The organism is Ensifer sp. R-19 (genome assembly GCF_049905105.1).
In the GTDB taxonomy this organism is placed as follows: domain Bacteria; phylum Pseudomonadota; class Alphaproteobacteria; order Rhizobiales; family Rhizobiaceae; genus Ensifer.
Genome location: NZ_CP184569.1, coordinates 226,106 through 283,115, shown reverse-complemented (window position 1 = coordinate 283,115; position 57,010 = coordinate 226,106). Strand labels below are relative to the sequence as shown.

The window sequence follows — 57,010 nt, the reverse complement described above, 5'->3', positions numbered from 1 at the left end:
GCGACAGCCACGCCGTTCTGATGGATCGCACCATCGGCGCCGACGGTGATCTCGCCGCCGCTGCCGTTGAGCTGGATCGGCGCTCCGCCGGCGTCGAGCACCGGATAGCCACGGATAGTGACGAGTTCGCCGGTATCGGTGAGCGTGAAACGCCCGTCGCGCGTCAGCGCCGGGCCGGATGGCGTCTCGATCTGGAACCAGGCATCGCCCTTGATCGCAAAGTCGAGAGCCGAGCCCGTGCGCGACAGCGAGCCGTTGTTGGTGTTCAGGAACTCCTCGCCCTTGCTGACGTAGGCAACCTTGGTCGGCTTCGTATCACCGAGCATCTGATTGAACTTCACCTCGGTGCCACGGAAACCGACGGTGCCGGAGTTCGCGATATTGTCGGCAAGTGTGTTGAGGCGCTTCTCGAGCGCCATCTGCGACGAAATCGCGACGTAAAGACCGGTTTGCACGTTCAATTTCCCCCGAGTTTCAGGCTGTTGATGGACAGGAGAAGATCGGAAGAGATGCCGTAGCCGCTCGAAGAACCGAAGACTGCGAGCGGATCATAACCGTCCGTTGAATTTTTGGTTTCCCAGAGCGCCGTGAACCGGTCGAGAAACTCGGTCACCTTGCTCGGGTTCTGGAAATCCTTGAAATCGATCGCCGCCTCATAGGCCTCGGCCTGACGATCGACATCGGTTGCCGCGAATTCGTCGGGCAATTGCAAGGCGGTGCGCACCACCTGGGCGAGCGCCTCGTCGGCGATGATGGCGTAGCCACTGCTGATCGTCGGTGCCATGCGCGAAAAATAGAGGGCAAGCCGCACGCCGGCATTTTCCTCACCGGCGTTCTGCTCCAGTGTCTGGCGAGCATATTTGTCGGCGACGCCCTTCTGGGCACGGTCGAAGGATGTGGCGGCCGCACCGTGGGCGGCGAAGTTCAGCGATTCGACGAGCTGCTTGTAGCGGTTGTCGGTCAGCTTGTTGGCAAAGGCGTCGTCCTTGTCGATGCCTTCGGTCAACACCTTGCGCATGAAAGCCTTGGCATAGGCCATGTCTTCGAGACCGTGAGCCTTCATCGCGTAGTTGTAGAGCCTGGTATCGGCAAAGAAATCGTCGATCGATTTGACGTCGCCGATCTTCGACAGGTAGTACTCCGTCTCGCGCGCCACATCCGGCTGCTCGGCAACGCGGGCCAGCGACTTCGTCAAGTCGGCCGTTATCAGCTTGTAGCTCGTGTAGGTCGTGGTCACGATCGGTTCGCCCCTGCCGGAATGACACAGACAGAGCATGCGCCCTGCCTTGACAAATCCTGACCGGATAGCCTTGCGCGAACCTGTTCCGATGAATGACCCCATCGCCCGCACCGGCCAGCCTCACGCAAGGATGAAACCGTATCCCGTTAGCGGAAAATAGGATCGCGACAGGTATCGAAAATGAACATCATCATCGGGCTTCTTGTGACGTTCGGCTGTATTCTCGGCGGCTATCTGGCCATGGGCGGCCACATGGAGGTCCTCAACCAGCCTTTCGAACTGCTGATCATCGGCGGCGCCGGCATCGGCGGCTTCATCATGGCCAACTCGATGAAGGTGGTTAAGGATACCGGCAAGGCGCTCGGCGAAGCCTTTCGCCACAGGGTGCCGAAGGAGCGCGAATATCTCGACACGCTCGGCGTTCTCTATTCGCTGATGCGGGATCTGCGCACCAAGTCGCGCAACGAGATCGAAAGCCACATCGACAACCCGGAAGAATCCTCGATCTTCCAGGCAGCGCCGACGGTTCTGAAGAACAAGGAACTGACCGCCTTCATCTGCGATTACGTACGTCTGATCATCATCGGCAACGCCCGATCGCACGAGATCGAAGCGCTGATGGACGAAGAAATCCAGACCATCACCCACGACAAGATGAAGTGCTATCACGCGCTGAACACGATGGGCGACGCCTTCCCGGCCATCGGTATCGTCGCGGCGGTTCTCGGCGTCATCAAGGCGATGGGCGCGATCAGCGAGGCGCCGGAAGTTCTCGGTGCCAAGATCGCAGCCGCACTCGTCGGCACGCTGCTTGGCGTGTTCCTGTCCTATTCGATCGTCGCGCCGCTGGTCGCCAACATCAAATCGGTGCGCGAGAAGCAGAACCGCCTCTACATCATCGTCAAGCAGACGCTGCTTGCCTACATGAACGGCTCGGTACCGCAGGTCGCTCTCGAATACGGCCGCAAGACCATCTCGGCCTATGAGCGTCCGTCGATCGACGCGGTCGAGCAGGAAATGATGAACCCCGGCGGCGGCGGCGAAAGCAAGGCGGCTTGATCCCATGAATTCCGCAACATCCAACGTTCACGCATTCGACCGGAAACTCCTGGCGCGCATGACCGGCGCGCTCGGCGACGACCGGGTGATCGGCCGGCTGGCGCTCGAACTCGGCCAGGTCTTCGGCGAATTCCTGCCCGACATCTGCCGGGCGGAAACGGGTCTTGACGTCACGATCGGCTATGCCGGTTTCCGGACGGGGCTCCGGCAGGAGCTGATTGCCGGCCTTGGTACCGGCGTGGTGATCAGTAACGTGTCCTTGCGCAACTGGTGCGCGGATTTCCAGATCGGCTGCGACAGCCCGATCATCATCACCCTCGTCGAGGCGCTGCTCGGCGCCGAGCCGGCCGGGATCGAAGAGCCGCAGCCGCGTGCGCTCTCCCAGATCGAGATCGACGTCGCCGTGCCGCTTTTCGAAAAGATCGCCGACGTGTTGCGCACCGCCGTCAACGCGCCGGGCGGTTTCGAAGCGATCGTCGAACGTCCGCTCAACAGCGCATCGCGCCCCAAGCCCGATCCCATGATCGCGGACATCCATGCGGGCGCCATAGACATGACGATCGGCTTCGGCCCGGTCATGTCCACCTTCTCCGTCATCGTACCCCAGAGCGTGCTCCTGAAGACCGCTATCGTCTTCCCCAAGGGCAGCGGCCAGCAGCGCAAGGCGAAGGCCGAATGGACCGAGCAGCTCGAAGAACAGGTTCGCCGCTCTGCCGTCACGATCGAGGCGCGCATCCGGCTCGAAAGCCTGACGCTCGAAACGATCAGCCGGCTGCAGGCGGGCGACGTCATTCCCTTTCACGACGCCCAGGACGTTCGCGTCGACGTCAACGCCAATGGCCGCGACCTTTATGTCTGCGAATTCGGACGATCGGGATCAAAATACACGGTTCGGGTCAAGGATACCCACGGCTCCGAGCAGGATATCCTTCGCCACATCATGAGTTAAATCGGCCTGCCGCGCGCTCGCAGCATGCCTGAGGCAAGCTTCAACTGGAATAGTTCTCACATGGCACCCAAGAAAGCACCCATCAACGAACAGGCAGAAGCCGCTGTCGGAGACATGGAACTCGACCAGGCGATCAATGACCTGCGCGGTGTCCTCAAGCAGGATTCGGATGCGCCGGCAGCCTTCGGCTCGGATTTCGGCAGCGAACCCGCTGGCGCGGCAACAGATTTCGGTAGCGAATTCGGCGCACCGGCCGGCGGCCTCGACGCGTTCGGCGGCGATTTCGGCTCCAGCGACTTCGGCGCCGATCTCGGCGGCGGTTCCGCTTCGAGCGATTTCGGTGGCACGGATTTCGGCGCGACGTCGTTCGACAGCACTGAAGCTGCGATCGACACGCCGCCCGGCAGCGGCATGACGGCCAATATCGACCTGATCATGGATATCCCGATCGACGTCCAGATCGTGCTCGGCACAAGCCGCATGCAGGTGTCCGGTCTCATGAACCTGAGCGAAGGTGCAACGATCGCGCTGGATCGCCGGATCGGAGAGCCAGTCGAGATCATGGTCAACGGCCGGGTGATCGGTCGCGGCGAAATTACCGTTCTCGAAGGCGACGACACCCGATTCGGCGTCAAACTCATCGAGATCAAGGGCAGCAAGAAGTCATAAAACCCGATGATCGGGCGAAGGATGAATCCATGATGGATTTCGAAAGTTTCGAGGCTCAGGCGCTATCAAGGCCGCTGAGCCAGACGGACAAGGCGGCGGCCGTCCTGCTTGCCATGGGCAAGGGCGTCGCAAGCAAGCTCTTGAAGTTCTTCACCCAGAGCGAGTTGCAGTCGATCATCGCCGCGGCGCAGTCGCTGCGCGCCATTCCGCCGCATGAGCTGGAAGCGCTCGTCAACGAGTTCGAAGACCTCTTCACCGAGGGCGCCGGGCTGATGGACAATGCCAAGGCGATTGAAAGCATCCTCGAAGAAGGCCTGACCCCGGACGAGGTCGACGGCCTACTCGGCCGCCGCGCCACTTTCCAGTCCTACGAGGCCAGCATCTGGGATCGCCTGCAGGAATGCGACCCGGTCGCCGTATCGGTACAGCTTGCCAAGGAACATCCGCAGACGATCGCCTACGTTTTGTCGATGATGCCTTCGGGCTTCGGCGCCAAGGTGCTGCTGCAGCTTTCCGAAGAGCAGCGGCCGGACATCCTGAAGCGCGCCGTCAACATGAAGGACGTCAACGCGAAAGCCGCCGCGATCATCGAGAAGCGCGTCATGGAAATGATCGGCGAGATGGAAGCGGAACGCAATTCGGCCGGCCCGGCCAAGATCGCCGAGGTCATGAACGAACTCGACAAGCCGCAGGTGGACACCCTGCTCGCGTCGCTCGAATCGCTCAGCACCGCTTCCGCCAACAAGGTGCGCCCGAAGATCTTCCTCTTCGACGACGTGCTCTACATGCCGCAGCGCAGCCGCGTACAACTCTTCAACGACGTGTCGACGGACATCATCACGATGGCGTTGCGCGGATCGACGGGAGAACTGCGCGAATCGGTACTTGCCTCGATCGGCGCACGCCAGCGCCGCATGATCGAATCCGATCTCGCCATGGGCGATGCCGGCATCAACCCGCGCGACATCGCGATCGCACGGCGCTCGATCACCCAGGAAGCCATTCGCCTGGCGGCCAGCGGCCAGCTCGAGCTCAAGGACAAGGACGCGCAGGCGGCCTGATCGAGCAGGCGCGCCGCATGGGCCCGTCGAGCGGACGGCTGGCGCGCCCCTCCTCACCGTATTTCCTGTTGAGCCCTGGCGAATGCCGGGGCTCAACGCTTGCCTGCCCTGCCTTCCGGGTTCACTACTGCATTTTCCTTGGATCGGCCTCGATTTGAGGAGCACGCAGAAGCTCGACGTGTTGCAACGACCTTTGCGCTCCTGACCGGGCGCACGGCGCTGCAGCAAACGCGATCGACGCTGCCCAGATGTAACCGGAGCCTTCCTGCTTCATGTCTGATGATCAGGATAAAGACAGCAAAACAGAGGCCCCGTCAGAGAAGAAGATCTCCGACGCTGCCGAGAAGGGTAACGTGCCCTTCTCCCGCGAGGCGACGATGTTCGCCTCGACGCTCGCGATCTACATCTTCTTCGTCTTCTTCCTCGCCGACGGCGTCAGCACGATGGCCGAGGCCCTCAAGGACATCTTCGAGCAGCCCGAAGCCTGGCGGCTGGAAAATTCGACCGACGTGGTGGCGCTCATCACCCATCTCGCATGGAAATCGACCGCGCTGGTCGTTCCGGCCTTCGTGCTGCTCATCCTCTTCGGTGTCGGCTCCTCGATCTTCCAGAACCTGCCACGACCGGTTCTCGACCGCGTCCAGCCGAAGCTGAACCGTATTTCGCCGATGGGCGGGCTCAAGCGCATCTTCGGCGTGCAGGGACTGGTCGAGTTCGGCAAGTCGCTGTTCAAGATCATCATCGTCTCCGTCGTCGTCGTGCTGGTGCTGTGGAACAACTACTTCGCGACGCTCGACCTGATGTTCTCCGACCCGATCACGATGTTTTCGACGATGGCGAACGATCTCAACGAGATCATGATCGTCATCCTGTTTGCGACCGCGGTTCTGGCGATCGCCGACCTCTTCTGGTCACGGCACCATTGGTACACCGAACTGATGATGACCAAGCAGGAAGTGAAGGAGGAAATGAAGCAGGCCCAGGGCGACCCGATCGTCAAATCGCGCCTGCGTTCGATGCAGCGTGACCGGGCGCGCAAGCGGATGATCTCGTCCGTACCGCGTGCCACGCTGGTGATCGCCAACCCGACTCACTACGCGGTCGCGTTGCGTTATGTCCGCGAGGAAAGCGACGCGCCCATCGTCGTGGCGATGGGCCAGGACCTGGTTGCCCTGAAAATCCGTGAAATTGCAGAGAAAAATGGCATACCCGTCTTCGAGGATCCGCCACTTGCACGCTCCATGTTTGCACAAGTCTCGGTCGATAGTGTGATTCCACCCGTGTTTTACAAGGCTGTTGCCGAGCTCATTCACAGGGTGCATGCGTCGCAACCAAAACGGATGACATAACTCCGATGAAAAAGTGCGAATTCTCCGAGAAGCGGGAACAGATCGTAGCTGAAGCAATCCGCCCTGTGGCGACCGAACTGCGGCTCATCGACGCCGCCGATTTCATCGCCCTCTTGCGGTTCGAATCCTACGCCAGCCTCGCCGATCTCGTCGAATCCGCGGCAGAACTTTACTTTCTGCCCGGTACGGTCAACTTCGGGCTCGGCGGCAACTACAATCTCGATTGGGATTGCGAGCCGGAAATCGTCCTCGACCTGGAGCTCAAGCCCCGCGGTGTCACCATCTATGTCCGCCTGTCCCTTGGCAACGAGACGGCCGGCATCGAGATCAGCCATATCAGTTTCCAGAACCCGTCGGCCGACCCGGACGAGAACACGGCCTTCCTGGCGCGGAGCCTGGTGGACGCAAAATTCATCAAATCCTACGAACTGCCGCTCGCAAGCTAAAAGAACCGCGCCTGCGCCCCAGTATTCTGCAGATGGCGCCGGCGCTGAATGCGCTTAGCTGATGTAGCCAAGGCGGATCGCCTTGGCGATCGCCTGGATGCGGTTGACCGAATCGAGCTTGGTCGTCGCCGCGCCCAGATAGGCGTTGACCGTATGGACGGAGAGGCCCATGCGCTCGGCAATCTCTTCGCTGATATGGCCGTCGCCCGCCATCTGCAGGCAGGCGATCTCGCGGTCACTCAAGGTTTCGGCCGGCGCCATGCGCTTTTCATCGGCGGCCAGCAGGTCGGTCATGATCATGCAGCTGCGACCATGCAGATCCACCACCTGTTCGGTCGAGGCATCGATATAGCTGCCGGCGAAGATGACGTAGCCGTTGCCCTGGGCGCCGAGCCTGACAGGAAAGGCTATGCCCGAATAGGCAAGCTTGCGCACTTTCAACCGATACGCAAAGGGCGCGAGTTCCGAGACTTCCGCTGCCTGATGCTCCCCTGTCCCGTTCCAAAGCACCGGCAGCAGGGATTGATCGAGATGGGCAACCAGTTCTTCGCCATAGGCGGTTATGAGATCATGCGCGTTCGCTTCGGCCGTGAGACCCCAGTTGTCGAGGACGCAGGTCAGTTTTCGGGCCGTGCCTTTACCGCTGAGGCGCAGCACGGCGAAATGCTTGGCATTGATCTGCCGCTGCATCGCTTGAAGACGCGTGACCAGGGTCGCGGCGCGTGCGGCGCGGTTGCCCTGCCGGGCGAGCTTGTGGTCGTCGTCGATCCGCCCACCACCGAGAAAATGCGTCATCGCGCCCGTTCCTCACACAAGATTGTTGCGCACCGCGTAAGCTATCGCTTCCGATCGCGTCCTGGTCGCGGTCTTGCGCATGACGCTGGTGATGTAGTTATTGATGGTGTTGCGCGAAATTCCGAGGATCACCGCGATCTCTTCGCTGGTTTTGCCCTCGGCGATCCAGAAGAGGCATTCGAGCTCGCGCTCCGTCAACTCGAAGTCTCGATCGTGCCGGACTTCGGCGCGCGTCGTGAAGCTTGCGAGGTAGCCCGCAAGCAGCGTGACGTCTCGCAGGCTCTCCTGCGACAGGATCACGTCTTCCGGCATGAGCAGCATCAGCGAGAAGCGCAGCCGTCCGACGTTGAAGGTGACCGCACAATATTCGCGGCTGATACCGCGCGGCAGGTCGATGTCATCGGGCAGCGCGTAGAAGCACGGCTGCAGCACCGCCAGGCATTTTTCAAGCTCGGTCGTCTTGGCGTGGAGCGACGTGACGACGCCGGAGAGGCGCCGCACCACGTCGAAGGGCCAATCGGAACAGACCACGAAATCGAGCCCGTTGTCCTGCGAGATGTCATAGCGCGCCAGAAGATAGTGGCTCGCGCCGACATATTCGGTCAGCGCCGACAGACCGCTGCCAAGACCGCCCCGACCGGCGACTTCCCCCAGCCTTCGCAAAAGTTGCTCGCGCGAGAAACCGCCGCCGCGTGCACGTGTCGGTGCCGTCGGCAAAGGCCAGACAGCAATGTCTGCTTGCGAAATGTCCATGAGTTCAGCCCCCGTGCCGGATTCACATCCCGGAACTGCACTTGCACTGTCGCCGCCAACAGCCGGCCGAAGCCGAATATTACCACCAGTCGCAGATCAGGACGCGAATCAACTGTTAAAAATGTACATCGGCACGAGAAAAATACCACCGCCCTGTTCTGGCTATTTACTTCACATCCTGTGCATAGACCGAATCGGCCCAGATGGGCCTCGCATGTTCTGCCCAATGACGTTCATCGCCTTTGCCAAGGCACAACACATTGATAGACAACGCATTTCTACTTGAAAACCTGCCGTTCCCGTGCGTCAGCCGCGATCCTGGACAGCGCTATTGGCGTGGTTTTGCCCAACAAACGGGCGCTTATTGCCGAAATTCGAAAATTAGAACCCGAAGAAATTATACTTTGTTTTCACAGCTGTGGCTGAAATGCATCAGGAGTTTTTCGGCTTCTTCTCATTTTACCGATATATAAATTGTGAAATATTCAGAATAAATCTGAGTGAATGCGAAGTTATATTTCAGTTTGACTAGGTATAGCTGGAATCCGGCATAGTAGATGACCGCACCAAATGCACGCCATGCGCGCGAGACGAATCTATAAATTAAGATATCGTTAAAATATTACCATTCTCGGCTCCCACAGGACTCAGCGGCCTCACTTCGAAACTTGAAGCAAATTTGCGGCAGTGGCGGCGGACGCGCCCAGACTCTCACAATATTTGGCCCGGACATGAACGACGCCGCCTGACGTGCGGGAGCGACGCCACAAACACAAATCCCGCCACACGGGCGGGATCTGTCTGATTGCGGCAGGGCTGCGGCGGTATCAGGCGGCCTTGTCGAGGGCCCATTTGCGCAGGATTTTCGCCGCGCGTTCTTCGCTGATCTCGACCATCCGGGCCAGGCGCCTTTCCGGGCCTTCCTTGACGCGGCGGTTGAAGCCACCGTCTTCGCCCATATTGAGCAGGTCGTCGGTGCTGTCGAAGCCGAAGTCCGACCCGAAGCCTTCCATGAGCGCCCCGCCGGCACCAGCATTGGCCGGAGAGAAGTCGGGCAGTTCGAGACCGGCGGCTTCGCCTTCCAGCTGGCCGGCAGTGCTGCCAAACCCGAGCTGGCGGGCGAGCGGCCGCATGCCCCAGACGACCAGTGCGGCCACCACGATAAAGGCAAGGGCATTGATGATGCCGCCGAGGTTGCGGGTCAGGGTTTCCATCACGCCGGGGCCAGCGACGGCCTGATCGAGCAATTGCGTTTCGACGAAGTCCATGGCGGTCAGGGTCACGACGTCGCCGCGGTTCGTATCGAGGCCGGCAGCGGAAGCGACGATCTTCTGCATGTCCTGCAGATAGGCGTCGATCTTCGCCTGGTCGGCCGGCTCGCCGACCATCGCGGCCAGTCGGCCACGGTTGACGACGACCGCAATGGAGAGGCGTTCGATCGTGTAGCTGTTCTTGACGGTAGCAATCGTCTTGCTGTTGATCTCGTAGTTGGTCTGCTCTTCCTTTTTCTCGGCCTCGTCGCTCGACTTCGGGCCGGCGCCGCCGCTCGGGGCAGCCTGAGGAATGTTCTGCTGGACGGTCGCGGCATTGTCCGGCTGCTGCTGGCTGGACTTCTGCTCTTCCTTGGTCACGCGCGTGGAGCGTTCAACCCGCGATTCCGGATCGAAGACCGTTTCCTGGATCTGCTGGGTATCGGTGTTCAGCCGCGCGGTGACACTCGAACGGAAATTGTCCATTCCGAGGAAGGGCGCCAGCGCGTTGTCGATCTTCTTCTCGAGCTCGGTCTGCACGTTCTGGACGACGCCGAGCGACTGGTTGAGAGCGCTGTTGGCCGGATCGTCGCCGGAGGCGAGCAATTGTCCGGTCGAATCAAGCACCGTCACGTCATCGACGTCGAGCCCCGGTACGGAAGAGGCGACGAGATGGCGAATCGAGGCGGCGGCGCTGCGGCCAACGGTGGCGCTGGCGCGGATCATGACCGAGGCTGTGGGGTTCTGGTCCGCCTTGCGGAAGCTGCCGCGCTCCGGCATCACGATGTGGACGCGGGCGGCGGCGATGCCGGAGATCTGCTGGATGGTGCGGCCGATTTCGCCTTCGAGGGCACGCACCCGCGTCACTTCCTGCATGAAGGAGGTGAGGCCGAGCGAACCGACATTGTCGAAGAGTTCGTAGCCGGCATTGGCACTGCTCGGTAGGCCACGCTCGGCGAGGAGCAGGCGGGCCTTGCTCGTCATGCCGACGGGAACCTGGAGGCTGGCGCCATCGGAGCCGACATTGAAATCGATATTGGCCTCAGCCAGCGCGATGCTGATCTGGGTGACATCGCTGCGTTCGAGCCCGACATAGAGCGTTTCGAACGAGGGTCTGTTGACGTAAATGCCCGCCCCGAGCACAAGGCCGACCGCGACCATGCCGGCTGCCGCCAGCGCGATCAGCTTGCCCTGCCCAAGATTGCTCAGGTTCTTCGTGACCGTCGAGAGTTGATCCAACAGACTCATTCTGTTTCCGCACCCAGTATCGCAGAGCTTTCAAGCCGGTCATCGGCCAAACGCCCTGCGCAGTTCCAACATTCGGGTATGCTGGGTATCGACATGCTTTGTATCGACTTCCAATGCGCGCGAATCTACCAGCCCCGATCGGGACCGTAGGAAACGAAACTTGCGCGAAATTGGCTTGATCGGCTCGGGTCGCCGATCGAATGGACGCATCGGTAGAGTTATCCACTGACTGATGAGAGCCCGTGAAGGCGAATATCCGGGGTAAGCGGCATGAGCGGAGCGCTGGTCTGCGCGCCGCAAGCCGCTGATTTTGCGGCGCTATTGACAGATTCGTGCGTCGCACAGACTTCCGACGAGCGTCAGAACGCCTCGAAATCACCCGCTGCCTTGGTCAGCGGCTGGGAGTGGCCGTGGCGCAACATGCCGTTGCCAAGTGCCTTCTTCATATCGGCAAGCTTGACGAGACTGACGGCGGTGGTCACGTCGACGAGCCAGTCGTCGGGGATCGACGCCGTTATGGTGTCGATGAATTCCGCCAGGCCACGCGTCTTCTGCACGGCGAGGTCGATGCCCTGCAGCAGCATCATCTTGTCCGGATTGGCGAGCGCATCGGCCCCCTCATCACCTGCCAGCTGCGGTTCGATCCGTTCGATCAGATAGGCGACGTCATGCAGCTCGGTGACGATGCGCATCAGCACTTCGGGCAGTGCTTCTTCCACGTGCGGCATGTGGCCCTGGTAGTCGGTCTGCATTGGTATGTCTCACGTGGCTCGGGGCTTCGGTAGAAGGTCGTATTTGCGGCCTGCGAGGCGCCTGCCTCGCAGGATCAGAAGAATTCGATCGAGCTTTCGGCCGGCTTCGGCGCGATGACCGGACGCTCCTCCATCTGTACGGTGCGCTGCGTCTCGACGCCGGTCAGGGCATATTGCCGGGCCCGGCCGCTGGACGGCCAATACTCGAGCTTGCGACCGTGCTCGCCGCCGGTGCTTTCGCCGACGATGCGGATGCCTTCGTCGAGCAGGAACTGCCGTGCGAAAGCGGCATTCTGTTCGCCGACATTGGAGAAACGCGCGATCGTCTTGGCGCCGCCAAAGATCTTGGCTTCAAGACGATCTCGACGCGCGCCCTGCTTCAGCAGTCCGTTGATCAGGAGTTCCATGAGATGGACCCCGTAGCGGGTCGCGTCGCCGCCGGAAGCGGGCGACGTCGCGGAACCTGGCAGCAGGAAATGGTTCATGCCGCCGACACCGACCACGGGATCGCGCATACATGCCGCCACACAGGAGCCGAGAATGGTCGACAGCACGATATTGGGATCGTTGAAGACCTTGTACTCGCCCTGGATGACATGCACGCGCTTGCCGGCGGCTTCCATGTTCATTTGAGCGCCCCGAATACGGCTTCGATCGCCGCCTTCATCTTTTCGATGGTGAAGGGCTTGGCGAGCACGTTGTTGGCACCGAGGGCCGCCGCCTTCTGGACGAGGGCACGATCGCCCTGGGCCGTCAGGATGATGAAGGCCGCCTTCTTGGTCGCCGGGTTGGAACGGACCGCCTGCAAGAGGCCAAGACCATCCATCTTCGGCATATTGAAGTCGGAGATCACTAGATGGTGCGGGTTCTGGGCCATGATCTTCATGCCCTGCTCCCCGTCACCGGCGGCGGTGATCTGCTTGAAACCGAGCTGCTGCAGGGCATCACCCAGCAGCAGGCGGCTCGTCACCTGATCGTCAACGATCAGAACTTTGATTTTTTCGGCGATGGACATTATTCGCTTCCTTCCTTGCGGAGCGCCGCTGCTTTCAGGACCTCCTCCCCGATGGAACCGAGGGGGAGCTGGGTTTCAACGGCGCCCAATTCATAGGCGACTCTCGGCATGCCGTAGACGACACATGTCTTTTCGTTTTGTCCGAAGGTCTTTGCCCCGGCATGCCGCATTTTCAGGAGACCGGAGGCGCCATCGCGCCCCATGCCGGTCAGAATGGCGCCGATCGCGTTGCGGCCGGCGAGTTCAGCAACGGAATCAAACAGCACATCTACCGACGGCCGATGTCCGTTGACCGGTTCGCGATCGACCAGGCGGCAGCAGGGTGCCGTCGCGTTCGCGACCTGCAGATGACGCTCGCCACCGGGTGCCAGGTAGACCTTGCCGATTTCGAGCCGCGCACCATCCGTCGCCTCCTGCACCGTCGGCGCGCACAGGCGGTTCAACCGCTCGGCAAAGCTCTTGGTGAAGGTGTGCGGCATGTGCTGCGTGATGACGGTCGGCGGGCAATTGGCCGGGAACTTCTGCAACACCGTGATCAGCGCTTCAACGCCGCCGGTCGACGCACCGATGGCGATGATCTTGCGGCCGGCCCGGTATTCCGAAGCCGTGTTCGCGTTGGCGGCAGCGGGAGAGGCCGCGATCTTGTTGCCGGTGATGATGAACTTGCGCTGCGAGCGGGCTGCCGCCTTCACCTTGTCGACCAGACCGGCGAAGGGATGCGGGTCGCCCGGGTGCGGCTTGCCGACGCAATCGAAGGCACCGATTTCGAGGGCGGCGATCGTCGCCTCCGCGCCCTTGTGTGTCAGCGTCGAGACCATGATGACCGGCATCGGTCGCAGCCGCATGATCTTGTCGAGGAATTCGAGGCCGTTCATGTTCGGCATTTCGATGTCGAGCGTGACGACATCGGGGTCGAGCTGCTTGATCGCCTGGCGCGCTTCCATGGCGTCGGCCGCCTGGCCAACGACGGTCACATCAGGGTCGGCGTTCAGGACAGCGGTGATCAGGCCACGCATGGTGGCCGAGTCGTCAACGACGAGAACACGAGCGGGAGCGGTCATGCCCGTCCTCCATGAAACTTGCCGGTATGGCGGTAGGTGGTGATGCCGATGTTGTCGAAGTGCGACTTGGCGTCACCCGACACGCGCTCGGAATGGCCTATATAAAGATGACCGTCAGTGTTCAGCATGCCGGCGAAGCGCGACCAGATCTTCATCTGCGTCGGTTCGTCGAAATAGATGACGACGTTGCGGCAGAAAATGACGTCGAACGGACCCTTGAACGGCCACTGCGCCATCAGGTTCAGCTCGTTGAAGGTGATCAGGCGCTTGACCCGATCGTCGACCTGCCACTTGAAGCGGCCGCCGGCATTGACCTCGGAGAACCATTGCTTGCGCATCGCCGGGTTGACGGTTTCAAGCGCGGTCGCGTCATAGGCGCCGGCGCGGGCGAGCGCCAGGATCTTCGGATCGATGTCGGTCGCAAGGATGCGGAAGTCGTAGTCGGCCGCGTTCGGCAGCAGCGACAGAACCGTCAGCGCGATCGAATAGGGCTCCTGCCCGTCCGAGCAGGCCGCCGACCAGATACGCACCCGGCCGCCGGCCTTGGCGCGTGCGATCAGCTCCGGCAACACTTCGGTCTTCAGGTGCTCGAAATGGTGGTTCTCACGGAAGAACCGCGTGAAGTTGGTGGTCAGGTGCGAAAGCATGTCGCGGCGCGCGGCGGCGCCGGCGGGCGAAGCGACCAGCTGGCAATAATCTCGGAAGCCCCTAAGCCCGAGATTGCGGATATGCTTCGACAGACGCGAATAGACGAGCGACGCCTTGCTTTCATTGAGATAGATGCCGGCATCCGCATAGATCATCGCGGCGATCTCGGCGAGATCGCGGCGGGTCAATGGATACTCGCCGCTGGCCAGGCACTCGTCCGGCGACGGCTTCTGTTCGAATGCAACCTGGTTCCTCATGCCGCTTCCCTTTCTTCCTGCGGGAAGATTGCTTCCAGTTCTATGAGGCAGATCATCCGGCCCTCGATCGCCAGCACACCGCGGGCGAAGCTCTTCTCGAACTCCGAGGAGACGACGTCGGGTGTCGGCTGGATCTTGTCATTGGTGATGGTCAGGATGTCGGAGACGGCATCGACCAGGAGACCGACGGCCTGGCTTTTGACCTGCGCAACGATGATGACGTGACGCACGGTCGGTTCGGCCGGCTTCATGCCGAGCCGGGCCGAAAGATCGATGATTGGCAACACGGCACCACGCAGATTGATCACGCCGAGCACGTAGAGTGGCGCATGCGGCATCGGCGTTGCGGGCGTCCAGCCACGGATCTCGCGCACCGACATGATGTTCACGCAGAATTCCTGAGCGCCGACGCGGAAAGCGATCAGCTCCCGTCCGTCCGCCGTCAGATTTTTTGCGGCATAGGTCATTGTCATTATCCGACTGCAGCAAGTGACATTTCAGGCTTCAGCGATTGCCCGCGCGAGGCGGCGACGATCGCGTCGACATCGAGGATGAGCGCCACGCGGCCGTCGCCGAGAATGGTCGCCGCAGCGATGCCCGGCACGTGGGTGTAGTTGGCCTCGAGGCTCTTGATCACCACCTGGCGCTGCCCCTGGATCGCATCGACCATCAGCGCACGCTGACCGCCACCTTCCGATTCCACCAGAAGTGCTACGCCCTCGACCGGGTTCGCCTGGATGGCGCGGAAATTCAGGATGCGGCCGACGTCGACGAGCGGGCAGAAGGAGTTGCGGATCGAGATCAGCCGCTGGTTGGAGCCGAAGGAATGGATTGCCGAAGCTTCCGGCTGCAGGGTCTCGACGATCGCGGTCAGCGGCACGACGAGCGTCTGGTTGGCGACGGTGACCACCATGCCGTCGAGCACGGCGAGCGTCAGCGGCAGGCTCATGGTGAAGACCGAACCGTGACCCGGCTTCGAGGAGATGTTGATGCGGCCACCGAGCGCCTGGATCGAGCGCTTGACCACGTCCATGCCGACGCCGCGGCCGGAGATGTCGGAGATCTTGTCGGCCGTCGAGAAGCCGGCGTGGAAGATCAGGTTGTCGATCTCTTCGTCCGAGAGATTTGCGTCGGCTGCGATCAGGTCGTTGTCGATCGCCTTCTGGCGGACCTTCTCGCGGTTGATGCCAGCGCCGTCGTCGGCAAGCTCGATAACGATGCGGCCAGAGCGATGCTTGGCCGTCAGGCGCACCGTGCCTTCAGCGCTCTTGCCGGCGGCAAGTCGCTTCTCCGGCGTTTCGAGGCCGTGGTCGACCGCGTTGCGGATCATGTGGGTCAGCGGCTCGGCGAGCTTGTCGATGACCGTCTTGTCGACCTCGGTGTTCTCGCCTTCCGTGATGAGGCGCACCGACTTGCCGGTCATGTCGGCGATTTCGCGAACGATGCGCGACATGCGCTGGAACACCGGCTTCACCGGCTGCGCGCGGATCGCCATCACCGAATCCTGGATCTCGCGGGTGAGCTGCTGCAGCTCTTCGAGACCCATGTTGATCGAGGACGTGCCGTTGGCGTCGTTCTCGACGACGCTCTGCGAGAGCATCGCCTGGTTGATGACCAGTTCGCCGACGAGGTTGATCAGGCGATCAACACGGTCGAGATCGACGCGGATCGTCGGCGTGCCGGCCGATGCGGCGGCCTGCTGGGCGGCAGCGCTCTGGGCCGCAGCACTGGCGGCGGGTGCTGCCTTCTCGGCCGGGGCGCGGGCTGCGGATTGCGCCATCTGCAGCACGTTGCTGGCGGTGCCTGCGGCCGAAACGGCGGCGTTGCGGATGTCCTGCTGTCGGGACGCGAGCTGTTCTTCCTCCTCGACGACACCGACCGAAACCGCCGGCTCATCATCAAGGATCGAAAGATCGAAAGGCACCGGCTGCATCGGCAGCTCTTCGCCCGACTGCGTAGCCTCGTCTTCGACCAGGGAAATCTCCAGGTCGCAATCCCACTCGGCGAATTCGAAGACGGTGCGGATCGCGTCCTCGCCCTTGTCGGTCGCAAGCTGGATCTTCCAGGAGAAATAGGCGCTCTCCGGGTTCAGCCGCTCGAGCGTCGGCAGTGCGCCCATGTCGCAATGGATGCTCATTTCGCCAAGGCGGGAGAGGTCGCGCAGAAGCAGCGTTGCCTCATTGCCCTTGGCATAGAGATCGGACTTCGGCTTGAAGACGATCTCGTAGGTGGGCATTTCCATCAGCGGCGGTTCTTCGGCAGCGTCGAAGTCGTCAAAGGAGAAAGCGACAGGCTGGAAGCCTTCGTCGTTGACCGGCGGCGGGGCCACGGCGGCAACGGGCTTGGCAACCACTTCGACGGGCGCTGGGGCGGCTGCCGACGCTTGCGGCACTTCGCCGTTCGCCAAAGCCTCAAGCTCCTTGATCAGTTGGCGGCTGCGCGCCTCGTCGACACTGCCGCCGTCACGAGCGGCATTGGTGAGGTCGGCGAGCACGTCGGCCGACTTCAGCATGACCTTCAGAACCTCCGGACCGGGATCGAGCCGGTTGGAACGAACGCAATCAAGGGTCGTCTCGAACACATGCGCGAAGGAGACGAGGTCGTCGAGCCCAAAGGCGCCAGCGCCGCCCTTGATCGAGTGCACCGCGCGGAACACCGCATTGACCGTTTCCGGGTCGCGGTCGCCGTCATTGAGCTTCAGCAGACCCGACTCCAGTTCGGCGAGTTGCTCCTCGCACTCCTGGAAGAAGATCTCTTTGATTTCGTTCATATCCATTGGAGGCTATCCCCGGACTTCAGGCCGTTACGCGCTCAATTGCATCGATGAGTTTGGTCGGGTCGAACGGCTTGACGATCCAGCCCGTTGCCCCCGCCTGGCGCGCGCGGTTCTTCTTTTCCGCATCGCTTTCGGTGGTCAGCACCAGGATCGGAATGGCGCGGTAGCGATCGTTCTTGCGCACGCCTTCGATGAAACCGAAACCGTCGAGACGCGGCATGTTGATGTCGGTGACGATCACATCGGGGTTGGCTTCTTCCAGAACCTCAAGTCCCTCGACGCCGTCCTCGGCCTGGATCGTTTCGAACCCGGCATTGTTCAGCGTGACCAGCAGCATGTTTCGGATCGTCCGGGAGTCGTCGACCGTCAGAACTCGCTTCTTCATTTCTCAAATCTCCTTTGCCACCAGATGATCGATCTCGACCCCGATGAGCTGTGTCGTTTTCTCGAAAGCGTCCGACACCTTGCTGAAGGTGAAAGACAAATGATCCTCTTCCCAGGTCTTGGCGCCGGCCATCAGCACCTGGACACAAAGCGTGCCCACCCGCTCGACCGCCGAAGCGTCGATCACGATGTCGCTGCCTTTCAGAGCGAGCAGCTTCTCGTGCAACGCCGTCGCCTCGTTCAGGTCCAACACCGGAGCGAGGCTGAGCGTCTTCTGAGCGGTCTTCTTGCTGGCCATTCCTGTCTTCCTCGACTGTAACTCTTGAATGCCCTGGGGATCAGCGCTGCCAGCCGGCGAGCTGCCGCTGCGGCCCTTCGTCAAACAGCGGCATTCCCGGCTCTTCGGCAATCACGCCCAGGGCCGGCCGGCTCGGTTCGCGACCGGCAGCTGACGAAACAGGATGACGCCGCTCCAAACGGAACCGACGGATGGTTTCGCCAAGCTCGACGATGACGGTGTGGAGATCGTCCGACGAACGCGCGGTTTCTCCCGCCAGGGCAGCACTTGCCTGCACGCCCTGCGAGATCGTGCCGATCTCGGCGGCGACGCCCCGGAGGTCGCCGGCCTGCTGCTCCGCTTCGCGGGCGATGCCGGAAACGGCCGAATTGATCGACGTGACCTGGTCGACGATGCTGCTGATCGCGTCCTGCGTGCGGCCGACGATCTCGACGCCGGTTTCGACCTGCGCCTTGGTGCCGGAGACGAGCTGCTTGATTTCGCGGGCCGCCTCACCGGAGCGCTGCGCGAGGGCGCGCACTTCCTGGGCGACGACGGCAAAGCCGCGACCGCTGTCGCCAGCCCGCGCCGCTTCGATGCCGGCATTGAGCGCCAGCAGATTGGTCTGGAAGGCGATCTCGTCGATCACGCCGATGATCTGGCCGATCTTTTCAGCCGATGCCTCGATGTCGGCCATGGCGCTGATTGCCTGGCCGGCGATTTCGCCGCTGCGCTCGACGGCGATGCGGGTTTCGTTGGCCTTCGTTTCCGTGGCGCTGATGCGGCCGGAGCCGCTCGCCATGCGTCCAGCCATGTCGGCAAGTGCTGCAAGCTGCCCGGACAGCGCATCGGCTTCCACACTCGCCTTGTCCGAGAAGGCAGCCGCGTTTCCGCGCATGCGATCGACCAGAGCTTCGGCGGAACGGTTGTGGTGGTCAGATGCCTGCAGGCTCTGTTGAATTTGTTCCAGCGCGGCATTCAGACTGGCGACGATCGGCTGGTAGGCTTCCGCTGCCGCTTCCGGCAGCCGCGCACCAAGATCGCCCTGGCTCAGACTCTCGGCAAAGTCGCCGAAGAGCGCCTTGACTTCCTGTTCGTCGGCGCTGCGCTGCTCGGTCAGCTGCCGCTGGTGCTGCTGGCGCAGGGCATTGAAACGGAGCGAAACACCGATCTCGGTGTCGACGAAGACGGTGCGCACCAGCGCCGCGACGAGGTCGCAGAGCTCGCGGCGGCGCGCCTTGCCCATCGGCAGGAAAGATCTCGGCCAGGCCTCTTCGATGAGACCGACGAGCAGATGCTCGAGCACGACCGCATGGCTGGCCATCTGCCAGCGCGGATCGAGACCCATGCGGCTTGCCGTGTCGGCGAGCACCTTGACGCGCTCGGCATAGAGCCCGTCGAAACGCGCGTCCGTCAGCACGTTCCAGTGCGACGATTGAAGGTCCTGAAGGCGATCGATCTGGCGGTCGCTGTCGAAATGGCGGGCGGCATCGGGATAGGTCTGGAGGCGCTGGAAGAGGTCGCGAAGCGCCTTGTCGATGCGGGGATGAAGCTTTTGTCTATGATCCCGGACGCGGTTGCAGCTCTCGTTGTCGAGCCCGGCAAAACGCAAGCGCTCCAGCAGGCTGCCTGCCTGGCCCTTCCTTGCCTGTTCTGACGATGCTTCCTGCCTCAACGCTGATCCCCGGGTAATGCGCGTTTTCGAATTTGCCTGGGGAGGTTCAAGGGGAGCCACAGTCCACCGGACGTGCACGCCACATCGATGAGATCAGCCCCCGCCAGCAGCGTCTGCTATCGTTCATCCCGCAAGTAAATTCGGTGAAGAATGGATACCGGACCGGAACCGGTACGGCGGGGCGGCATCATGCCTTGAGGAGACTTGTGAATTATCCCATTCCGACGTGTGGGACCATGTTTATGGTTAATTCCTTGCTTGAAGGTTAACGGTCCCTCGCCTCTAATCGGATTCACTAAAATTCGCAGGGTGTTTTCGCGGGCCATTTTTGCACCGCAACAGAACTGTAATAAAGCCCCTGGATTACAACAGGTTCTCACTCACAAGAGTTTAGAATTGTACTTCGACTTGCGCTCGCGTATCGAAGCGAAAGTGAAGTGGGCGCTCAATGCGCGAAGAAACCTTCGCAAGAGCGGGATGAGGAAAAGTGTGTGCGGTTTTCCTCCCGCATCCCGCTCTAACTAGTAAGAAATCGATCACGTTTATGATTGGAGTCGCTGCGACCCAAATCATCGTGATCTAGGCAAGGCGACATCATGATGATGCGCTTACAGGAAACGAACAATGATTGTTCTTGGTATTGGCGCCGCACTCACAGCAATCCTGACAATGATGGCAGTATCGATCGTGCTCAACATCGAGCATAACCGATCGGCAAAGCGCAGCTCTGTGTTTTGAGCGGGCTGAGGCCCGTATCTTCCTGATACAGCCAAGCATTTTGCGGCCGTGAGCGAATGTTCTATGGCCGCTTTTCTTTGCCTGTATGCTTGAGTGCCGCCTCGCGCCATGCCTGCGCATAGATGACGAAGCTCTCGGGAACCTCGCCCGCAACCGGCTCGATCCCGGTCCTGACCCTCGATCCCTCGACGAGGCAGGCTGCACCGAGGCTCGTGCCCGTAACATTCTGGGGATCGGCGAAGACCGGCCTTCCGGTCGCCGCTGCGAGCATGCGCAGATAGGCCTTGTTTGCGGCAAACGGTCCCTCGACGACGACCTCCCCGCGCGCGCCGATCAGATCGAGGCAGGTGGCCGTCATCAGCGCCAGGTGAAACGAGACGACGGCAAAACGCTCAGCGGCGCCAAGCGCCTGTTCGTCGGTCGTCCAGATCGCCTTCGAAGCCGGAAAGGGACCAGACCCCTCGGGAATGGACGGCAGCAGCATGTGGCCGGCCTTGGCGACCGTCTCTTCCACATCCGGCGATGCGGGAACCGACCCCTCCCCCAGCAGAAGCTGGAAGGCGCGGCCGCCCATGAAGCGGGCCGAGGGCACGGGCTCGCCGAGCGCGTTGACATTGATGAGCGTGTCGCGATGTTCGTCGAGCGCCTTCGGCTCTGCGCCGACCGCCAGCATGACGACCCAGGTTCCGGTCGAAACGACCGAGAATGGCGAAGCGCGCGTCAGCAGATGCGGGAGCAGCGATGCGTTGGAATCATGAATGCCGCAATAGACGGGTGTATCAGGCGCAATGCCGGTTGCGGCACAGACTTCCGGTCGCAAGGCACCGGCGATATCGCTCGCCTTCAAAACCGGCGCAAAGAGTGGCCTCCAGCCCTGGCGTTCGACCAGAGACGAGAACGTGCCGGCTCGCGGGTTCCAAAGATCGGTATGACAACCGAGCGACGTCAGTTCGTTTGAGAGAACGCCGGTCAGGCGATAGGTCCAGTATTGCGCATAGGTGAGGATCGACGCGACCCGCGCAAAATCATCCGGAAAGGTCTTCTGCTGCCAATAGAGTTGCGCGCCGACATTGAGGCCCATAGGCAAGCGTGCAGAGCCAGTCTCTGAAAACGGGGGCCGCGCCACATCATATTCGGCGGCAAGGCTGTCGGGTCCGGCGTATTCATAGTCCAGCACCGGTAGCGCAAGGTGGCCTGCAGCATCGAGCACGACCGCTGTCGCGCCATGGGTGGTAATGGAGACTGCCTCGAAAGCGTGTTCGGCGTTAAGCGCCGCGAGGCTCTCAAGCAGGAAGGCCCAGAGGTGCTCGATATCGAAATGCGGATAGGGACCGGAAGTTAGCACCGCATTCGCCGTCTTGCGGACGGCGATCTCCTCGAACCGTTCGAGATCGACGGCCGCGACCTTCGCATTGGTCTTGCCGATATCGATGACGCAAACGACCCGCATCCGATCAGTCCATTTGGAAGACGGTTTTGAGCGGCACCGCCACCGGCTCGTTATCGGCCTTGGTCTCCATGATATCGGCCATATAGGCCCACCATTTCCGCATGACGGGATGGGACGGCAGGTCGGCCATTCGGTGGTCGTCCGTGCGCCAGAGAACGCCGAAGAGCAGGCTGGTCTCCTCGTCCAGATGGATGGAATAGTCGGAGACGCCCGCCTCCTTCAGGAGCGCCGCCAGCTCCGGCCAGATGGCATCGTGCCGCGCCTTGTATTCGGCCGCCATGCCTGGGTTCAGCCGCATGCGGAAGGCGTATTTTTCCATCGAAACCTCAATGCGCGAGACGGCGGCGGGCACGCCGCCAGAGAATGGGGAGTGCGATGACCGAGATCAGCAGCAGGCCGATGAAGATCGACATGACGATACCGGGCACGTTGAGAAGGCCGAAGCCGAAGGTCACCATGCCCATGATCAGCGCCGCGAGCACGACGCCGGGGATGGTTCCGGAGCCACCGAGAATGTTGACGCCTCCGAGCACCACCATCGTCACCACTTCGAGCTCCCAGCCGAGCGCGATCGACGGACGGGTCGAGCCGAGGCGCGAGGTCAGGCAGATCGAGGCGAGCCCCGCCATCAGACCGGTAAGCAGGAAGAGGATAAACTTGATGCGCGCGACCCGGATGCCGGAAAAAAGCGCTGCAGTCTGATTGTTGCCAATGGCATAGACCGCGCGGCCGAAATTGGTCTTGTGCAGAACGACGCCGTAGACGACCGCGAGGATGACGAACAGCGTGAACTCGAAGGAGAACACCCACCAGACATAGCCCTGGCCGAACCAGGAGAAACTGTCGGGATAACCGGTGAAGGCCTGGTCGCCGAGAATGATGAAGGAGAGCCCGCGGAAGAGGCTCATGGTGCCGATGGTCACCACGATCGACGGCAGCCCGAGACCAGTGATCAACAGGCCGTTGACCGCGCCGCAAATGAGGCCCACTGAGAGGCCGATCGCCACCAGCGCCGGCGTGTCGAAGCCGAGCTGGACGGCATAACCCATCGCCGTCGAGGCAAGCGCGATGATCGAGGCCACCGACAGATCGATCTCGCCGGAGATGATCACCAGCGCCATGGCAAAAGCGATCATCGCCTTTTCGGTGAAGTTGAAGGTGGCGTCCGAGAGGTTCCACGGATCGAGGAAGTAGGGAGACGCCAGCGAGTTGCCGAGGAAGATCAGACAGGCGACAACAAGCAGCAGGCTCTCCCAGCTCTTCAGCAATCGCGCGCCGCGGCCTTCCAGCCGATCGGGGATATGCCGTGGGGTAAGGTGAGTCTCGGCCATCAGACAGCCTCCGCCTTTCTCAGGATGACGCGGCCCTTGCGCCGCTCGGCGCGGGCGTTGACGGCAACGGCGATGATGATGACCATGCCCGAGATCGCCATCTGGGCGAAGGGCGAGATGTTGATGACCGGCAGGGCGTTCTTGATCACGCCGAGAAACAGCGCGCCGAGCACCGCGCCCGCCACGGTACCGATGCCGCCGGCGATCGAGATGCCGCCGATGACACAGGCCGCGATGATGTCGAGCTCGAAGCCGGCGGCGATGTCGACATAGGCGACCGCATAACGGGACACCCAGAGATAGCCGGAAAGCCCGGCGAGCGCACCCGAAAGGCAATAGGCCGAGAAGCGGGTGCGGCCGACATCGATGCCGGTATAGACGGCCGCATGCGGATTGCCGCCGACCGCATAGAAGGCGCGGCCGAGGGCGGTGCGGCTCATGAGTAGGAACATCAGCGCGATCACGACCAGCGACAGCCAGGAAAGAACCGGGAAGCCGAAGAGCGCGTCGCGCGGCAGCGCCTTGAATGCATCACTCATCTGGTGCGCGTTGATCCACTTGCCGTCGGTCAAGAGGAAGATCAGGCCGCGATAGATAGTGAGCGTGCCGAGTGTCACGACGATCGGCGGAATATCGAGTTTCCAGACGAGCGCGCCGTTGATCATACCGAGCAACGCGCCGAGCGCGATCGCGGCGAGCATGATCAGTGGGATCGGCAGGCCCGGAAAAGCAGCGTTCAGCATCGCCGCGACCATGCCGGAGAGCGCCAGGTTGGCAGCCATCGAAAGGTCGATGCAGCGCGTCAGGATCACCGCCATCTGGCCGAGCGCCAGGATAATGAGGATCGAGGTGTCGTTGTAGACACGCGCGAGATTGGCGGGTGCGACGAAGGGCGGGAAGCGCCAGGTGATCAGCGCGAGCAGTACGGCAATCGCGCCAACGAGCAGAAGCTCACGATTCTTGAGAAACTTCGCCATCACGCGGCCTCCTGAATGCCGGCAGCGGCACGCACCAGCTTTTCGGCCGTCAGATCGACACGCTCGAAGCGCCCGGCGATCCGCCCCTCACGCATGACGATGACGCGGTCGGACATGCCCATGATCTCCGGGATTTCCGAGGAGACCATGATGACGCTGAGGCCTTGAGCCGCAAGCTCGCTCATGAAGGCGTGCACGGCCGCCTTGGAGCCGATGTCGATGCCCTTGGTCGGCTCGTCGAGAATGATCACCTTCGGTTTGGTCGCCAGCCACTTGGCGATGACGACCTTCTGCTGGTTGCCGCCCGAGAGCGTGCCGACATCCTGGTCGAGCGAAGCAGCACGCAGATCGAGGCGCGCGGTGTACTCGCGGGCGAGCGCGAACTCGTTGGCAAGTTTCAGGAAGCCCGAGCGCGAGGTGCGCGACAGCGACGGCAAGGTGACGTTTTGAAAGATCGGCAATCCGATGATCGCGCCCTGGCGGCCGCGCTCTTCGGGCACATAGACGATGCCGCTGCGGATCGCCTCGGAGGGGCTGCGGATCACGAGCACCTCGCCATCGAGCCGGACCGCACCAGCGGAAGGCCGGGTGACGCCGATCAGCGACTGCATGAATTCCGATCGGCCGGCGCCGACGAGACCGTAGAAACCGAGGATCTCGCCGCGGCGAAGCTCGAAATTGATGTCCTCGAACTCGGTCGGGTGGCGGTAGCCCGAAACGGTGAGCACCGGCGCGCCGATCACCACTTCCTTCTTCGGGTAGACCGAACCGACGGCGCGGCCGACCATGAGGCGCACCAGTTCGTCCTGGCTGACATCGGCAATCAGGCCCTCATCCACCATCGTTCCATCGCGGAAGACGGTGTAGCGATCGGCAATGCGGAAGATCTCGTCGAACTTGTGACTGATGAAGAGGATCGCCTTGCCGTCAGCCTTCAACCGCTCGACGAGCGCATAGAGCTCGTGGATCTCCTTGTGCGACAGCGCGGCGGTCGGCTCGTCCATGATGACCACCTGGGCATCGACGGAAAGCGCGCGGGCGATCGCGACGAGATGTTTCTTGGCAATGCCGAGATCACGCAGGCGGATCGTCGGATCGAGATCGGCACCGGCGCGCGCAAGCAACGCGCGCGCATCAGTATTGAGCTTCTTCCAGTCGATCAGGCCGAAGCGATTGCGCGGTGCATGGCCGAGGAAGATGTTTTCGGCGACCGAGAGCTCGTCGAAAAGCACGGTTTCCTGGTGGATCGCGGTGACGCCGGCACGCGCTGCAGCAAGTGCCGTCGGGAAATGGACCTCCTGCTCCGCAACGCGGATCGCGCCGCCATCCGGCTGATAGATGCCGGTCAGGATCTTCACCAGCGTCGATTTTCCGGCGCCGTTTTCGCCGATCAGCGCGGTCACCGATCCCGGATAGAGCGACAGCGAAACGTCGGAGAGCGCCTTGACGCCGGGGAAGGACTTCGAAATCCCCTCGAGCGCGATGGCGGGCTTCATCCGCGATGTGAGCGTATCTTGGAGCAAGTTCCGTTCCGCCTGATCTATGTGCCTGACATCTAGGGCACCGCAGTCTGCAAATGCCCCTCTCCTCGGGTTTAACCCGAGGACTAATCCTCTCCCCGCGCGCGGGGAGAGGGAACGAGGACGCCGCTCTCCTCCCTCCTTGACGTGGAAGAGGAGCGAACGGTTGCCGCTTGTCCCTTCTCCCCGCCTGCGGGGAGAAGGTGCCGGCAGGCGGATGAGGGGCCCTTCCCTCACCGCGCGGATGAGGGGCGACGCCGGTTTGGTCGTTCGCCAGATCAGAAGATCTTGGCGAATTCCTCGACGTTCTTGGCATCGTAGACGAACGGGTCGGCCATCGCGCCTTCATTGTTGTCGTCGAGCTTGACGGCACCCATACGGCCCATCTTCAGTTCCGCGCCGGGCTTGGCTTCGGCACCGCCGATCAGATCATAGGCGATCATCGTTGCGGAATAGCCGAGGTCGATCGGGTTCCAGATGGCGAAGGACTTGGAAGCGCCCGACTTGACGTGGCCGGCCATTTCCGAGGGAAGGCCCAAGCCCGTTACGTTGATCTGGCCGATCTTGCCCGCATCGGTAACGGCCTGAGCGGCTGCGACGATGCCGACCGAGGTCGGCGCGATGATCGCCTTCAGGTTCGGATAGGACTGAATGAGGCCTTGCGTTTCGCGATAGGACTTGTCGGCAAGGTCGTCGCCATAGACGGTTGTTACGACGTTGATGCCCTTGTAGTTGCCCTGGACCTTCTTCATCTCGGCGATCCAGGTGTTCTGGTTGGTCGCGGTCGCGGAAGCCGAGAGCACGGCGACGTCGCCGCCCTCAGGCAGGTTGTCGGCGGCAAGCTTGATGATCATGTTGCCGATCAGCGGGTTCGACGACGGGTTGAGGTGCATCAACCGGCCATCCTTGGCGACACCGCTGTCCCAGGAGATGACCTTGATGCCGCGGTCCATCGCCTTCTTCAGCGCCGGCACCAGGGCGTCCGTGTCGTTGGCCGAAACGGCGATCGCATCGACCTTCTGGGCGATCAGCGAGTTGATCACCTCGATCTGGCCCTCGGCGGTGGTCGAGGTCGGGCCGGTGTAGATCACCTCGACGTCGCCCAGTTCCTTGGCGGCTTCCTGGGCGCCCTTGTTGGCGGCTTCGAAGAAGCCGATGCCGAGCGCCTTGACGACGAGCGCGATCTTCTTGTTTTCCGCATGCGCGGCATTGGCCATCAGCGCCAGCGAAACCGCGGCCGTGACCATCAGTGACTTCAGGATCTTCATGCTCATTTCCTCCCATTGTCCGGTTCGCGAAAATCGCATCCGGCGCAAATTCCTCCGTTCGGCAACGACCCGGCTCCCTTAACCGTGACCACCGCCTTCCCCTCTCCTCACCCGCGTCAGGCGGACGAGGATATGTTCTCCGCATCCGCGCCGGCTCTTGAACTGGCCACAACCAGCCTCACCCCGGCATTTTCGAGCATCGCGGCATGCCTGTCCTCGATGCCCGAATCCGTAATGACAGTGGCGATCCGCTTCAGCCCGCAAAGAATGAGGCTCGACCGCTTGTGAAATTTCGACGAGTCGACCAGCACGACGAGTTCGTCCGCCTGATCGATCAGCTTCTGCTCCGCTTGGATCAGAAGCGGGTCCGCTTCCATCAGGCCGAGCGGCCCCAGTCCTTGAGCCCCCATGAACATGCGGCGCGCATAGAAATTGCGCGTCACGTCGTTGTCGAAGGGGCTTAAGATGATGTTCTGCTCGCGGTAGATCGTGCCGCCGGACAGCATCACCGTGTTCTTTGAGTGCTTTAAAAGGTGCTCGGCGATCGGGAAGGAATTGGTGAACACCTGCATGCGGCGATTGCTGAGAAAATGCACCATCTGGAAGGTGGTGGTGCCGCCATTGATGATGATCGGCTCGCCATCCTCGCAGAGCGCCACCGCCTCCTTGGCGATCGCCTGCTTCTCACGGGCGTGCAGGCCTTCGTTGACCTTGAACGGCCGACCGGCAAGGCCGACGAATTGCGGCGGGTTGATTGCCTCGGCGCCGCCGCGCACACGGCGCAGCTTCTTCTGCACATGGAGTGCCGCAATGTCGCGCCGGATCGTCGCCTCGGAACTGTCGGTCAGATCGACCAGCTCCTGGACGGTGACGACGGGTTTTTCCTGAACCGCCGACAGAATGATCCGGTGTCTTTCTTTCTCGTGCATGCGTTCCTCCGATGGCGTTCATGCTTCCATCACGATCGACCATTGTCAATCACAATCAATCATATTTTTTCATTGTGCAGCGCAATATGCGCGAACTTGATCGTTTTTGATTGACTTTAACGCTCAAGTCCTATGATCTGATGCCAACCATATCTCCGTGCGGACGCCAAGCCGCGCGACATCAGACCGGGAGGAATTCGAGATGCTGGACAAGCAGCAGGGCGCACGACTTGCAAACCTTTGGGACGAGGCAAAGGCCGCCGAGATGAGCGAATCCGAGCGCCTGCTCTATCGCTCGAACCTGCTTGGTTCCGACAAACGCATCACCAATTATGGCGGCGGCAACACCTCGGCCAAGGTGATGGAAAAGGATCCGCTTGGCGGCGGCACCGTCGAGGTTCTCTGGGTCAAGGGCTCCGGCGGCGACGTCGGCACGATCAAGCTCGACGGCTTCGCGACGCTCTATATGGACAAGCTCAATGCGCTGAAGACGATCTATCGCGGCGTTGATTTCGAAGACGAGATGGTCGCCTACCTGCCGCATTGCACCTTCAATCTCAATCCGCGCGCCGCCTCGATCGACACGCCGCTGCACGCCTACGTGCCGAAGAAGCACGTCGACCACATGCATCCCGACGCGATCATCGCGATTGCGGCCGCAAAGAACAGCCGCGAGCTGACGGCAAAAATCTTCGGCGACGACATCGGCTGGCTGCCGTGGAAGCGCCCCGGCTACGAGCTCGGTCTGTGGCTGGAAAAATTCTGCCTGGAAAACCCTGCTGCCCGTGGCGTCGTGCTCGAAAGCCACGGCCTCTTCACCTGGGGCGACACGGCGAAAGAGGCCTATGAGACGACGATCGAGATCATCAACAAGGCGATCGCCTGGTTCGAGGTCGAGAACACTAAGCCTGCCTTCGGGGGCGCAGTAACAGCGACGCTCGACGCTACTGCCCGCGCCGATGTCGCCCGCAAGCTGATGCCGGTCATCCGCGGCCTGATCAGCGCCGACGAGAAGAAGGTCGGCCATTTCGACGGCAGCCAGGCCGTGCTCGACTTCGTCACATCGAAGGACCTGAAGCCGCTGGCGGCGCTCGGCACGAGCTGCCCCGACCACTTCCTGCGCACCAAGATCCGACCGCTGGTGATCGAATTCGATCCGGCCAAGCCGGATATCGACGGGACGCTCGCTGCGCTTCCCGAGGCAATCGCCGCCTATCGCGCCGACTATGCGGCCTACTACGAGCGCTGCAAACGCGTAGACAGCCCGGCTATGCGCGATCCCAATGCGGTCGTCTATCTCGTGCCGGGCGTCGGCATGATCACATTCGCCAAGGACAAGGCGACCGCCCGCATCTCCGGCGAGTTCTATGTCAACGCCATCAACGTCATGCGCGGCGCTTCCGGTGTCTCCACCTATGTCGGCCTGCCGGAGCAGGAAGCCTTCGACATCGAATACTGGCTGCTGGAGGAAGCGAAACTGCAGCGCATGCCGAAGCCGAAGAGCCTTGCCGGCCGGATCGCGCTCGTCACCGGCGGCGCCGGCGGCATCGGCAAGGCGACGGCCAACCGGCTGATGCAGGAAGGCGCGTGCGTGGTGCTGGCTGACATCGACGAGACGGCGCTTGCCGCAGCCGAAAGCGAGCTTTCCGCGCGCTACGGCAAGGATGTCGTGCGCTCCGTCACCATGAATGTCACCAGCGAGGCGGCCGTCGAAGGCGGCTTCGCTGATGCGTTGCTCGCCTTCGGCGGTCTCGACATTCTCGTTTCCAATGCGGGTCTTGCCTCCTCCGCCGCGATCGAGGACACGACGCTTTCGCTCTGGAACAAGAACATCGAGATCCTGACGACCGGCTATTTCCTCGTCTCGCGGGAAGCCTTTCGGGTCTTCCGCCAGCAGAAGGCCGGCGGCAATATCGTCTTCGTCGCCTCCAAGAACGGGCTTGCCGCCTCCCCCGGCGCCTCGGCCTATTGCACCGCCAAGGCGGCCGAGATCCACCTTGCCCGCTGCCTGGCGCTGGAGGGTGCTGCGGCACAGATCCGCGTCAACGTCGTCAACCCGGACGCGGTGCTACGCGGCTCGAAGATCTGGACCGGCGAGTGGAAGGAGCAGCGCGCCGCAGCCTATAAGATGGATGTCGACGATCTCGAGGCGCATTATCGCGAGCGCTCGATGCTGAAGCTCAGCGTCTTCCCGGAGGACATCGCCGAGGCGATCTACTTCCTTGCCTCCGACATGTCGGCGAAATCGACCGGCAACATCATCAATGTCGACGCGGGCAACGCCCAGTCCTTCACCCGCTGATCGAGGAGGTTTCCATGACGACGACGATGATCAGCCAGGCAACGGTCGAGGCCGAGAACGAAAGCCGGTTCACCGCACTTCGCCGGGATTATGACAGCCTCGGCGAGCGACTCGATCGGCGCGGCGTTGCGATCGACGAGATCAGGCGCAAGGTTGCCGCCTATGGCGTCGCCGTCCCCTCCTGGGGTGTCGGCACCGGCGGCACGCGCTTCGCCCGCTTCCCCGGCAAGGGCGAGCCACGCAACATCTTCGACAAACTTGAGGATTGCGCGGTCATACAGCAATTGACGCGGGCGACTCCGACCGTCTCGCTGCATATTCCGTGGGACAAGGTGAGCGACATTTCCGAACTGAAGCAGAAAGGCACGTCGCTCGGCCTCGGCTTCGACGCGATGAACTCCAACACCTTCTCCGACACACCGGGCCAGGCGCACTCCTACAAGTTCGGCTCGCTGTCGCATGTCGATGCCGCAACCCGCCGCCAGGCGGTGGAGCACAATCTCGAATGCATCGAGATCGGCCGGCAACTCGGCTCCAAGGCGCTGACGGTGTGGATCGGCGACGGCTCCAACTTCCCCGGCCAGAGCAATTTCACCCGCGCCTTCGAGCGTTATCTCGATGCGATGAAATCGGTCTATGCGGCGCTGCCAGAGGATTGGCGGGTCTTTACCGAACACAAGATGTTCGAGCCGGCCTTCTATTCGACCGTCGTTCAGGACTGGGGCACAAACTATCTGATCGCGCAGGAGCTCGGCCCCAAGGCCCTCTGCCTCGTCGATCTCGGTCACCATGCGCCGAACGTCAATATCGAGATGATCGTCGCCCGCCTCATCCAATTCGGCAAGCTCGGCGGTTTCCACTTCAACGATTCGAAGTACGGCGATGACGATCTCGACACGGGCGTGATCGACCCCTATCGGCTGTTCCTCGTCTTCAACGAGCTGGTGGATGCGGAAACGCGCGGCGCCAAGGGATTCAAGCCGGCGCATATGCTCGACCAGAGCCACAACGTCACCGATCCGATCGAGAGCCTGATGACGAGCGCGACCGAGGTTTGCCGGGCCTATGCCCAGGCGCTGATCGTCGATCGCAAGGTGCTTGACGGCTGCCAGGAAGACAACGACGCGCTGATGGCGAGCGAGACGCTGAAGACCGCCTTCCGCACTGATATCGAGCCGATCCTTGCGATGGCGCGACTTGAGAGCGGCGGAGCGGTGGCGCCGGTCGCGACCTATCGGAAAAGTGGATATCGCGCGAAGGTCGCCGCCGAACGCCCGGCCGTTGCCGGCGGCGGAGGCGGCATCGTCTGATACCGATCGAGCAGCGCCGTGCCCTCGTCTTGGGGGTCCGGCGCGCCCCGGCGATCATTCAAATCTCAAAAAATCGCTGCGCGATGAAATTGCCCTCTATCTGATTTCGATTCCTGATCTATCTTTCCAATCGAGATCCAATGGAAAGGGGACCATTCATGGGTATTGAAAGCATTCTCGTCTTCCTGATCGTCGGCGCGGTCGCCGGCTGGCTCGCCGGCCTCATCGTCAAGGGTGGCGGATTCGGCCTTATCGGCAACATGGTCGTCGGCATCATCGGCGCCTTCATCGCCGGCTTCCTCTTCCCGGCGATCGGCATCAGCCTCGGCAGCGGTATTCTCTCGGCAATCCTGCACGCGACAATCGGTGCGGTGATCCTTCTGGTGCTGATCCGCATCGTCAAGCAGGCCTGAGCCCACACCATTCGGCGGCAGCCGCCTTCGCGCATGGAACGGCCCTCGGCCGTTCCATCTGGACGCGCGAACAGGGCTGTAGCACTGTGATCTGCTGGACGGGTCACCGGACGGAACATCGCACTTACCAGACGGAGGCACGCATGAACGCGCTTTACACCGACAAGATCGAGACGGCGCTCAGGTCTTTCATCGCCGATCACCCGGGAACGCTGTCACGGGATCAGGCGATCGCCACGATCCTAGAGAACTGGTTCACCAGCCATGGCTATCTGCCGCCTGGGCAAGAAGGCCGGCGCCCCGAAGACCTTGACGCTTCCAACGACGACTGAGAGATTTGCCCGCGCGAAGCCGAACGCCCGGACGGTTGTTCGCAACGCGGCCGATCGCCATCGCTTTTCAATAACGCGAATCCTTTGCCATGAGCCTGACTTCCGTCAAAGACTTCTTTTCCCAGCACGCCCCAGACATCGGTGTCATCGAGCTTCAACAAAGCACCGCCACGGTTGCGCTTGCGGCCGAGGGCCACGGCGTCGAGCCGGCGCAGATCGCCAAGACACTGGCGCTTCGGGTTGGCGACGATGTGATCCTCATCGTCACGCGCGGCGACGCCCGCCTCGACAACAAAAAGTACAAGGCCCGCTTCGGTACCAAGGCCCGCATGCTCGGCTTCGACGAGGTGGAAGCGGAGACCGGGCACCCGGTCGGCGGCGTCTGCCCCTTCGGTCTTGCCAAGCCGCACAGCATCTATTGCGACTTGTCGCTCAAGGCCTACGACATCGTCGTGCCGGCCGCCGGTGCCACCAATGCGGCGGTGCACATCAGTCCCGCCCGCATCGTCGAACTGACCGGGGCCGAATGGATCGACGTGTCGGAAACGTAGTTCAACGTTTCGGAAACGTGACCTGCCTTGGAATGGCCACAAAGCTTAACTGAAACCGCAGGCGCGTCCCGGAGTGATTTGCCGGGTCTGGTTCTTTTTCATCGCAGGAGTCCGTCGAGCATGAAGACAATCGCGTACCCGCTCATCTTCGCCGCCACATGTTCCCCGGCGCTGGCGATGGATCAGTCCCTGGTGCGCCAGTTCGAAAAGCTCGACCCGCAGACCCGGCTCGAACAGCGGTGCGATACCGAGGCGATGGAGCGCATCAACGCCGACAAGTCGACCTTCAAGCCGGACAAGGTGATCGCCTACACCTTCGCCGAGCCGGTCGTGAAGGAAGACAAGATGAAGGCGCCGGGCGCCGTGTTCCGCAGCAAGGGGGAATGGTACAAGCTGAAGTTCAAGTGCCGCACCGACGCGGAGCACCTGGGTGTCCTGTCTTTCGAATACAAGATCGGCGAGCTTGTGCCGCACGAGAGCTGGGACGAGTTCTACCTCTACCCGTGACGGGCGCGCCGCCCGAACCTTTGACCGTCGTTAGAGCACGGCCATCAGAAACAGCAGCGAGCCGAGCGAAAGCGCGGCCATGATGCTCATCAGCATCTTCATCATATGAGCTGCCATTTCGTACATCCTTGTCTCTGCTCCCTTAGGAATGAACGAATGCGTCTGATTTCGGGCATGTGGCTCGATGAAGACCGGGTTCGAGCGCCATTGTTACAACCATCGAGATTGCGCCAGCATGGTTAACAAATCGCTAACAGGGGTCCTACTCACCCTCTGCACAGCTGCCGCCTGACCGGCCTTTATTCAAGACAAGGCTCACGCAAGATCGAAGCGGAATAAGGGAGCGTAGGATCGGCCTCCTCTGCGCGCTGCCCCTTGCGCCCTGAGGCGTCCGATCCCTGCCGTTGCATCGCCAGCCACCGCTGTTCTCGTGCCGGCGTGCAAGCAAACGAGACGCGACCGGCGGTCTGCGAAACGCCCGCTGTCGCATGTGACTGACAATGGAGAGGCGAGTGAGCCAGGTTAAGCTGAGCATCTGCATTCCCACCTATAACCGCGCGCCCTTCCTCGAAAAGGCGCTCGGCTACTTCGTCGAACTCTACCAGTTCTCCTTCAAGTACGAGATCATCATTTCCGACAACGCCTCGACCGACGGCACCCGGGAGATCGTCGATCGCTTTGTCGCCAAGGGGTTGCCGATCCGCTATTTCCGCCAGTCGGAGAATTTCGGCGCGATTCCCAACGTCATCAGCGCCGTCAGCCGCGCGGTGGGCGAATACACGCTCTACCTCGCCGATGACGACGTGCTCATCAACGATGGCTTGCGCGAGGCAATCCGCTATCTGGATCTCAATCCGGAAGTGACGGTGTGCTTTGCGCCGTGGTACACACACGACGAGATCGACGAACGTGACGCTGCGCCGTTCTTCTCGGTCGATAAGGATACCAAGTTCAAGAAACGGGACTTCGAGCCGGTTTTCGATTTTCTCGTCGACCGACATGTGTTTCCCGAGATTGGCATTTACCGGACCTCGGCCCTGCGCTCCGCCTGGGCGCCCCGGCACTTCGCCTATTGGGCCTTCTCCTATCTCGCACATTTTCTGGAACTGGGCGCCGTCACCTTCCTGAAGAAGCCTTTCTATCGCCAGGTGATACGCTCCAAGATCGTCCGCGATCGGCCGCAGGCCGGCCACGCCGAGACGCTGACGGCATGGGACACGTATCGGGGCGGTCTTGAGTACTTCCTCTACAGCGGCGCCAAACGCGGTGCTGTCAAGCTGACTGCCGATCGCCGGGCCTATTTCGATGCGCAGATCAGGGATTTCACCATGATCCGCATGAGCGTTGCCTTGCGCATGTGGATGATGAAGAAGGACTACGTTCGCGCCTATGAACTCTATACGCGGCTAATGCTGGCCGGCTTCGAGCACCATCCCGACGTGCAGCAGGCAAGAGGGGCGCTGCCCCTCATGGTCGCTCTTCAGACTGTCACGTGGCATACAAACGCGATTGCAGAAATCGACCGGCTTGTTCTTCACGGCGTGGACGACCACCGCGCGATCGAGGAACTGTTGCGCGAGTTGGGCCTGCGCTCCGAAATCGCTGTCGTGCCGGCAACGACACAATTGACAGCGGACGAGGTTGCCCGCACCGCCGTGTTCATTACCGCCGATAGCGACCGCAAGCATTATCTGCGCAACGGCCATCCGCCGAACATGGTGGTCAGCGAAGGCGATATTCTCAGTCATGTTCTGATCTAGAACGAAAGGGCGCCACGGCGCCCTTCCTTGTTTTCAAGACCGTGATCGAGAGCCGCCGGCTTTTCGGCCGATTGCTACCACGTGCCTTTCCTACTTGCGCATGATGCCCTTGTAGTAGGAGCCGTTTCTCGGCGGCGGGCGGTTTACGGTCTTTCCGGGCGGATTGTACTTCTCGCTCCGGTGGCCTTCGTTGACCGGCGTCGGCGATACGCCCTTGTAGTAGCTGCCTCCTGCGAAAGCCGGAGCCGCGGCACCGGCGGCGATCGTTGCCGCGACGAGAGTTGCTAAAGAAAGCCTGGCAAATTTACGCATTTCTAATCCTCGGTTGACCCTGCCACGACCCTGTTTTTGTTGTGGTTTCGTGGCATCGATTACGCGACGAAGACGTTCGCCGCTCAGGTCCTCCCGGGCGTGAGAATAGGCGGAAGCTGCGACGAACATGTAACGCAGGTGACAGCCGTCGATTCCCACCTTCGCTAAAAGGGAGGATCGATGCCTGATCAGCGACGTGCTGGAACCCTCTCGGCTGCGATGCTTTCGTCATCGCTTCGCGACGACGCGATCACTCAGCGGAAAAGCTGCAGGATGTTCTGCGCATTGGAGTTGGCGATCTGCAAAGCCTGGATGCCAAGCTGTTCCTGCGTCTGCAATGCCTTCAGCCGCGTCGACGTCTCGTTCATATCGGCATCCAGCAAACGTCCGCCCCCCTTTTCGATGGTGGCCATCAGCGTCTGACCAAAGGTCGTCTGCATGTCGATGCGCGTCAGCAGCGAGCCCAACGCGGCCGCTCCGTCAATCGTCTTCTGCAACACGACTTCAATGTACTGAATGTAGGAATCGAGCGACTGCGGGTTCGCGGCGACATCGATATCCAGGAAGTTGCGTCGCCGGCCGCGATCCGTTTTCGCGAGATGCTGGTGCAGGAGTGGACAACGTATTGAGGGCAAACGAGTGACGCAACGCTCAGTAAACGCCGAACGTGACTTTCAAGCTTTTCGAGACCAAACATTCAAGGAGATGAATGGTGCCCGGAGGCGGATTTGAACCACCGACACGCGGATTTTCAATCCGCTGCTCTACCAACTGAGCTATCCGGGCATCCTGCCGTTTCGGGCAGCGGTTCCTTGCGGAACCCTCGGGGCGCTTGTGTTTGCCCCGGAAGCGAGCGGGGTTATAGCATCTTGTTCGGCGGTGTCCAGCGCCAAATGAAAGTTTTTTGACCGAAATCCTGTGGACAGTCAAAAAAACCGAAAAAGCAAAGAGTTTCAGAGAGATCGCGTTCGCTTTCCCCGCACTCTCCGAGAGAGAAGTGGTCCTCGGAGACCGAAAATGGCGGCCGCATTCACCTGCTGGCGCGCAGGATCATCCAGGCGTCGTTCACGATAAAGAGGAGCGTTGAGGGAAAGGCCGGACCCACGCGCCCGACCGCAGCGGTACGCCTTAGCGATCGTCGTCGTCGGCCTTCGTTTCGTCGTCGGCAACCGGAATGGCATAGGAGCCGGAGAGCCAGCGATTGAGGTCGACGTTGCGGCAGCGGTCGGAGCAGAAGGGATAGTGCTCCCGATGCGACGGCCGTCCGCATTCCGGGCAGGGTCGAGGCGCCCGCAGGGGCGCGACGTTCGAACCGCTCTTCTTCGTTTCGTCGTTATTTGTCTCGTCTGGCACCGGCTTCAGCCTTCCAGCCAACGATTGTGCACATCGTAGCCTTCGCCGACAAGCAGGCTGACGGTTTCGTAGAGTGGCAGGCCGACGACGTTGCTGTAGGAACCGACGAGTTTCACCACGAAGCTGCCGGCAATGCCCTGGATGCCGTAGCCGCCCGCCTTGCCGCGCCATTGGCCCGAGGCGAGATAGCTTTCGATATCGAAACCGGACAGGCGCTTGAAGCGCACCTTGGTGTCGACGACCTTCTGCCTGAGCGTCTTGTCCGGGGTGATCAGGCACACGCCGGTATAGACGCGATGGCTGCGGCCGGAGAGAAGGTGCAGTGCGCTGGTGGCTTCGCTGACCAGTTCCGGCTTCGGCAGGATGCGCCGGCCGACGCAGACGACCGTATCGGCCGCCAGAATATAGCTTCCGTCCCAGCCGGGCTCGCCCTTGATCGCCGCAAGTGCTGCGCGCGCCTTTTCAGCCGACAGACGCCTTGCGAGCGAACGCGGGTGTTCGGCACGCTTCGGCGTCTCGTCGAGATCCATCGGCATCAGGCGCGCGGGCTCGATGCCCGCCTGCGCCAGAAGTTCGACGCGACGCGGCGAGCCGGACGCCAGTATCAGTTTCTTGGCCACTGTCATCGGAACGAGCCGTCACTCCAGAGCAATTCCAGCAAAAATGCGGGTGAAGCGGTTTTGCGTCTGGAATTGCAATCCAACCAAAGGTTAGAGCGTTTTCGCGATTCGAAGAAGAAGCGGAAATGCTCCAGGAATTGCGTAGAGCCGGAGCGGCTTACTTGAAGCGGTAGGTGATACGGCCCTTGGTAAGGTCGTACGGGGTCATCTCGACGAGAACCTTGTCGCCGGCAAGCACGCGGATGCGGTTCTTGCGCATGCGGCCCGCCGTGTGGGCGATGATCTCATGCTCGTTTTCGAGCTTCACGCGGAAGGTCGCATTCGGAAGCAATTCGGTGACCACGCCCGGAAATTCAAGGACTTCTTCTTTCGCCATGTAGGACTGTTCTTTCTATCTTTGTTTAGGGATACGTCAGGTATCCCGAAAAATTCGCCGGAAACTACACAATCAACGAGGATTTGTGAACCGTCTAACACCGGCTTTTGCGCTTTTGTGACGGCTACGGCGCCGCGCGTCCTATCAGAGGCGCAGAGGTCGCTATAGCACTTTGAACTGCTACGTGTCTTTAGCCTTAAATCGGATGGGATCTAAGAAGACATGGAAAAGAACTGTCGTCGGAAACCGCACTCGGATTTCCGGGAAGCTCTCAAGTTTTCTCTCGTCTGTGCGAGCCGACCAACCGATGATTGATCAGCGTCGACAGGTGATCGCGCACGGCGCGATACGCATCGACGATCTGCTCGCGGGTGCCGGCTGCCACCGTCGGGTCCGGCGTTGGCCAATAGACCACGTCGACGGCCATCGAGCGAGTCAATTCCAGCGCCTTGTGATGCGCCTCCGGCGCCAGCGTCACGATGAGGTCGAAGTAGTCGTCCTCGAGTTCATCCAGCGTGTGGGGCTGGTGGCGGCCGAGGCTCAAGCCCACCTCGGCCATGACCACGTCGACAAACGGATCGCGTTCGCCATGCCGGACGCCGGCCGAGGCAACATACGTTCCCGCTGGCAGCGCCGCCTTGGCGAGCGCTTCGGCCATCGGCGAGCGGATGGCATTCATGCCGCACATGAAGAGGACCGAGCGGGGCGCTTTCAACTGCGGTGCCTCGGTTGCCGTCATGCCGGTTCGCGCCTCTACCCGCGCCAATAGAGCACGCAGACGAGCGTGAACAGCCGGCGGGCCGTATCGAAATCCAGCCGGATCTTGCCGGACAGGCGATCCATCAGGGTCTGCGAGCCCTCGTTGTGAATGCCGCGGCGCCCCATGTCGATCGCCTCGATCTGGCTCGGTGTCGCCGAGCGGATCGCCTCGTAGTAGCTCTCGCAGATCATGAAGTAGTCCTTCACGATCCGGCGAAACGGCGTCAGCGACAGGATGTGGGTGGCGACATCGCCGCCCTTTTCGGTCGAGATCGAAAAGACCAGCTTCGCATCGACGAGCGAGAGATTGAGCTTGTAGGGGCCACAGGGATGGCCGACCGGTTCGAACAGGTTTTCTTCGAGCAGGTCGAAGATAGCAACCGCGCGCTCATGCTCCACGTCGGGCGTCGAGCGGCCGATGGTCTCGTCCAGAACGACATCGCAGAGGCGCAGATTGCGGTCCGCCTTCATCCAGCATCCCCGAGATTGAGGCGAATAGCGACGGAACGCGCATGGGCCTCCAGCCCCTCGGACTTTGCCAGCACGATCGCCGCCGGTCCGAGGATCCGCAACTGCTCCGGATCGAGCCGAAGGATCGACGTGCGCTTCATATAATCGAGCACGCCGAGGCCGGACGAGAAGCGCGCCGAGCGCGCGGTCGGCAGAACGTGGTTGGAGCCGCCGACATAATCACCGATGACTTCGGGCGTGTGCCGCCCGACGAAGATCGCGCCGGCATTGCGGATCTTCTCGACCATCGGCTCGGGATTGGCGAGCGCCAGCTCAAGATGTTCCGCTGCAATACGGTTGGCGAGCGGCACGGCCTTTTCGAGATCGGGCACGAGAATGACGGCGCCGAAATCGCGCCAGCTTGCCGAGGCCGTTTCGGCCCGCGGCAGCGTCTTCAATTGCCGCTCGACCGCGTCCTCGACCGCCTGGCCGAAGGCCGGATCGTCGGTGATCAGGATCGACTGGGCGCCGACGTCGTGCTCGGCCTGGGCCAGGAGATCGGCGGCGATCCAGTCCGGATCGTTGTGCTTGTCGGCGATGACAAGCACTTCCGAGGGACCGGCGATCATGTCGATGCCGACGGTACCGAAGACCTGGCGCTTGGCGGCGGCAACATAGGCATTGCCCGGGCCGACAATCTTGGCGACGGGGGCGATCGTCTCGGTGCCATAGGCAAGCGCCGCAACGGCCTGCGCGCCGCCGACGCGGTAGATCTCCTCGACGCCCGCAAGCCTTGCTGCTGCAAGCACCGCCGGATTGATCTCACCGCCGCTTGCCGGCACCACCATAACGATGCGGGGAACGCCCGCCACCTTCGCCGGCAGCGCATTCATCAGCACCGAGCTCGGATAGCTCGCCGTGCCACCGGGCACATAGAGGCCGACGGCATCGACTGCCGTCCAGCGCGAACCGAGGCCGACGCCCATCGTGTCTTCGTAGATATCGTCCTTCGGCCGCTGGCGCGCGTGGTGCGCCTCGATGCGGGTGGCAGCGACCTTGAGCGCGCCCAGCACTTCCGGCTCGACCGCCTGGATCGCCGCATCGATCTCGGCCGCGCTGACGGCCATCGGCGTCACGGAGAAATCGACGCCATCGAAGCGCTTGGAATATTCGGCGAGTGCCTGATCGCCCCGGGCGCGCACGTCGTCGATGATCGCCTTGACCACCGCATTGACGTCTTCGGACACCTCACGCTTGGTCGTCAGGAATGACGCGAACTTTTGTTCGAAGTCACCGTCGAGAAAATTGAGCCTGATTGCCAAAGGGGACGTCCTTGTATGCCAGTGTCGTTCGGGTCGAGCGGCTCAAGCGCCTTCGGGATGCTTGGGCTTGAAAGCGGTTTCCCACGCCCCGCCGGTATCCGCAAGCTGCGTTTCGATGCATTCGACGTCAAGCGCGATCGAGGCATCGCCGGCTAGAACCAGTTCGAGCGTGCCTTCCGGCCCCTCGCCGCGCACCGTGAACTTGAGCGTCAGCAGGTCAAGTACCGCTTCATCGTCGCGGCGGTCAAAGCCGACCGAGCGGACCGCATTCACCCGCTTGAACAGCAGCAGCGCGCGACGACGCTCGAAGGAGCGGCGCTTGCCGTCGGCCGTCTCCCAGACGAAGCGATTGACGACAAGCGAAAATAGCTTGCGGCGGGCGTCATATTCCAGCCCCGATACCTTGAACACGGCATCCTGGACATGGGCGGAGACGACAGCGAGATCTTCCTCGTCGAGCGCCAGCAGCTTCAGACCATTCATACCGTCCATTCCTTTCGTTTCGCCGCACATTTTCCGTGCCACAATTGAAATGGACATAGGATGTTGCGCCTGAAACCGCAACGGTATCAGGCGCAACCGATCAAATCAGTCGCTGACACGCTCGACATGCGCGCCGCAACGGGTGAGCTTCTCTTCCAGCCGCTCGAAGCCGCGGTCGAGGTGATAGACGCGCGAGACCATGGTTTCGCCTTCGGCTGCAAGGCCGGCGATGACGAGCGAGACCGACGCACGAAGGTCGGTTGCCATGACAGGCGCGCCCTTCAGCCGGCTAACGCCCTCGATCTTGGCCGTCTGGCCGGAGAGCGAGATCTTGGCCCCGAGGCGGGCGAGCTCCTGCACATGCATGAAACGGTTCTCGAAGATCGTCTCGGTGATGTGCGAGGTGCCGTTCGCCCTGGTCATCAGCCCCATGAACTGCGCCTGCAGGTCGGTCGGGAAGCCCGGGAAAGGATCGGTGACGATATCGACCGGCTTGATGCCGGCACCGTTGCGCACGACGCGGATGCCGCTGTTGGTCTCGGTGATCTCGGCGCCGGCGCGGCGGATCGCTTCCAGCGCCGTGTCGAGCAGCGCCATGTTCGTGTCTTCAAGGATGACGTCGCCGCCGGTCATGGCAACCGCCATGGCATAGGTGCCGGTCTCGATCCGGTCCGGCAACACGCGGTGACGGGCGCCGGAGAGCGAACGTACGCCTTCGATCGTGATCGTCGGGGTGCCCTGGCCGGTGATCTTGGCGCCCATGGCATTGAGGCAGTTGGCGAGGTCGACGACTTCGGGCTCGCGCGCGGCGTTGCCCAGCACCGTGGTGCCGTTTGCAAGCGTCGCGGCCATCATCAGGACGTGGGTGGCGCCGACGGACACCTTCGGGAAAGTGTAGCGTGCGCCGACCAGGCCGCCTTCCGGCGCCGTCGCGTTGACGTAGCCGCCGTCGATCTCGATGTTGGCGCTAAGTGCCTGAAGGCCTTCGATGAAGAGATCGACCGGGCGCGTGCCGATGGCGCAACCACCGGGCAGCGATACGCGGGCCTTGCCTTCACGGGCGAGCAGCGGGCCGATCACCCAGAAGCTTGCGCGCATCTTCGACACCAGCTCGTAAGGCGCGGTCGTATCGACGATGTTGCGGCAGGTGAAATGGATGGTGCGGGCGTAGCTCTCGCCCTGACGCTCGCGGCGGCCGTTGACGGAGATGTCGACGCCGTGGTTGCCGAGGATGCGGATCAGCTGCTCGACGTCGGCCAGATGCGGCACGTTTTCGAGCGTCAAGGTGTCGTCGGTCAGAAGCGACGCGATCATCAGCGGCAGGGCCGCGTTCTTGGCGCCGGAAATCGGGATGACGCCGTTAAGCTGGTTGCCGCCTATAATCCTGATGCGATCCATGAGGCCTCTCGAACGGGCTTTGCCCGCCTTTCCAAAAAATATTCTATGTTGTCTGAAGGCGCCTCTTTAGTGGAGACGCCGCGAAATTAGAAGTGCCTTGAACGCCGCGCGCCCATTCGGACGCGAAAGGTCGCCATATCGGTTCAGTCGCTGCCCTGGATCGACCCGACCAAGGGCATTTATGCAATTGGACGCCAGACGGCTGAGCCGCCGGCAAACGGGAAGGAGTCGGCGAACGCCGCCCCTGCCCCGTACTAATCTTGGGATTCGTCCGTTTTTGCGGCAGGAAGGCCGCTGACCTCATCGGCTGCACCGGAACGGCGCGCCCGCGCCTGCTGCTTGCGGCGCTGGAGATTGTCGCGCAAGTTCCTGGCAAGACGCGCCTTTTTCAGGTCCGCCTCGGTCGTATTCTTCTTCTCCCGGCGCACCTTGCCTTCGGCCTGCCGCTCGTCAGGCACCGGCACGGCTTTGCCGCCTTCTTTGTCGTCTGTTTGCATGTTCATGCCTTAGCGCAAAACCAGGCCCTTCGGAAGCGCTGGGGACTTTTCTCACAGGTCTCCACGAAAAACTTTGAAATGCGACTTGCACTCCCCGCTCAGCTATGGCAATAGCCCCCTCGCTTGATGCGGCTTGTCAACGAACCGGCCGCCAGATGCTGCTATAGCTCAGGGGTAGAGCACTCCCTTGGTAAGGGAGAGGCCGAGAGTTCAAATCTCTCTAGCAGCACCAGTCTACCTCCTAAGAAATACAAATAGTTACTCCTGCGCGCCGGCTGCAGTGCCTCGTCAGATTTCATCTGGGATCCGCGTCGCACCGTCGATGCTTACCGCTCCGTAGCAACCAACGGGTTCTTTCAGATTTCGCCCCAAATCCGCTCATAGCCAGGCAATTCACCTCGCCCAACCTCTGCGCTATGCTCCGATTCGGGCGCGCCCAAGCCTCCCCCCCTCCGCTCGGGAAAGTAGATTTCATACGGGGCACTCTCACCATCGAACCGACTGTTTGAGCAACAAGCATAAGGAGGGGCTGCGAAGACTGCTCGCATCAGGAGGTTACCGATGAAACTGTCTGCGCCGATCTATCATCTGAAGCGCAAGGCCAAGCGCCTGGCACGTGACCAAAACATCCCGCTCCATGAGGCTCTCAATCGTATCGCCGTTGACGAGGGCTATGCCGACTGGGGCCTGCTTGCCGCACGACACGCCGCGGCCAATCCGGCCGCCATGCTGTTGACCCGGCTGAGACCTGGGGATCTTGTTCTTCTCGGCGCGCGGCCCGGACAGGTCAAGACGCTGAAAAGTCTTGAGCTCGCCGTGGATGCGATGAAGTCAGGCCATCGGGCGTTCTTCTTCACGCTGGAATACACGGTGAACGACGTGATCAATCGTTTTTCCGCCATCGGGGCGGACCACGCCCGGTTTGCCCCGCTGTTCGAAATCGACTGCTCCGATGCAATCAGCGCCGATTACATCATCAGGAAACTGGCCTTGGCGCCAAGTGGTACACTGGTGGTCGTGGACTATTTGCAACTTCTCGACCAGAGGCGCGAAAACCCTGCGGTCAGCGACCAGGTCCGCAAGCTGAGAGCATACGCACGCGAACGCGGGCTGATCTTCGTTTTCATTTCGCAGATCGACCGGTCCTATGATGCCGCGACGAATTTTCCCGACATCCACGATATCCGGATGCCGAATCCGCTGGATCTCAGACTTTTCGACAAGACCTGGTTCGTGAGCAAGGGAGAGATTCAATCCAGGCCATGACCTGAGGCGCGCCAGCCTGCCTGGCTGATATCGGGAACGTATTCCCCGATGCCGCGTTACCGTTTCAAAGGCAGTAACGCGGAGGCTTGCATATGAAAGGTATCGTTCTCTGGCTGATGGGCGTGCCGCTCATCGTCATCATCCTTCTCTATATGTTCGTGTTCTAGAGAGGTGAAATGCAACGGCAGGTTGGCGCCTTAACGCAACCTTAAGATTCCACTGCCAGATTTGACATTGCGATGATGGACAGTCGCAACATCTTTGATCCCCTTTTGAAACCGGCGCTTGCCGGTTTCTTTTTTTGAAGTGCTGGAAAGCCGCTCAAGGCTTTTCCTGGAGTAGCTTTGGCGGCTAAACCTTGACCGCCTGCTCGACGAAATCCTGTGAGCCGAAGAACTTGAGGTAGCGCTCGACCTCCGCCGGATCGCCGGTCGCCTTGCGTGGATTATCGGAGAGTTTCACCGCCGGGCGGCCATCGGCTTCGCTGACCTTGCAGACGATCGAGATCGGGTTGAGGCCGCTGATTTCCGTCGGGGCGCAATCGGCAAAATCGTTGGTAAGGTTGGTGCCCCAGCCGAAGCTCATGCGCACGCGTCCCTCGAAATGGCGATAGGTCTCGATGATCGTGTCGACGTCGAGGCCATCGGAGAAGATCAGCAGCTTCTCCCGCGGGTCCTTGCCCATCTTCTTCCACCAAGCGAGGATCTTCTCGCCACCTTCGATCGGCGGCGCACTATCCGGCCGGAAGCCCGTCCAGTCCGCGACCCATTTGGGTGCATCGCGAAGGAACGCCGCTGTTCCAAACGCATCCGGCAGCACGATCAACAGGTTGCCGCCATAGAGCTGGTTCCAGTCCTGCAACACCTTGTAGGGGGCGGCGGCCAGTTCCTTGTCGTTGCGGGCAAGCGCCGCGGCCACCATCGGAAGCTCATGCGCGTTGGTGCCGAGCGCTTCCAGATCCGTATCCATGGCAAGCAGCACGTTGCTGGAGCCCGAGAAGGAACTTCCGATCCCTTCCTTCAGCGCCTCCACGCACCAGCGTTGCCAGAGGAAGCTGTGTCGGCGCCGCGTACCGAAATCCGAAATCCTGAGGTTCGGATACTGCCGCAGGCGCTCGACCTTGGACCACATCTTTGCCTTGGCGCGAGCATAGAGCACGTCGAGGGTAAAGGGGCCGAGGCCCTTCATCGCCGAGCGTGAACGCAACTCATTGATGATCGCGAGCGCCGGGATTTCCCACATGGTGGTTTCCGCCCAGCGGCCACGGAAGGTCAATTCGAACTGACCGCCGCTGCGTTTCAACTCATAGTCCGGCAGGCGGAACTTGGCGAGCCAGGCAAGAAATTCCGGCGAGAAGATCTGCTTGCGACCGTAGAACGTGTTACCGGCGAGCCAGATCATCTCCTTCTTGGAGAAGCGCAGCTCGCGCGCATGATCAAGCTGATCGCGCAGTTCCTGCTCGTCGATCTCGTCGGCAAGCCGCACCGTCTTCGTGCGGTTGATCAGCGAGAAGGTCGCATCGACATCCGGATAGAGCTGCCAGATCATCTGCAGCATCAAAAGCTTGTAGAAATCCGTGTCCAGCAGGCTGCGCACGATCGGGTCGAGCTTCCAGGCATGGTTATAGACACGCCTGGCGATATCGGTCTTCGTCATTGGTGAAATCTCTCCTTCCTCAGCGCGAGGGTCTCGAACTAGTTCAGCTCGACACCGGCATCGCGCATGCGCGTGACCATTGCCTGAAGCGAACCGTTGAGGTCGATGCCCCGACAGGCCTCGAGAATGACGGATGTCGAAAATCCCTGTGTAACCGCATCAAGCGCGGAAAAGGCGACGCAGAAATCGGTCGCCAACCCACACAGCGTCACCTTCTTGATGCCGCGGTCCCTGAGATAGCCGGTGAGACCCGTCGGTGTCCGGCGATCGTTTTCGAAGAAGGCGGAATAGCTGTCGATCTCGGGCCGGAAGCCCTTGCGGATCAGGAGTTCGGCCCGCGTCCACGCGAGCGCCGGATGGAAATCGGCACCGGCTGTTCCCTGGACGCAATGATCCGGCCAGAGCGTCTGGCCGCCATAGGGCATGGCGATCATCTCGAACGGGGTCTTGCCGGGATGGCTGGAGGCAAAACTCGAATGGCCGGCGGGATGCCAGTCCTGCGTCAGCACCACGTGCTCGAAGCGGCCAATCAAGCCGTTGATCATCGGCACGATCTCATCACCGCCTGCAACCGCAAGCGCTCCGCCCGGGCAGAAATCGTTCTGCACGTCCACGACGATCAACGCTTTATCCGCCATAGTTCATTCCTGCCTGCCAACGTCCATCGATCACCAAAATCGATTTAAGTCCAAGATCAATCACAGAATTTGAGCGGCGACAAGCCGCTTCCACGTGCTTTGAAAATCAGGAGGATAGATAAGCAAAAGGCGCCGACCCTGCGGTCGACGCCCCCGAGAAAAGCTGTTTAACGTGATTAGTTGCCGTTGAGATTGTCGGCGATCGAGAAACCGGAATTGGCGATGCCGACCGGCTGGGCGATGAAGTTGAGGAACTTCGAGAAGTCGACCGAGGGGTGGCGCGAAGCATAGATGACGTCGCGGTTCTTGATCGGGAAGGTCTGGCCGACGATCAGGCTATCCGGCTTGCTCATGTCGAAGCGGTAGACGATCGGGTAGCGACCCGTGCTGTCGGTCTTCATGCCCTTGCGCAGCATCTCGTTGAAACGCTGCTGGCCAAGCAGGCTCATGACGACATCAGGCTCTTCGTAACGGAAGATGAAATAGCCCTTCATGTCGAGCGTGTAGTCCGAGCCGCCGCCGGCAAGGCCCATGGCTTCGAGCAGGTTCAGGTCATTGGCGCCGAATTCGACACGCTGGTTGGCCTTGACTGCGCCGAGGATCGTGAAGCGGCGCGGGTCGCGCGATACGAAGATCTGGTCACCCGGCTTGACGTGGATGTTTTCCGACGGATTTTCGATAATCGACTTCAGGAGGACCGTTCCGGTCTTCTTGCCGCGCACCAGCGTGACATAGGTCTCGTAGGGCTGCGCAACGGGGCCACCCGCCTTGGCGATGACCTCATTGATCGTCTCGTCGACGAGGCTGAGCGGCACGACCGACGACTTGCCGACTGCACCGGAAACCGTGACGTTGCGCGAGGCGGTGCTCATGCTGGTGACGATGACATCAGGCTCGACCGCCTTCTGCTTCAGCGCCTCCAGGATCTCCTGGCGCGCCTGCTCCAGCGTCAGGCCGGCAAAGTTGACCGGACCGACATAGGGGATCGCAGCCTTGCCATCAGGCTGAACGACGAGATCGATGCTCGTCTGCTTGGACTCTGCCGTCGAGAACAGCCCGTCGCTGCCGGCTTCGAAGATCGAGACCTTGAGCTGGTCGCCGACGCCGATCACGACTCGGCCGACGCCGCCGCCAATGCCGAAACGGCGGTTGAGCGTCGAGGAGACATAGTCGGAAACGAGGCGCGCGGAGCGGCCATCCACATCGACAATATCAAAAACGGTGGCATTTTGCCGGCCGATCTCGGCGCCGGATTGACCGGCATCCTTGACGATCGCCCCAGCCAGCGGCCCCTCGCCCGGAACGGCCTGGCATCCCACGAGGGCGGTACAAAGCAGAAGGGCACTGACTCGTTTCAACTACGACACTCCAAATTCGACACAGCCATGATTTTACTCACAGTTCCGTGCCGCATTATCTCCCGACCGGGAATTCGCCGGTCTCTGAAAAGCACAATCGCCGTCCCACAACAAGTCATCCGAAGACCAAGACGGGCAAAATATTTGGAGCCGCGTCTTTCTGGTCATACCTTCTCTACCTTGAGTGTGGTTTATCGCCCTATCCGCCTTGGATTGGCGTTGACAGCGTGTATATCTTCAGTCTTTGGGGTTGAAAGCTAGGGACTTTAAGTTAAAAGCTGACTAATGAGGCGGAACGAATATAGCTGGGGATAGCCTGGCAGCATGACGATTGGCGATTGCATTTCGGCCTCCGACGCGCAATCGCAGATGCAACTTTAGCGGCAGTTTAGAGCGTTCGATCATACATGGCTGTTGAGATAATTGGGCGAGCATGCCTCGCCCCTGGAGCAGAATCGCCTTCGGCGTTGTTCAAACTTCTTCGTCAGGGCAAGTGCACCGTCACCAGCATTCCGTCGGATCGCTGGGACGTCGCGCGTTTTTGGCACCCCGTCATGGGCACGCAGGGCAAGACCTATTCCTTTGCCGCCGGCGTGCTGGACCAACTCTATGATTTCGATCCCGCCGTCTTCGGCATGTCGCAGCGCGAAGCCATGTACATGGATCCGCAGCAGCGCGTGCTGCTTCAGCTCGCCTGGCGCGCACTGGAAGACGCCAATATCTCTGCAACGTCGCTGAATGGCGAGAATGTCGGCGTCTATATCGGCGCATCGAGCCTCGATCATGCCAACCTGACGGTCGAGGACCCGGCTGCCGCCGGCCCTTACTTCATGACCGGCAACACGCTGTCGATCGTTTCCAACCGTATCTCGCATATCTTTGGCCTCAGCGGTCCGAGCATGACGGTCGATACCGCCTGTTCCTCCTCGCTGGTCGCGCTCGACCAGGCGATGCGGGCTTTGACGTCGGGCGAGATCGACACCGCGATCGTCGGTGGCGTCAACATCCTTGCCCATCCCCTTCCCTTCGTCGGCTTCGCCCAGGCACGCATGCTTTCGCCCGAGGGGCTTTGCCGCGCCTACGACAATGACGGCGCCGGTTATGTGCGCGCCGAAGGTGGCGTGGTCTTCGTCTTGCGCCGCTCGGACAGGGCGCGCCGGGAGAAGGACCGCAGCTACGCGCGCATCGTCGCGACCGGCGTGAACTCGGCCGGGCGCACCAACGGCATCTCGCTCCCCTCCCGCGAGGCGCAGGCCAATCTTCTGCGGGCGATCTACGAAGGCAACGGCATCGACGCCAACCAGGTGGCCTTCGTCGAGGGCCACGGCACCGGCACCAAGGTCGGCGATCCCGCCGAGGTCTGGTCGATCGGAACGGTCATCGGCGCCAAGCGCCGGGCACCGGTGCCGATCGGTTCGATCAAGTCGAACATCGGCCACACGGAACCCGCTTCCGGCCTCTTCGGCATGCTGAAGGCCGTCATGGCGCTTGAAAACAACTATCTGCCGGCTTCGCTGCACTTCGACACGCCGAACGAACACATCGACTTCGACGGTCTCAACGTGCGCGTCACGGCGAACCCGATCGAGCTGCTGCGGGGAAAACGCGCTCGCCTTGCCGGCATCAATTCCTTCGGCTTCGGCGGCGCCAATGCCCACGTCGTCATCAGCGATCCGGAACCCGCGGCCGACGAAAGGGCGTCAAACCCATCGTCTTCCGGCCATGTCTTCCTGGCGAGCGCCCATACGGCGTCGAGCCTGGAGGCGCTTCTCAGCGACTATAAGGCGGCGTTCGCACATGCTTCCAAGGGGGAAGCACGGGCGATGATCGCCGCATCGGGTGCAAACCGCACCCACATGCGCCATCGCTTTGCCGCCCGCAGCGATCAGCCGGAAGATATCGTCCGCGCGATCGCCAGCCACCTGGAAAAGCCGGGCTCCGGCATCGGTGAAGTCGGCGAAGCCGTCGTCCGCGACGCCAAGGTCGCCTTCGTCTTCTCCGGCAACGGCTCACAATGGGCCGGCATGGGCGTCGAAGCGTTCCGCGAGAACCTGCATTTCCGTCAGTGCTTCACCTCGGTCAGCGCGCTGTTCAAGTTCCACTCCGACATCGCATTGACCGATCTTCTCACCGATCCTGATCTCGACAAGAAGCTTGCCGATACGAAGATCGCCCAGCCATTGCTCTTCGCGGTGCAGGCCGCCCTCTCCGACTCGCTGGTTGCCATGGGCGTCAAGCCGGTCGCGGTCTTCGGCCACTCCGTCGGTGAAATCGCCGCCGCCTACGCCGCCGGTGCGCTCTCACTGGTCGACGCCGTTTCGATCGTGGCGAAGCGCTCGCTGCATCAGGACCTGCTTGCCGGCCACGGCACGATGGCGGCCGTCATGCTCGGAGAAGACGCCGCCCGCGCCTTTGCCGAGGCGCGCGGTCTCGACAACCTCTGCGTCGCAGCGGTCAATGCCCACAATTCCGTGACGATCTCGGGACCGGCCGACCAGATCTCGGCCTTCCGCGACGCTGCGCGCAAGGCGAAGATCCCGGTCCAGATTCTCGACATCAACTATCCCTTCCACCACCCGATCATCGATCGGGCGAAGGACGCCTTCCTCTCCGACATTCCGGATATCGCACCGCGGCGCACCGAGCTCGCCTATCTGTCGACGGTCACGGGTGCCGCGCTCGATGGCACGCAACTCGATCCGGACTACTGGTGGAAGAACGTGCGCGAGCCGGTCCGCTTCCAGGCGGCCGCCGAGGCCGCGATCGAGATGGGTTGCCGCCTGTTCATTGAAATTTCGCCGCGTCCGATCCTGTCGTCCTATGTCAAGGAGACGATCAAGCAGGCTGCAGCCCCGGGCATGGTCGTACCGACCCTGCTCCGGGATGTCGGCGAAACCGGCCAGGACCCGATTTCGGCAGCGATGGCGCGTGCCGTCGCGCACGGCGCGGTGGTCGACACGACCCGCGTCTTCGGCAAGCGCAACGCTTCGATCGCCCTTCCCAGCCTGCCGTTCGAGCCCGTCGAGCTGCGCCCCGCGGCAACGACCGACGCTACCGACCTCTTCGGCCGGACCGCCAAGCCCTACCGCCTGATCGGCTGGCGCAGCGACCCGAACAGCGGCAGCTGGAAGAATCATGTCGACGCCCATCTCTTCCCCGACCTCGCCGAACACGTCGTGGACGGCAAGGCGATCCTGCCGGGCAGCGGCTTCATCGAAATCGCTGTCGCCGCTGCACAGCAGTTCTACGGCAGCGACGAAGTTGAGATCACCAATCTGGAGATCGTTCGCCCGCTGGAACTCAGCGATACGAAGATCATGGAGCTGTCGACGGTGCTTTCGCCGGAGACCGGCGACATCGAGATCCGCTCGCGGGAACGGCTGTCGGAAGACGATTGGGCCGTGCATGCGGTTGCCCGCTGCCGCAAGCCATTGCCGGCCGAGGAGCGCGCCTATCCGTCGCTTGCCGGCTTGGCGAAGACCGCAACGGTTGCGCCTGGCCGTGCCTATGAGACGGCGAAACAGTTCGGTCTCGACTACGGCCCGCGCTTCCAGCTGCTGGCCAAGGCCGTCGCCTATGGCGACCGGCTGGTCGATGTCGAGCTGAAGACGCCTGATGCTGCTGGCCATCCGCTCGTCACCTACGCCTTGAACCCGATCTCTGTCGACGCAACCTTCCACGGACTTGTCGCCCTCTTCGATCGTTTCACCGGCGACAAGAGCGGTGCCCCCTATATCCCCGTGCGCTTCGGTTCGGTGCGGGTCGTCAACGGTAGCCAGCCAATCGCGCGCGCAATGATCGAGATCGAGCGCGTCAGCCCCAATTCGATCAAGGCGAAGTTCCATTTCTTCGACAAGTCGGGCGCACCGATCGCGCACTTCGAGGATTGCCGCTTCCGCCGTACCTATCTGCGCAAGCACAAGACGCTCGACGCGCTGTCCTTCCACTACGAGGCCGTGCAATCGGAAGCGACGCTGCCGGGTCTGCAGCGTCAGGCGCCGGCGCCGATCAAGATCGCCATGCCCGCCGCCAGCGAAGCCGGCGTCGACAACACGACGTTGCTCTTCAACGCAGCCATCTATCGCGCCTGCCAGGAGATTGCGCTCAAACTCGCCAAGGGTCGATCGACCATTCAGGGCAACAACCTGCCCGGCGATTTTGCCTTCCAATGTTTCCTGACGAGCTGCCTCTACGTGCTGGAAGACGCCGGTCTCTGCGAGCACAAGGACGGCGTCTGGACGATTGCTCAGGAATTCAACTTGCCGAGCGTCCCGGAGATCCTGCGCGAACTCTACGGCGAGCGGTCCGACCGCGCCGTTGAAGCCGTCTTGATCAACAATGCCTATGCGGAGGCCCTTGCGCGCCTTGACGCGCTCCAGGCCGGCGACGAAACGGCTCATGGCACCACCTTCATCAGCGATGCCACGCTTGATCATCAAGCCGTCCACTCCGGGGCAAGCCGGGAGCGGATGGTGTTCGTTCTCGAGGCGCTCGAAAAGAGCCTGACTTCGGCATCTTCCGGCGCGCGCCTGCGCATCGTCGAACTCGGCAGCGTTTCCTCGGCCTTTACCCGCCGCCTGGCGACGCTTGCCGAAAAGCACGGCGCAAGCCTCACCGTATTCGAAGCGCGCGACAACGCCCAGCGTGGCCTTGAATTGGCCTTCGAGAACGACGCCCATGTGCGCATTCTCAAAAAGGGTGAGCTTGCAACGCTCACGTCCTTCGACCTCGCAGTCAGCGCCTCTGACGGGCTTTACAGCCTGATCGAGGACGACGTGACGGTCCGCACCGCGCTTCGCTCGACGCTTCGCGATACCGGCGGGTTGATAGCCGCCGTCAGCGCGCCATCGCTCTTCAACGATTTCGCCCTCGGACTTTCCGAGGGGTGGTTCGCCCGCAGCCAGACCGCGGAGTTCCCGATCGGCAATCTTGCGGCGGTCCCGCACTGGCAGAAATGTTTCGGTGATCTCGATCTACGCGACGTCAATATTGCAGACCGCGAATGCGCGAGCGGCAATGTCATCCTGCTCGAAGCGCGCGGCGCCGCCGCGGCGTCCGTAAGTGCCGAAGCACCGGCTACCGGCCCCTATCTGCTGCTGCAGATCGCGGGCGGCAAGGGCAACAAGCCTTCGGCATCGGCTATTCCGGTCAATCTCAGCGGCGATATCGCAGCCGACAAAGCAGCGCTTCTCAGCGGTTTCGAGGCCCTTGGCGAACAGCCGCTGCGGGCAATCTTCCTCGCGTCGCCGACAGCTGCATCCCGAACAGACGATTCCGCTTCGCTGCAGACCCAAATCCTTGCTCTCGGCGCCTTCGCCGAAGCCTTGCGTCAGCATATCGGCGGAGCCGAGCCTGCTGGCGAAAATCGTCCGCGTCTCGTGCTCGTCGCGCCAGGCGGAGCCCCGATCGCGAGCCGGACAACGGGCAAAACGGTTGCAAGCGACGGCGTCAATGCCGGTCTCTGGGCCTTCGCCCGCGTGCTTCAGAACGAATATGAGTTCCTCGAAGTGCACTCGCTCGATATCGACGGTTCGCCGACCACGATCGAGCAGATCGCGGCAGCATCTCCGCTGCTCGGCAGCGCCAACGCCAACCGCGAGTGGCTGCTAGAGGGACAAGACGCGGCGCTTTCCGAAATCCGTGCCGTGCCCGGCCCGGTCGACAACGCCCATGCGGCGATCGACACCTTCAAGGCCGCAACGATCCGCCAGCGCGTCAGCTCGCAGGTGGGCAGCATCGTCTGGGAAGAGAGCGACATTCCCGCCGCAGGTCCGGGTGAAGTCGTCGTCGCGGTTGCCGCGACAGGCCTCAACTTCCGCGACGTGATGTGGGCGATGGGCCTGCTGCCCGAAGAAGCGCTTGAAGATGGTTTCGCAGGCGCGACGATCGGCATGGAACTCTCCGGCCACGTGGTTGCCGTTGGCGAAGGCGTCGACGATCTCGTGGTCGGTGATGCCGTCATGGCAATCGCCTCATCCGCCTTCTCGACCCACGCCGTCGTCTCACGCGCCGGCGTCGCCAGGTTGCCGCAGACTGTCAGCCCGGTTGCCGCGGCAACGGTGCCTGTCGCCTTCCTGACCGCCTATTACGCCATGGTGGAACTCGGCCGCATCCAGCCGGACGAAACGATCCTCATCCACGGCGCTGCCGGCGGCGTCGGCCTTGCCGCGCTGCAGGTCGCGAAACTGAAGGGTGCCAAGGTCATCGCCACGGCAGGCACGCGCGAGAAGCGCCGCTTCCTGTCGATGCTGGGTGCCGATCACGTCTTCGATTCCCGTTCGCTCGGTTTCGTCAACGACGTTCGCGCCGTAACGGACGGAGAGGGTGTCGATCTCGTTCTGAATTCGCTCTTTGCCGAAGCCATGGAACAGAGCCTGGCACTCGTGAAGCCCTTCGGTCGCTTCCTCGAGCTCGGCAAACGCGACTACTATGCCGACAGCAAGATTGGTCTCCGGCCCTTCCGCCGCAATGTCAGCTATTTCGGCATCGACGCCGACCAGCTGCTGGTCAACCAGCCGAAGCTTACCAAGCGGATCTTCACCGAGATCGGCGCGCTGTTCGAAGACGGCAAGCTCACGCCGCTTCCCTACCGTGCCTTCGACTTCGACGAGATCGGCAACGCGTTCCGGCTGATGCAGAATGCGGGCCATATCGGCAAGATCGTCGTGTTGCCTCCGGTCACCGGCAAGCATCGCGTCGCCAAGCGCCCGCATGGCGGCATGAAGGTCGATCCGAACGGCATGCATCTCGTCGTCGGCGGCATCGGCGGATTCGGTCTGGCTGCTGCCAACTGGCTCGTCGAAAAAGGCGCGACGAAGATTGCGCTCTGCTCGCGCCGCGGTCAGGCGGATGCCGAAACGACGGCGATGATCGAGGCCTGGGCGAAGGCCGGCGTGTCGGCAACGGTACACGCCTGTGACGTCACCGACCCGACGGCGACCGAGCGTCTCCTCAAGGAGTTGCGTGCGATTGCACCGCTCCGCTCGATCGTCCACGCCGCCATGGTGCTCGACGACGCGCTGATCAGCAATCTCAATCGCGAGCGCAACCGACCGGTCATTGACACCAAGGCCAAGGGCGCAGCCGTTCTCGATCAGCTGACCAACGACGACAAGCTCGACAACTTCATCCTGTTCTCGTCGGCGACAACGCTTGTCGGCAACCCGGGACAGGCGAACTACGTCGCCGCCAACGGCTACCTCGAAGGCCTCGCCCGCGCCCGTCGCGCCCGTGGTCTTGCGGGTCTTGCCGTCGGCTTCGGCGCGATCGCCGACAAGGGTTACCTGGTCCAGAACACCGATGTGAACGATCTGCTCGCCAAGCGTATCGGCAAGACGGCACTGAAGGCACAGACGGCGCTCGACATGGTTGAGAGCCACCTGGCCTTCGATCCGGGCACCGTCGATGCGGCCACGGTGATGATCTCGGAGATCGACTGGTCGGCTGCGCGTAACCTGCCGGTTGCCAAAAACGCCCTCTTCGAAGTCATCCTGCGCAGCGCCGACCAGCACGCCACCGGCGGCGAAGGCGCCCAGATGGACCTCGTCGCGATGATCGAGGGCAAGTCGCCGCAGGAGGCCGAGGACATCCTCTTCGACCTCGTCGCCGGCGAGATCGCCGCGATCCTGCGCGTATCGAAGGATACGGTCACACGCAGCAAGGTGCTGAAGGAAATCGGCCTCGACAGCCTGATGGCGGTCGAACTCGGCATGAGCTTCCAGCAGAATACCGGCTTCGACATGCCGCTCAGCGGCGTCGCTGACAACACGACGGTTGGCGATGTCGCCCGCAAGCTCTATGAGAAGGTCAGCAAGCGCGACCAGAGCGACGATGCCGAGCCCGCCGACGACAAGATCGTCAACGAACTCGCACAGCGGCACGTCGGCACGGCGAAGGAAAAAGCACAGAGCCAATGAGCACGAACGGAAACGGTCCAGGCGCATCCAAGATGACCAGCAGCCTCAAGGAGAACCTGCTGGACCGGATGCGGAACACGCATCAATCCTCCGAGCGCAACCGCATGGCGCGCTCGGAGCGGGAGATGCCGCCGCCGGCGCGCCGGCAGCAGGCCCGTTTCGAAGATCTGCCGGAATACAAGCAGGTGATGACCCAGAAGTTCGCGAGCGAGCAACTCGGCATCGCCAATCCGTTCTATCGCGCGCACCAGACCGCGGCCGGGGCGACCACCGTCATCGACGGCCGAAAGCTGATCAACTTCGCCTCCTACGACTACCTCGGCCTCAACCGCCATGCGGAGGTGCTGGCCAAGGCGCGGGATACGATCGGCACCTTTGGCATCTCCGCCTCGGCGAGCCGCCTCGTTGCCGGAGAGCGGCCGGTGCATATGGCGCTCGAAGAAAAGATCGCGGGTTTCTACGGCGTCGATGCCGCCGTCTGTTTCGTTAGCGGCTACCTGACCAACGTCGCCGCCATCAGCTGCCTGATGGGCCCGAAGGACCTCGTCGTCCATGACGAGTTCATCCACAACAGCGCGCTTGCCGGCATCAAGCTCTCGGGCGCGACCCGGCGGCTGTTCAAACACAATGATGTCGCCGATCTCGAACACGTGCTGCGCACCGTCGCGGGCGACTATCGCCGCATCATGGTCATCGTCGAGGGCATCTACTCGATGGACGGTGACGTCGCCGACCTGCCGGCTCTTCTGAAGCTCCGGGCCGAATACGGCTTCTGGCTGATGGTCGACGAGGCGCACTCGCTCGGCGTCCTCGGCAAGACCGGCCGGGGGCTTGCCGAGCATTTCGGCGTCGATCCGCATGAGATCGACGTCTGGATGGGCACGCTGTCGAAGACCACCTCGAGCTGCGGCGGTTACATCGCCGGTAGCGAAGCACTGGTCGAGGTGCTCAAGGCATCCGCCGGCGGCTTCGTCTACAGCGTCGGCCTTGCGCCGGTGCTGGCCGCATCCGCCACCGCGAGCCTCGACGTGCTGGAACGCGAACCGGCGCGGACGGCGGCATTGCGCCGCAATGGTGCCCTGTTCCTGAAGCTTGCCAAGGAAGCCGGCCTCGACACGGGTCTCAGCAGCGGCTTTTCCGTCGTTCCTGTTATCGTCGGCGATTCCCTGCGGGCCGTTCAGCTTTCGAACGACCTGCTTGCCGAAGGGGTCAATGCACTGCCGATCATCCATCCGGCGGTGCCCGAGGGTCTAGCGCGCCTGCGCTTCTTCATCACCAGCGATCATACGGAAGAGCAGATCCGCCGGACGGTAACATTGACGGCGGAACGGCTGACGGACCTTACCGAGCGAAACTTCGGACTGGGCGGCATCGACATCGACGAGATGATGAAGGCACTCTCGGCGCGCTGACTAGAGATCACCGCGTGTGCCGCCGAGTTGTTTTCACGCAAATCCGGACGCAAAACCGCTTCGCACTTTTCCTGGAATTGCTCTTGAGCGGGATATCAGCATGACGCATGTGATCATCACCGGTGGCTCGAGCGGTATCGGA

Annotated in this window: 54 protein-coding genes and 2 tRNA genes (2 of these 56 cut by a window edge); 19 read left to right on the top strand and 37 right to left on the bottom strand. The window is 61.9% G+C overall.

Annotated elements, in window-relative coordinates:
- Together flgF and ACN9MO_RS01330 are read right to left on the bottom strand one after the other, a co-directional pair.
- On the bottom strand, positions 1-455 hold the 5' portion of the coding sequence (gene flgF / locus ACN9MO_RS01335) for a flagellar basal-body rod protein FlgF (RefSeq protein WP_057248206.1). 271 nt of this gene lie to the left of the window's left edge; 455 of the gene's 726 nt are visible here — the first part of the coding sequence; it begins with the start codon at positions 453-455; the stop codon falls past the left edge of the window.
- Between the two features lie 2 nt (positions 456-457).
- Positions 458-1,237 (bottom strand): DUF1217 domain-containing protein, encoded by a 780-nt coding sequence (locus tag ACN9MO_RS01330; RefSeq protein WP_113132149.1) that lies wholly within the window; start codon positions 1,235-1,237, stop codon positions 458-460.
- A 183-nt stretch (positions 1,238-1,420) separates the two neighbouring features.
- Here ACN9MO_RS01330 and motA point away from each other — a divergent pair, with 183 nt between their 5' ends.
- The 6 genes from motA to ACN9MO_RS01300 all read left to right on the top strand — a co-directional run bounded on the left by motA (position 1,421) and on the right by ACN9MO_RS01300 (position 6,773).
- Positions 1,421-2,299: a flagellar motor stator protein MotA gene (motA, locus tag ACN9MO_RS01325; protein ID WP_113132131.1), complete on the top strand. Its 879-nt coding sequence runs from the start codon at positions 1,421-1,423 to the stop codon at positions 2,297-2,299.
- Between the two features lie 4 nt (positions 2,300-2,303).
- Positions 2,304-3,248: a flagellar motor switch protein FliM gene (locus tag ACN9MO_RS01320; RefSeq protein ID WP_113132130.1), complete on the top strand. Its 945-nt coding sequence runs from the start codon at positions 2,304-2,306 to the stop codon at positions 3,246-3,248.
- Between the two features lie 60 nt (positions 3,249-3,308).
- Positions 3,309-3,917 carry a flagellar motor switch protein FliN gene (fliN, locus tag ACN9MO_RS01315; protein WP_425986254.1) on the top strand — a complete coding sequence of 203 codons (609 nt, stop codon included), beginning with the start codon at positions 3,309-3,311 and terminating at the stop codon, positions 3,915-3,917.
- A gap of 29 nt (positions 3,918-3,946) precedes the next feature.
- On the top strand, positions 3,947-4,978 hold the full coding sequence (gene fliG / locus ACN9MO_RS01310; protein WP_057248202.1) for a flagellar motor switch protein FliG: 1,032 nt from the start codon (positions 3,947-3,949) through the stop codon (positions 4,976-4,978).
- 272 nt (positions 4,979-5,250) lie between these two features.
- Entirely contained in the window at positions 5,251-6,327 is a 1,077-nt protein-coding gene (gene flhB, locus ACN9MO_RS01305) for a flagellar biosynthesis protein FlhB (RefSeq protein WP_113132128.1), read from the top strand.
- A 5-nt stretch (positions 6,328-6,332) separates the two neighbouring features.
- Positions 6,333-6,773 carry a hypothetical protein gene (locus ACN9MO_RS01300; RefSeq protein WP_057248200.1) on the top strand — a complete coding sequence of 147 codons (441 nt, stop codon included), beginning with the start codon at positions 6,333-6,335 and terminating at the stop codon, positions 6,771-6,773.
- 54 nt (positions 6,774-6,827) lie between these two features.
- Here ACN9MO_RS01300 and visR read toward each other — a convergent pair whose 3' ends face one another.
- From visR to ACN9MO_RS01200, 20 genes are all read right to left on the bottom strand, one after another.
- Positions 6,828-7,568 (bottom strand): transcriptional regulator VisR, encoded by a 741-nt coding sequence (gene visR / locus ACN9MO_RS01295; protein WP_113132127.1) that lies wholly within the window; start codon positions 7,566-7,568, stop codon positions 6,828-6,830.
- A 12-nt stretch (positions 7,569-7,580) separates the two neighbouring features.
- Positions 7,581-8,321, bottom strand: coding sequence for a transcriptional regulator VisN (visN, locus tag ACN9MO_RS01290; protein WP_058323551.1), 741 nt, complete (start codon positions 8,319-8,321; stop codon positions 7,581-7,583).
- Between the two features lie 827 nt (positions 8,322-9,148).
- Complete coding sequence (fliF, locus tag ACN9MO_RS01285) at positions 9,149-10,819, bottom strand: flagellar basal-body MS-ring/collar protein FliF (RefSeq protein WP_058323552.1); 1,671 nt, start codon at positions 10,817-10,819, stop codon at positions 9,149-9,151.
- A 359-nt stretch (positions 10,820-11,178) separates the two neighbouring features.
- Positions 11,179-11,571 (bottom strand): chemotaxis protein CheT, encoded by a 393-nt coding sequence (cheT, locus tag ACN9MO_RS01280; RefSeq protein ID WP_065372393.1) that lies wholly within the window; start codon positions 11,569-11,571, stop codon positions 11,179-11,181.
- 74 nt (positions 11,572-11,645) lie between these two features.
- Positions 11,646-12,200, bottom strand: a complete 555-nt coding sequence (gene cheD, locus ACN9MO_RS01275; RefSeq protein ID WP_093231948.1) for a chemoreceptor glutamine deamidase CheD — start codon at positions 12,198-12,200, stop codon at positions 11,646-11,648.
- Positions 12,197-12,586 (bottom strand): response regulator, encoded by a 390-nt coding sequence (locus ACN9MO_RS01270; RefSeq protein WP_025425902.1) that lies wholly within the window; start codon positions 12,584-12,586, stop codon positions 12,197-12,199. Before ACN9MO_RS01270 ends, cheD begins: the two co-directional genes overlap by 4 nt.
- On the bottom strand, positions 12,586-13,647 hold the full coding sequence (locus ACN9MO_RS01265; RefSeq protein WP_113132126.1) for a protein-glutamate methylesterase/protein-glutamine glutaminase: 1,062 nt from the start codon (positions 13,645-13,647) through the stop codon (positions 12,586-12,588). Before ACN9MO_RS01265 ends, ACN9MO_RS01270 begins: the two co-directional genes overlap by 1 nt.
- Positions 13,644-14,552 (bottom strand): protein-glutamate O-methyltransferase CheR, encoded by a 909-nt coding sequence (gene cheR, locus ACN9MO_RS01260; RefSeq protein WP_113132125.1) that lies wholly within the window; start codon positions 14,550-14,552, stop codon positions 13,644-13,646. Before cheR ends, ACN9MO_RS01265 begins: the two co-directional genes overlap by 4 nt.
- Entirely contained in the window at positions 14,549-15,019 is a 471-nt protein-coding gene (locus tag ACN9MO_RS01255; protein WP_093231946.1) for a chemotaxis protein CheW, read from the bottom strand. The genes cheR and ACN9MO_RS01255 overlap by 4 nt, the downstream gene beginning before the upstream one ends.
- Before the next feature lie 5 nt (positions 15,020-15,024).
- On the bottom strand, positions 15,025-17,328 hold the full coding sequence (locus tag ACN9MO_RS01250) for a chemotaxis protein CheA (protein ID WP_113132124.1): 2,304 nt from the start codon (positions 17,326-17,328) through the stop codon (positions 15,025-15,027).
- Between the two features lie 19 nt (positions 17,329-17,347).
- Complete coding sequence (locus tag ACN9MO_RS01245) at positions 17,348-17,713, bottom strand: response regulator (protein WP_025425897.1); 366 nt, start codon at positions 17,711-17,713, stop codon at positions 17,348-17,350.
- A 3-nt stretch (positions 17,714-17,716) separates the two neighbouring features.
- Positions 17,717-18,010, bottom strand: a complete 294-nt coding sequence (locus tag ACN9MO_RS01240) for an STAS domain-containing protein (RefSeq protein WP_065372388.1) — start codon at positions 18,008-18,010, stop codon at positions 17,717-17,719.
- A 40-nt stretch (positions 18,011-18,050) separates the two neighbouring features.
- Positions 18,051-19,664 carry a globin-coupled sensor protein gene (locus ACN9MO_RS01235; RefSeq protein ID WP_113132123.1) on the bottom strand — a complete coding sequence of 538 codons (1,614 nt, stop codon included), beginning with the start codon at positions 19,662-19,664 and terminating at the stop codon, positions 18,051-18,053.
- A gap of 799 nt (positions 19,665-20,463) precedes the next feature.
- Positions 20,464-21,852, bottom strand: coding sequence for an FGGY-family carbohydrate kinase (locus tag ACN9MO_RS01230; RefSeq protein WP_113132121.1), 1,389 nt, complete (start codon positions 21,850-21,852; stop codon positions 20,464-20,466).
- Positions 21,853-21,856: 4 nt separating this feature from the next.
- Complete coding sequence (gene rhaM, locus ACN9MO_RS01225) at positions 21,857-22,171, bottom strand: L-rhamnose mutarotase (protein ID WP_113132120.1); 315 nt, start codon at positions 22,169-22,171, stop codon at positions 21,857-21,859.
- A gap of 7 nt (positions 22,172-22,178) precedes the next feature.
- Positions 22,179-23,183 carry an ABC transporter permease gene (locus ACN9MO_RS01220; RefSeq protein WP_113132119.1) on the bottom strand — a complete coding sequence of 335 codons (1,005 nt, stop codon included), beginning with the start codon at positions 23,181-23,183 and terminating at the stop codon, positions 22,179-22,181.
- Positions 23,183-24,163, bottom strand: a complete 981-nt coding sequence (locus ACN9MO_RS01215) for an ABC transporter permease (protein WP_093231943.1) — start codon at positions 24,161-24,163, stop codon at positions 23,183-23,185. The genes ACN9MO_RS01220 and ACN9MO_RS01215 overlap by 1 nt, the downstream gene beginning before the upstream one ends.
- Positions 24,160-25,656 (bottom strand): sugar ABC transporter ATP-binding protein, encoded by a 1,497-nt coding sequence (locus ACN9MO_RS01210; RefSeq protein WP_113132118.1) that lies wholly within the window; start codon positions 25,654-25,656, stop codon positions 24,160-24,162. The genes ACN9MO_RS01215 and ACN9MO_RS01210 overlap by 4 nt, the downstream gene beginning before the upstream one ends.
- A gap of 302 nt (positions 25,657-25,958) precedes the next feature.
- Positions 25,959-26,948, bottom strand: coding sequence for a rhamnose ABC transporter substrate-binding protein (gene rhaS, locus ACN9MO_RS01205; protein WP_057248265.1), 990 nt, complete (start codon positions 26,946-26,948; stop codon positions 25,959-25,961).
- A gap of 116 nt (positions 26,949-27,064) precedes the next feature.
- Complete coding sequence (locus ACN9MO_RS01200) at positions 27,065-27,877, bottom strand: DeoR/GlpR family DNA-binding transcription regulator (RefSeq protein WP_058323560.1); 813 nt, start codon at positions 27,875-27,877, stop codon at positions 27,065-27,067.
- Positions 27,878-28,079: 202 nt separating this feature from the next.
- Here ACN9MO_RS01200 and ACN9MO_RS01195 point away from each other — a divergent pair, with 202 nt between their 5' ends.
- The 7 genes from ACN9MO_RS01195 (at position 28,080) to ACN9MO_RS01165 (ending at position 35,052) form a co-directional block, all read left to right on the top strand.
- Positions 28,080-30,179 (top strand): bifunctional rhamnulose-1-phosphate aldolase/short-chain dehydrogenase, encoded by a 2,100-nt coding sequence (locus ACN9MO_RS01195; RefSeq protein ID WP_058323561.1) that lies wholly within the window; start codon positions 28,080-28,082, stop codon positions 30,177-30,179.
- Positions 30,180-30,193: 14 nt separating this feature from the next.
- A complete protein-coding gene (rhaI, locus tag ACN9MO_RS01190) occupies positions 30,194-31,489 on the top strand; it encodes an L-rhamnose catabolism isomerase (protein WP_113132117.1) in 1,296 nt (431 codons plus the stop codon).
- A 158-nt stretch (positions 31,490-31,647) separates the two neighbouring features.
- The gene (locus tag ACN9MO_RS01185) at positions 31,648-31,902 is read left to right on the top strand and encodes a GlsB/YeaQ/YmgE family stress response membrane protein (RefSeq protein WP_057248181.1); all 255 of its coding nucleotides are present in this window, start codon (positions 31,648-31,650) and stop codon (positions 31,900-31,902) included.
- 143 nt (positions 31,903-32,045) lie between these two features.
- The gene (locus tag ACN9MO_RS01180) at positions 32,046-32,234 is read left to right on the top strand and encodes a hypothetical protein (RefSeq protein WP_057248180.1); all 189 of its coding nucleotides are present in this window, start codon (positions 32,046-32,048) and stop codon (positions 32,232-32,234) included.
- An 89-nt stretch (positions 32,235-32,323) separates the two neighbouring features.
- A complete protein-coding gene (locus ACN9MO_RS01175; protein WP_057248179.1) occupies positions 32,324-32,785 on the top strand; it encodes a YbaK/EbsC family protein in 462 nt (153 codons plus the stop codon).
- A 120-nt stretch (positions 32,786-32,905) separates the two neighbouring features.
- Positions 32,906-33,292 (top strand): DUF930 domain-containing protein, encoded by a 387-nt coding sequence (locus tag ACN9MO_RS01170; RefSeq protein WP_110877965.1) that lies wholly within the window; start codon positions 32,906-32,908, stop codon positions 33,290-33,292.
- Positions 33,293-33,804: 512 nt separating this feature from the next.
- Entirely contained in the window at positions 33,805-35,052 is a 1,248-nt protein-coding gene (locus tag ACN9MO_RS01165; RefSeq protein ID WP_110877964.1) for a glycosyltransferase family 2 protein, read from the top strand.
- A 90-nt stretch (positions 35,053-35,142) separates the two neighbouring features.
- On the opposite strand, the gene ACN9MO_RS01160 is transcribed toward ACN9MO_RS01165, so the two are convergent.
- The 3 genes from ACN9MO_RS01160 to ACN9MO_RS01150 form a co-directional block, all read right to left on the bottom strand.
- Positions 35,143-35,364 carry a hypothetical protein gene (locus ACN9MO_RS01160; RefSeq protein ID WP_110877963.1) on the bottom strand — a complete coding sequence of 74 codons (222 nt, stop codon included), beginning with the start codon at positions 35,362-35,364 and terminating at the stop codon, positions 35,143-35,145.
- Positions 35,365-35,618: 254 nt separating this feature from the next.
- A complete protein-coding gene (locus ACN9MO_RS01155; protein WP_425986230.1) occupies positions 35,619-35,861 on the bottom strand; it encodes a flagellin in 243 nt (80 codons plus the stop codon).
- Positions 35,862-36,074: 213 nt separating this feature from the next.
- A tRNA-Phe gene (locus ACN9MO_RS01150) sits at positions 36,075-36,150 on the bottom strand.
- Between the two features lie 118 nt (positions 36,151-36,268).
- Between ACN9MO_RS01150 and ACN9MO_RS01145 the strand changes: the two genes are divergently transcribed.
- Positions 36,269-36,451 carry a hypothetical protein gene (locus ACN9MO_RS01145; RefSeq protein WP_162733566.1) on the top strand — a complete coding sequence of 61 codons (183 nt, stop codon included), beginning with the start codon at positions 36,269-36,271 and terminating at the stop codon, positions 36,449-36,451.
- A 41-nt stretch (positions 36,452-36,492) separates the two neighbouring features.
- Here ACN9MO_RS01145 and yacG read toward each other — a convergent pair whose 3' ends face one another.
- The 9 genes from yacG to ACN9MO_RS01100 form a co-directional block, all read right to left on the bottom strand.
- Positions 36,493-36,717, bottom strand: coding sequence for a DNA gyrase inhibitor YacG (yacG, locus tag ACN9MO_RS01140; protein ID WP_057248174.1), 225 nt, complete (start codon positions 36,715-36,717; stop codon positions 36,493-36,495).
- A gap of 5 nt (positions 36,718-36,722) precedes the next feature.
- Positions 36,723-37,343: a Maf-like protein gene (locus tag ACN9MO_RS01135; protein WP_058323566.1), complete on the bottom strand. Its 621-nt coding sequence runs from the start codon at positions 37,341-37,343 to the stop codon at positions 36,723-36,725.
- A 151-nt stretch (positions 37,344-37,494) separates the two neighbouring features.
- Positions 37,495-37,713, bottom strand: coding sequence for a translation initiation factor IF-1 (gene infA / locus ACN9MO_RS01130; protein WP_004435948.1), 219 nt, complete (start codon positions 37,711-37,713; stop codon positions 37,495-37,497).
- 271 nt (positions 37,714-37,984) lie between these two features.
- A complete protein-coding gene (locus ACN9MO_RS01125) occupies positions 37,985-38,452 on the bottom strand; it encodes a low molecular weight phosphatase family protein (protein WP_057248171.1) in 468 nt (155 codons plus the stop codon).
- Between the two features lie 14 nt (positions 38,453-38,466).
- A complete protein-coding gene (locus ACN9MO_RS01120) occupies positions 38,467-38,943 on the bottom strand; it encodes a UPF0262 family protein (protein ID WP_057248170.1) in 477 nt (158 codons plus the stop codon).
- Positions 38,940-40,244 carry a histidinol dehydrogenase gene (hisD, locus tag ACN9MO_RS01115; protein WP_058323568.1) on the bottom strand — a complete coding sequence of 435 codons (1,305 nt, stop codon included), beginning with the start codon at positions 40,242-40,244 and terminating at the stop codon, positions 38,940-38,942. The genes ACN9MO_RS01120 and hisD overlap by 4 nt, the downstream gene beginning before the upstream one ends.
- A 42-nt stretch (positions 40,245-40,286) precedes the next feature.
- On the bottom strand, positions 40,287-40,727 hold the full coding sequence (locus ACN9MO_RS01110; RefSeq protein ID WP_058323703.1) for a DUF2948 family protein: 441 nt from the start codon (positions 40,725-40,727) through the stop codon (positions 40,287-40,289).
- 105 nt (positions 40,728-40,832) lie between these two features.
- Positions 40,833-42,125: a UDP-N-acetylglucosamine 1-carboxyvinyltransferase gene (gene murA / locus ACN9MO_RS01105; RefSeq protein ID WP_113132115.1), complete on the bottom strand. Its 1,293-nt coding sequence runs from the start codon at positions 42,123-42,125 to the stop codon at positions 40,833-40,835.
- A gap of 254 nt (positions 42,126-42,379) precedes the next feature.
- Entirely contained in the window at positions 42,380-42,628 is a 249-nt protein-coding gene (locus tag ACN9MO_RS01100) for a hypothetical protein (RefSeq protein WP_425986221.1), read from the bottom strand.
- 151 nt (positions 42,629-42,779) lie between these two features.
- Here ACN9MO_RS01100 and ACN9MO_RS01095 point away from each other — a divergent pair.
- Together ACN9MO_RS01095 and ACN9MO_RS01090 are read left to right on the top strand one after the other, a co-directional pair.
- Positions 42,780-42,854 (top strand) — tRNA-Thr (locus tag ACN9MO_RS01095).
- A 329-nt stretch (positions 42,855-43,183) separates the two neighbouring features.
- The gene (locus tag ACN9MO_RS01090; protein WP_113132114.1) at positions 43,184-43,888 is read left to right on the top strand and encodes a DNA helicase; all 705 of its coding nucleotides are present in this window, start codon (positions 43,184-43,186) and stop codon (positions 43,886-43,888) included.
- A gap of 351 nt (positions 43,889-44,239) precedes the next feature.
- Here ACN9MO_RS01090 and pncB read toward each other — a convergent pair whose 3' ends face one another.
- The 3 genes from pncB to ACN9MO_RS01075 form a co-directional block, all read right to left on the bottom strand.
- Positions 44,240-45,544, bottom strand: a complete 1,305-nt coding sequence (pncB, locus tag ACN9MO_RS01085; protein WP_057248165.1) for a nicotinate phosphoribosyltransferase — start codon at positions 45,542-45,544, stop codon at positions 44,240-44,242.
- 38 nt (positions 45,545-45,582) lie between these two features.
- Positions 45,583-46,182, bottom strand: coding sequence for a bifunctional nicotinamidase/pyrazinamidase (pncA, locus tag ACN9MO_RS01080; RefSeq protein WP_057248164.1), 600 nt, complete (start codon positions 46,180-46,182; stop codon positions 45,583-45,585).
- A gap of 176 nt (positions 46,183-46,358) precedes the next feature.
- A complete protein-coding gene (locus ACN9MO_RS01075; protein ID WP_057248163.1) occupies positions 46,359-47,540 on the bottom strand; it encodes a polysaccharide biosynthesis/export family protein in 1,182 nt (393 codons plus the stop codon).
- A gap of 407 nt (positions 47,541-47,947) precedes the next feature.
- Here ACN9MO_RS01075 and ACN9MO_RS01070 point away from each other — a divergent pair, with 407 nt between their 5' ends.
- The 3 genes from ACN9MO_RS01070 to ACN9MO_RS01060 all read left to right on the top strand — a co-directional run.
- Positions 47,948-55,456, top strand: a complete 7,509-nt coding sequence (locus ACN9MO_RS01070) for a type I polyketide synthase (protein WP_112994390.1) — start codon at positions 47,948-47,950, stop codon at positions 55,454-55,456.
- Positions 55,453-56,868, top strand: coding sequence for an aminotransferase class I/II-fold pyridoxal phosphate-dependent enzyme (locus tag ACN9MO_RS01065; RefSeq protein ID WP_058329027.1), 1,416 nt, complete (start codon positions 55,453-55,455; stop codon positions 56,866-56,868). The genes ACN9MO_RS01070 and ACN9MO_RS01065 overlap by 4 nt, the downstream gene beginning before the upstream one ends.
- Positions 56,869-56,968: 100 nt before the next feature.
- Positions 56,969-57,010, top strand: partial view of an SDR family oxidoreductase gene (locus ACN9MO_RS01060; protein WP_110877956.1) — the 5' end (the start) only. 798 nt of this gene lie beyond the right edge of the window; 42 of the gene's 840 nt are visible here — the first part of the coding sequence; it begins with the start codon at positions 56,969-56,971; its stop codon lies beyond the right edge, outside the window.

Bases quoted from the DNA above. Each gene is read 5' to 3' on its own strand.
- cheD (WP_093231948.1), bottom strand. From the start codon at position 12,200: ATGAACATGGAAGCCGCCGGCAAGCGCGTGCATGTCATCCAGGGCGAG.
- ACN9MO_RS01270 (WP_025425902.1), bottom strand. From the start codon at position 12,586: ATGTCCATCGCCGAAAAAATCAAAGTTCTGATCGTTGACGATCAGGTG.
- ACN9MO_RS01110 (WP_058323703.1), bottom strand. From the start codon at position 40,727: ATGAATGGTCTGAAGCTGCTGGCGCTCGACGAGGAAGATCTCGCTGTC.
- visR (WP_113132127.1), bottom strand. From the start codon at position 7,568: ATGACGCATTTTCTCGGTGGTGGGCGGATCGACGACGACCACAAGCTC.
- fliG (WP_057248202.1), top strand. From the start codon at position 3,947: ATGATGGATTTCGAAAGTTTCGAGGCTCAGGCGCTATCAAGGCCGCTG.
- ACN9MO_RS01195 (WP_058323561.1), top strand. From the start codon at position 28,080: ATGCTGGACAAGCAGCAGGGCGCACGACTTGCAAACCTTTGGGACGAG.
- fliN (WP_425986254.1), top strand. From the start codon at position 3,309: ATGGCACCCAAGAAAGCACCCATCAACGAACAGGCAGAAGCCGCTGTC.
- ACN9MO_RS01300 (WP_057248200.1), top strand. From the start codon at position 6,333: ATGAAAAAGTGCGAATTCTCCGAGAAGCGGGAACAGATCGTAGCTGAA.
- motA (WP_113132131.1), top strand. From the start codon at position 1,421: ATGAACATCATCATCGGGCTTCTTGTGACGTTCGGCTGTATTCTCGGC.
- ACN9MO_RS01250 (WP_113132124.1), bottom strand. From the start codon at position 17,328: ATGGATATGAACGAAATCAAAGAGATCTTCTTCCAGGAGTGCGAGGAG.
- pncA (WP_057248164.1), bottom strand. From the start codon at position 46,182: ATGGCGGATAAAGCGTTGATCGTCGTGGACGTGCAGAACGATTTCTGC.
- infA (WP_004435948.1), bottom strand. From the start codon at position 37,713: ATGGCGAAAGAAGAAGTCCTTGAATTTCCGGGCGTGGTCACCGAATTG.
- ACN9MO_RS01240 (WP_065372388.1), bottom strand. From the start codon at position 18,010: ATGGCCAGCAAGAAGACCGCTCAGAAGACGCTCAGCCTCGCTCCGGTG.
- ACN9MO_RS01170 (WP_110877965.1), top strand. From the start codon at position 32,906: ATGAAGACAATCGCGTACCCGCTCATCTTCGCCGCCACATGTTCCCCG.
- ACN9MO_RS01200 (WP_058323560.1), bottom strand. From the start codon at position 27,877: ATGCACGAGAAAGAAAGACACCGGATCATTCTGTCGGCGGTTCAGGAA.
- ACN9MO_RS01125 (WP_057248171.1), bottom strand. From the start codon at position 38,452: ATGACGGCAACCGAGGCACCGCAGTTGAAAGCGCCCCGCTCGGTCCTC.
- ACN9MO_RS01065 (WP_058329027.1), top strand. From the start codon at position 55,453: ATGAGCACGAACGGAAACGGTCCAGGCGCATCCAAGATGACCAGCAGC.
- ACN9MO_RS01185 (WP_057248181.1), top strand. From the start codon at position 31,648: ATGGGTATTGAAAGCATTCTCGTCTTCCTGATCGTCGGCGCGGTCGCC.
- flhB (WP_113132128.1), top strand. From the start codon at position 5,251: ATGTCTGATGATCAGGATAAAGACAGCAAAACAGAGGCCCCGTCAGAG.
- ACN9MO_RS01070 (WP_112994390.1), top strand. From the start codon at position 47,948: ATGGCTGTTGAGATAATTGGGCGAGCATGCCTCGCCCCTGGAGCAGAA.
- ACN9MO_RS01180 (WP_057248180.1), top strand. From the start codon at position 32,046: ATGAACGCGCTTTACACCGACAAGATCGAGACGGCGCTCAGGTCTTTC.
- ACN9MO_RS01175 (WP_057248179.1), top strand. From the start codon at position 32,324: ATGAGCCTGACTTCCGTCAAAGACTTCTTTTCCCAGCACGCCCCAGAC.
- ACN9MO_RS01210 (WP_113132118.1), bottom strand. From the start codon at position 25,656: ATGAAGCCCGCCATCGCGCTCGAGGGGATTTCGAAGTCCTTCCCCGGC.
- cheT (WP_065372393.1), bottom strand. From the start codon at position 11,571: ATGCAGACCGACTACCAGGGCCACATGCCGCACGTGGAAGAAGCACTG.
- pncB (WP_057248165.1), bottom strand. From the start codon at position 45,544: ATGACGAAGACCGATATCGCCAGGCGTGTCTATAACCATGCCTGGAAG.
- ACN9MO_RS01220 (WP_113132119.1), bottom strand. From the start codon at position 23,183: ATGGCCGAGACTCACCTTACCCCACGGCATATCCCCGATCGGCTGGAA.
- murA (WP_113132115.1), bottom strand. From the start codon at position 42,125: ATGGATCGCATCAGGATTATAGGCGGCAACCAGCTTAACGGCGTCATC.
- rhaI (WP_113132117.1), top strand. From the start codon at position 30,194: ATGACGACGACGATGATCAGCCAGGCAACGGTCGAGGCCGAGAACGAA.
- rhaM (WP_113132120.1), bottom strand. From the start codon at position 22,171: ATGGAAAAATACGCCTTCCGCATGCGGCTGAACCCAGGCATGGCGGCC.
- ACN9MO_RS01230 (WP_113132121.1), bottom strand. From the start codon at position 21,852: ATGCGGGTCGTTTGCGTCATCGATATCGGCAAGACCAATGCGAAGGTC.
- cheR (WP_113132125.1), bottom strand. From the start codon at position 14,552: ATGAGGAACCAGGTTGCATTCGAACAGAAGCCGTCGCCGGACGAGTGC.
- ACN9MO_RS01320 (WP_113132130.1), top strand. From the start codon at position 2,304: ATGAATTCCGCAACATCCAACGTTCACGCATTCGACCGGAAACTCCTG.
- ACN9MO_RS01120 (WP_057248170.1), bottom strand. From the start codon at position 38,943: ATGAAGGCGGACCGCAATCTGCGCCTCTGCGATGTCGTTCTGGACGAG.
- ACN9MO_RS01090 (WP_113132114.1), top strand. From the start codon at position 43,184: ATGAAACTGTCTGCGCCGATCTATCATCTGAAGCGCAAGGCCAAGCGC.
- ACN9MO_RS01245 (WP_025425897.1), bottom strand. From the start codon at position 17,713: ATGAAGAAGCGAGTTCTGACGGTCGACGACTCCCGGACGATCCGAAAC.
- ACN9MO_RS01255 (WP_093231946.1), bottom strand. From the start codon at position 15,019: ATGACCTATGCCGCAAAAAATCTGACGGCGGACGGACGGGAGCTGATC.
- ACN9MO_RS01160 (WP_110877963.1), bottom strand. From the start codon at position 35,364: ATGCGTAAATTTGCCAGGCTTTCTTTAGCAACTCTCGTCGCGGCAACG.
- ACN9MO_RS01265 (WP_113132126.1), bottom strand. From the start codon at position 13,647: ATGACCGCTCCCGCTCGTGTTCTCGTCGTTGACGACTCGGCCACCATG.
- rhaS (WP_057248265.1), bottom strand. From the start codon at position 26,948: ATGAAGATCCTGAAGTCACTGATGGTCACGGCCGCGGTTTCGCTGGCG.
- ACN9MO_RS01100 (WP_425986221.1), bottom strand. From the start codon at position 42,628: ATGAACATGCAAACAGACGACAAAGAAGGCGGCAAAGCCGTGCCGGTG.
- fliF (WP_058323552.1), bottom strand. From the start codon at position 10,819: ATGAGTCTGTTGGATCAACTCTCGACGGTCACGAAGAACCTGAGCAAT.
- ACN9MO_RS01135 (WP_058323566.1), bottom strand. From the start codon at position 37,343: ATGACAGTGGCCAAGAAACTGATACTGGCGTCCGGCTCGCCGCGTCGC.
- visN (WP_058323551.1), bottom strand. From the start codon at position 8,321: ATGGACATTTCGCAAGCAGACATTGCTGTCTGGCCTTTGCCGACGGCA.